The organism is Bacillus sp. FJAT-27445, assembly GCF_001510665.1.
GTDB lineage: Bacteria > Bacillota > Bacilli > Bacillales > Cytobacillaceae > Bacillus_D.
On record NZ_LMTI01000001.1, the window covers coordinates 744996 to 802666 of the forward strand.

The 57671-nt window shown below is 44.6% G+C and carries 54 protein-coding genes, 1 tRNA gene and 1 pseudogene (1 of these 56 only partly in view); 19 read left to right on the top strand and 37 right to left on the bottom strand.

Annotated features, from left to right (window positions below):
* Nucleotides 1-3 precede the first annotated feature (3 nt).
* The 4 genes from AR337_RS03705 to AR337_RS03720 all read left to right on the top strand — a co-directional run bounded on the left by AR337_RS03705 (nt 4) and on the right by AR337_RS03720 (nt 1446).
* Nucleotides 4-147 carry an acid-soluble spore protein N gene (locus AR337_RS03705; protein WP_059170648.1) on the top strand — a complete coding sequence of 48 codons (144 nt, stop codon included), beginning with the start codon at nt 4-6 and terminating at the stop codon, nt 145-147.
* A 159-nt stretch (nt 148-306) separates the two neighbouring features.
* Entirely contained in the window at nt 307-546 is a 240-nt protein-coding gene (tlp, locus tag AR337_RS03710) for a small acid-soluble spore protein Tlp (protein WP_059170649.1), read from the top strand.
* 150 nt (nt 547-696) lie between these two features.
* Nucleotides 697-1122 (top strand): thioesterase family protein, encoded by a 426-nt coding sequence (locus tag AR337_RS03715; protein WP_059170843.1) that lies wholly within the window; start codon nt 697-699, stop codon nt 1120-1122.
* Between the two features lie 15 nt (nt 1123-1137).
* On the top strand, nt 1138-1446 hold the full coding sequence (locus AR337_RS03720; protein WP_059170650.1) for a hypothetical protein: 309 nt from the start codon (nt 1138-1140) through the stop codon (nt 1444-1446).
* A gap of 18 nt (nt 1447-1464) precedes the next feature.
* On the opposite strand, the gene AR337_RS03725 is transcribed toward AR337_RS03720, so the two are convergent.
* The 4 genes from AR337_RS03725 to plsY all read right to left on the bottom strand — a co-directional run bounded on the left by AR337_RS03725 (nt 1465) and on the right by plsY (nt 4487).
* The gene (locus AR337_RS03725; RefSeq protein WP_059170651.1) at nt 1465-1752 is read right to left on the bottom strand and encodes a HesB/YadR/YfhF family protein; all 288 of its coding nucleotides are present in this window, start codon (nt 1750-1752) and stop codon (nt 1465-1467) included.
* A gap of 186 nt (nt 1753-1938) precedes the next feature.
* On the bottom strand, nt 1939-3078 hold the full coding sequence (locus tag AR337_RS03730; protein WP_156424299.1) for a CapA family protein: 1140 nt from the start codon (nt 3076-3078) through the stop codon (nt 1939-1941).
* Between the two features lie 470 nt (nt 3079-3548).
* Nucleotides 3549-3746 carry a hypothetical protein gene (locus AR337_RS03735; RefSeq protein WP_059170652.1) on the bottom strand — a complete coding sequence of 66 codons (198 nt, stop codon included), beginning with the start codon at nt 3744-3746 and terminating at the stop codon, nt 3549-3551.
* Nucleotides 3747-3893: 147 nt separating this feature from the next.
* Nucleotides 3894-4487, bottom strand: coding sequence for a glycerol-3-phosphate 1-O-acyltransferase PlsY (gene plsY, locus AR337_RS03740; RefSeq protein ID WP_059170653.1), 594 nt, complete (start codon nt 4485-4487; stop codon nt 3894-3896).
* A 703-nt stretch (nt 4488-5190) separates the two neighbouring features.
* Between plsY and chrA the strand changes: the two genes are divergently transcribed.
* The 11 genes from chrA to AR337_RS03795 all read left to right on the top strand — a co-directional run bounded on the left by chrA (nt 5191) and on the right by AR337_RS03795 (nt 18741).
* A complete protein-coding gene (gene chrA, locus AR337_RS03745) occupies nt 5191-6369 on the top strand; it encodes a chromate efflux transporter (RefSeq protein WP_059170654.1) in 1179 nt (392 codons plus the stop codon).
* Between the two features lie 223 nt (nt 6370-6592).
* Nucleotides 6593-7792 carry a HAMP domain-containing sensor histidine kinase gene (locus AR337_RS03750; protein ID WP_059170655.1) on the top strand — a complete coding sequence of 400 codons (1200 nt, stop codon included), beginning with the start codon at nt 6593-6595 and terminating at the stop codon, nt 7790-7792.
* 143 nt (nt 7793-7935) lie between these two features.
* On the top strand, nt 7936-8346 hold the full coding sequence (locus AR337_RS03755) for a CoA-binding protein (RefSeq protein WP_059170845.1): 411 nt from the start codon (nt 7936-7938) through the stop codon (nt 8344-8346).
* Between the two features lie 284 nt (nt 8347-8630).
* The gene (gene parE / locus AR337_RS03760) at nt 8631-10619 is read left to right on the top strand and encodes a DNA topoisomerase IV subunit B (protein WP_059170656.1); all 1989 of its coding nucleotides are present in this window, start codon (nt 8631-8633) and stop codon (nt 10617-10619) included.
* Nucleotides 10616-13054, top strand: coding sequence for a DNA topoisomerase IV subunit A (parC, locus tag AR337_RS03765; RefSeq protein ID WP_059170657.1), 2439 nt, complete (start codon nt 10616-10618; stop codon nt 13052-13054). The genes parE and parC overlap by 4 nt, the downstream gene beginning before the upstream one ends.
* A gap of 256 nt (nt 13055-13310) precedes the next feature.
* Nucleotides 13311-14000, top strand: a complete 690-nt coding sequence (locus tag AR337_RS03770; RefSeq protein ID WP_059170658.1) for an RDD family protein — start codon at nt 13311-13313, stop codon at nt 13998-14000.
* A gap of 150 nt (nt 14001-14150) precedes the next feature.
* Nucleotides 14151-14627: a staygreen family protein gene (locus AR337_RS03775; protein WP_059170659.1), complete on the top strand. Its 477-nt coding sequence runs from the start codon at nt 14151-14153 to the stop codon at nt 14625-14627.
* A gap of 205 nt (nt 14628-14832) precedes the next feature.
* Entirely contained in the window at nt 14833-16782 is a 1950-nt protein-coding gene (locus AR337_RS03780; RefSeq protein WP_059170660.1) for a glycoside hydrolase family 15 protein, read from the top strand.
* A gap of 113 nt (nt 16783-16895) precedes the next feature.
* The gene (locus AR337_RS03785; protein ID WP_253701463.1) at nt 16896-17081 is read left to right on the top strand and encodes a hypothetical protein; all 186 of its coding nucleotides are present in this window, start codon (nt 16896-16898) and stop codon (nt 17079-17081) included.
* A 49-nt stretch (nt 17082-17130) separates the two neighbouring features.
* Nucleotides 17131-17835, top strand: a complete 705-nt coding sequence (locus tag AR337_RS03790; protein ID WP_059170846.1) for a peptidase E — start codon at nt 17131-17133, stop codon at nt 17833-17835.
* A gap of 36 nt (nt 17836-17871) precedes the next feature.
* Entirely contained in the window at nt 17872-18741 is an 870-nt protein-coding gene (locus AR337_RS03795; protein ID WP_253701465.1) for a GNAT family N-acetyltransferase, read from the top strand.
* Between the two features lie 1454 nt (nt 18742-20195).
* On the opposite strand, the gene AR337_RS03805 is transcribed toward AR337_RS03795, so the two are convergent.
* From AR337_RS03805 to AR337_RS03830, 4 genes are all read right to left on the bottom strand, one after another.
* Nucleotides 20196-20645 (bottom strand): hypothetical protein, encoded by a 450-nt coding sequence (locus AR337_RS03805; protein WP_059170663.1) that lies wholly within the window; start codon nt 20643-20645, stop codon nt 20196-20198.
* Between the two features lie 1272 nt (nt 20646-21917).
* The gene (locus AR337_RS03815) at nt 21918-23030 is read right to left on the bottom strand and encodes an LAGLIDADG family homing endonuclease (RefSeq protein ID WP_172797495.1); all 1113 of its coding nucleotides are present in this window, start codon (nt 23028-23030) and stop codon (nt 21918-21920) included.
* A gap of 398 nt (nt 23031-23428) precedes the next feature.
* Complete coding sequence (locus AR337_RS24010) at nt 23429-23764, bottom strand: hypothetical protein (RefSeq protein WP_059170666.1); 336 nt, start codon at nt 23762-23764, stop codon at nt 23429-23431.
* Between the two features lie 640 nt (nt 23765-24404).
* On the bottom strand, nt 24405-25298 hold the full coding sequence (locus AR337_RS03830) for a type II toxin-antitoxin system SpoIISA family toxin (RefSeq protein ID WP_059170668.1): 894 nt from the start codon (nt 25296-25298) through the stop codon (nt 24405-24407).
* Nucleotides 25299-26016: 718 nt separating this feature from the next.
* Here AR337_RS03830 and gndA point away from each other — a divergent pair.
* Nucleotides 26017-27453, top strand: a complete 1437-nt coding sequence (gndA, locus tag AR337_RS03840; RefSeq protein WP_301335707.1) for an NADP-dependent phosphogluconate dehydrogenase — start codon at nt 26017-26019, stop codon at nt 27451-27453.
* Between the two features lie 35 nt (nt 27454-27488).
* On the opposite strand, the gene AR337_RS03845 is transcribed toward gndA, so the two are convergent.
* From AR337_RS03845 to AR337_RS23040, 6 genes are all read right to left on the bottom strand, one after another.
* The gene (locus AR337_RS03845; RefSeq protein ID WP_059170671.1) at nt 27489-28133 is read right to left on the bottom strand and encodes a hypothetical protein; all 645 of its coding nucleotides are present in this window, start codon (nt 28131-28133) and stop codon (nt 27489-27491) included.
* 124 nt (nt 28134-28257) lie between these two features.
* On the bottom strand, nt 28258-29622 hold the full coding sequence (locus tag AR337_RS03850) for an amino acid permease (protein ID WP_059170672.1): 1365 nt from the start codon (nt 29620-29622) through the stop codon (nt 28258-28260).
* Nucleotides 29623-29695: 73 nt separating this feature from the next.
* A complete protein-coding gene (locus AR337_RS03855; RefSeq protein ID WP_059170673.1) occupies nt 29696-30058 on the bottom strand; it encodes a hypothetical protein in 363 nt (120 codons plus the stop codon).
* Between the two features lie 139 nt (nt 30059-30197).
* A complete protein-coding gene (locus AR337_RS03860) occupies nt 30198-30389 on the bottom strand; it encodes a YbxH family protein (RefSeq protein WP_059170674.1) in 192 nt (63 codons plus the stop codon).
* A gap of 35 nt (nt 30390-30424) precedes the next feature.
* Nucleotides 30425-30547 (bottom strand): hypothetical protein, encoded by a 123-nt coding sequence (locus tag AR337_RS23905; protein ID WP_301335703.1) that lies wholly within the window; start codon nt 30545-30547, stop codon nt 30425-30427.
* A gap of 35 nt (nt 30548-30582) precedes the next feature.
* On the bottom strand, nt 30583-30732 hold the full coding sequence (locus AR337_RS23040; RefSeq protein ID WP_156424301.1) for a hypothetical protein: 150 nt from the start codon (nt 30730-30732) through the stop codon (nt 30583-30585).
* A 155-nt stretch (nt 30733-30887) separates the two neighbouring features.
* On the opposite strand from AR337_RS23040, the gene AR337_RS23440 reads away from it, so the two are divergent.
* Complete coding sequence (locus AR337_RS23440; protein ID WP_172797496.1) at nt 30888-31043, top strand: hypothetical protein; 156 nt, start codon at nt 30888-30890, stop codon at nt 31041-31043.
* 67 nt (nt 31044-31110) lie between these two features.
* On the opposite strand, the gene AR337_RS03865 is transcribed toward AR337_RS23440, so the two are convergent.
* Nucleotides 31111-31389, bottom strand: coding sequence for a DUF1292 domain-containing protein (locus tag AR337_RS03865; protein WP_059170675.1), 279 nt, complete (start codon nt 31387-31389; stop codon nt 31111-31113).
* Nucleotides 31390-31473: 84 nt separating this feature from the next.
* A complete protein-coding gene (locus tag AR337_RS03870; RefSeq protein ID WP_059170676.1) occupies nt 31474-31734 on the bottom strand; it encodes a hypothetical protein in 261 nt (86 codons plus the stop codon).
* A gap of 124 nt (nt 31735-31858) precedes the next feature.
* Here AR337_RS03870 and AR337_RS03875 point away from each other — a divergent pair, with 124 nt between their 5' ends.
* Complete coding sequence (locus tag AR337_RS03875; RefSeq protein ID WP_059170677.1) at nt 31859-32155, top strand: hypothetical protein; 297 nt, start codon at nt 31859-31861, stop codon at nt 32153-32155.
* A 48-nt stretch (nt 32156-32203) separates the two neighbouring features.
* A tRNA-Thr gene (locus AR337_RS03880) sits at nt 32204-32288 on the top strand.
* Nucleotides 32289-32328: 40 nt separating this feature from the next.
* On the opposite strand, the gene AR337_RS03885 is transcribed toward AR337_RS03880, so the two are convergent.
* The 21 genes and pseudogenes from AR337_RS03885 to glgB all read right to left on the bottom strand — a co-directional run.
* Nucleotides 32329-34260, bottom strand: a complete 1932-nt coding sequence (locus AR337_RS03885) for an endonuclease MutS2 (protein ID WP_059170848.1) — start codon at nt 34258-34260, stop codon at nt 32329-32331.
* Between the two features lie 382 nt (nt 34261-34642).
* A complete protein-coding gene (locus AR337_RS03890; protein ID WP_059170678.1) occupies nt 34643-35722 on the bottom strand; it encodes a tartrate dehydrogenase in 1080 nt (359 codons plus the stop codon).
* Complete coding sequence (locus tag AR337_RS03895) at nt 35719-36717, bottom strand: hydroxyacid dehydrogenase (RefSeq protein WP_059170679.1); 999 nt, start codon at nt 36715-36717, stop codon at nt 35719-35721. Before AR337_RS03895 ends, AR337_RS03890 begins: the two co-directional genes overlap by 4 nt.
* Nucleotides 36718-36736: 19 nt before the next feature.
* Nucleotides 36737-37939, bottom strand: coding sequence for a thiolase family protein (locus AR337_RS03900; protein ID WP_059170680.1), 1203 nt, complete (start codon nt 37937-37939; stop codon nt 36737-36739).
* On the bottom strand, nt 37939-39087 hold the full coding sequence (locus tag AR337_RS03905) for an acyl-CoA dehydrogenase family protein (RefSeq protein WP_059170681.1): 1149 nt from the start codon (nt 39085-39087) through the stop codon (nt 37939-37941). The genes AR337_RS03900 and AR337_RS03905 overlap by 1 nt, the downstream gene beginning before the upstream one ends.
* A gap of 28 nt (nt 39088-39115) precedes the next feature.
* Nucleotides 39116-39775, bottom strand: coding sequence for a 3-oxoacid CoA-transferase subunit B (locus AR337_RS03910; protein WP_059170682.1), 660 nt, complete (start codon nt 39773-39775; stop codon nt 39116-39118).
* Nucleotides 39759-40466, bottom strand: coding sequence for a CoA transferase subunit A (locus AR337_RS03915; protein ID WP_059170683.1), 708 nt, complete (start codon nt 40464-40466; stop codon nt 39759-39761). The genes AR337_RS03910 and AR337_RS03915 overlap by 17 nt, the downstream gene beginning before the upstream one ends.
* 55 nt (nt 40467-40521) lie before the next feature.
* Entirely contained in the window at nt 40522-41850 is a 1329-nt protein-coding gene (locus tag AR337_RS03920) for an NAD(P)/FAD-dependent oxidoreductase (RefSeq protein ID WP_059170684.1), read from the bottom strand.
* 345 nt (nt 41851-42195) lie between these two features.
* Entirely contained in the window at nt 42196-43677 is a 1482-nt protein-coding gene (locus tag AR337_RS03925) for an aldehyde dehydrogenase family protein (protein WP_059170849.1), read from the bottom strand.
* A gap of 5 nt (nt 43678-43682) precedes the next feature.
* The gene (locus tag AR337_RS03930; protein WP_059170685.1) at nt 43683-44867 is read right to left on the bottom strand and encodes an LL-diaminopimelate aminotransferase; all 1185 of its coding nucleotides are present in this window, start codon (nt 44865-44867) and stop codon (nt 43683-43685) included.
* 120 nt (nt 44868-44987) lie between these two features.
* Nucleotides 44988-46337: a D-serine ammonia-lyase gene (locus AR337_RS03935; RefSeq protein WP_059170686.1), complete on the bottom strand. Its 1350-nt coding sequence runs from the start codon at nt 46335-46337 to the stop codon at nt 44988-44990.
* A gap of 20 nt (nt 46338-46357) precedes the next feature.
* Nucleotides 46358-47326, bottom strand: a complete 969-nt coding sequence (locus AR337_RS03940; protein ID WP_059170687.1) for a ring-cleaving dioxygenase — start codon at nt 47324-47326, stop codon at nt 46358-46360.
* Nucleotides 47327-47493: 167 nt separating this feature from the next.
* On the bottom strand, nt 47494-48486 hold the full coding sequence (locus AR337_RS03945; RefSeq protein WP_059170688.1) for a zinc-binding dehydrogenase: 993 nt from the start codon (nt 48484-48486) through the stop codon (nt 47494-47496).
* Between the two features lie 178 nt (nt 48487-48664).
* Nucleotides 48665-48855 (bottom strand): annotated as a pseudogene (locus AR337_RS23705) (IS5/IS1182 family transposase); the annotation flags it as partial.
* A gap of 385 nt (nt 48856-49240) precedes the next feature.
* Complete coding sequence (locus AR337_RS03955; protein ID WP_059170690.1) at nt 49241-49696, bottom strand: DUF6376 family protein; 456 nt, start codon at nt 49694-49696, stop codon at nt 49241-49243.
* A gap of 78 nt (nt 49697-49774) precedes the next feature.
* Complete coding sequence (locus AR337_RS03960) at nt 49775-50356, bottom strand: YdcF family protein (RefSeq protein ID WP_059170691.1); 582 nt, start codon at nt 50354-50356, stop codon at nt 49775-49777.
* Between the two features lie 69 nt (nt 50357-50425).
* On the bottom strand, nt 50426-52828 hold the full coding sequence (locus tag AR337_RS03965; RefSeq protein WP_059170692.1) for a glycogen/starch/alpha-glucan phosphorylase: 2403 nt from the start codon (nt 52826-52828) through the stop codon (nt 50426-50428).
* A 4-nt stretch (nt 52829-52832) separates the two neighbouring features.
* Nucleotides 52833-54269: a glycogen synthase GlgA gene (gene glgA, locus AR337_RS03970; RefSeq protein WP_059170693.1), complete on the bottom strand. Its 1437-nt coding sequence runs from the start codon at nt 54267-54269 to the stop codon at nt 52833-52835.
* Nucleotides 54266-55294, bottom strand: coding sequence for a sugar phosphate nucleotidyltransferase (locus AR337_RS03975; RefSeq protein ID WP_059170694.1), 1029 nt, complete (start codon nt 55292-55294; stop codon nt 54266-54268). Before AR337_RS03975 ends, glgA begins: the two co-directional genes overlap by 4 nt.
* A 21-nt stretch (nt 55295-55315) precedes the next feature.
* Nucleotides 55316-56458: a glucose-1-phosphate adenylyltransferase gene (locus AR337_RS03980; RefSeq protein ID WP_059170695.1), complete on the bottom strand. Its 1143-nt coding sequence runs from the start codon at nt 56456-56458 to the stop codon at nt 55316-55318.
* Nucleotides 56376-57671, bottom strand: partial view of a 1,4-alpha-glucan branching protein GlgB gene (glgB, locus tag AR337_RS03985; protein ID WP_059170696.1) — the 3' portion only. 672 nt of this gene lie beyond the right edge of the window; the window shows 1296 of its 1968 coding nt (coding positions 673-1968); its start codon lies off the right edge, out of view; its stop codon occupies nt 56376-56378. Before glgB ends, AR337_RS03980 begins: the two co-directional genes overlap by 83 nt.

Consider the following 57671-nt stretch of genomic DNA (forward strand, 5'->3'; position numbering starts at 1 on the left):
ATCATGGGAAATCCAAAGAAACACAGCAAGCATTATGTTCCGAGCCACCTTGGTACACAGCCAAGAGGATTCAGCGGGAACAATGGCAAGAAAATGCAGGATAAATCCGGGCAGCATGCCCAGGTAATTCAGACTAAGGGCGAATAGGGCGTCTATCAACTACTTTGCCAAATTCGCCTTCCAAATCCAATACATTTCAAAAGCCCGGTTTCCCCGGGCTTTTTGCGTACCTGTTTTTTTGCTCATATTTTTCCGCGGGCTGCCCATCCTAAAAAGGTAAGAAGGATTTGATAAGGAGGAAGAACCATGCCATTTGGGAATAAACCAAAACCGGATGACCGGAGCGACAATGTTGAGAAGCTTCAAGAAATGATCCATAACACCATCGAAAATATGGAGCGAGCAGAGGAAACAATGGCGCTTAGCGACAGTGAGGAAACAAGGCGGCAGGTTGAGGAGAAAAACGATCGCAGGCAGGAAAGCATAGAAGCAATGCGCGCCGAAATTAAGGACGAAGCACGCGCGAACGGGCAAAACATGGAATAATGGTTGGGAGGACTTGTTGAATCACAAGTCCTCCTTTCAATTTTAATATTGTTATCCTTTCATAAACCGGGCATGAACATCGCGATGGCCATGCCGGTATGGTACCATAGTAAAAAAAGAAACATTGTTTTTAGGAAATGGGGATGCAGAATGTTAATCAGCGAGACAGCCATTGAAGTAAGATATGCAGAAACCGACCAAATGGGGGTAGTCTACCATGCGAACTATCTGGTCTGGATGGAACTTGGGAGGACAAGCTTCATTAGGGAGTTGGGCTATAGTTATGCCAAAATGGAGGAAGACGGAATCATTTCTCCTGTTATCGATATCCAGGCATCATATAAAAAATCAATGCGCTATGGCGAAACAGCAACCATTAAAACATGGGTGGAACATTACGACGGATTCAGGGTAAAATACGGCTATGAAATCCAAAATGAAGCAGGAGAACTGTCTGTCTCCGGCTATTCTGTCCATGTATGTGTAAAAAAGGAAAACTTCCGTCCAATTTCAATAAAGAGGATGTACCCTGACTGGCATGAATCCTACCAAAAGGCTGCAAAAAAAGCAGATTAGTCAGGGGGAGAGCGAGTGGCTTTTGGCATTAAGAAAAAAGATATTGCTGAATGGAAACGGAAAATTGACAGGGGCGAGATTGCTTTTTTGACCCATTATTGGCTTGATGACCGATTCCCTGGCTGTGATACAGTGACGAAGGCCGGATGCCATGATATAGAAAAGCTTATTAAGTGGGGCAAGAAATATGGCTTACAAAAGGAATGGATCCACCACCGGCCAGACGGGTATTCGCATTTTGATCTGATTGGCGAGAGGCAAAAGGAAATTTTGCTTGCGGAAGGGCTATACGAGCATATATGGGATAAAAACGGCGGCCGGTAAAATGGCCGCCTCTTTCTATTAAACATAATGGAAGACAGGTTCCTGGAGCTTTTCATCAAAATCGATTTCTACATTCTTTCCGTCAAAATACCATAAGTCCTTTTCTTCTATATAAAATATTAAACCCTTGCTTTCCGTACTTGCAGCAGGATCCATTGGCTCTTCAGAGTCAACCCCGAGGGAAAACCCTTTTTGGAGCTGGCTGAAGCCTCCATAACGGACAAAAAAACGAATATGGGTGCCTTCGCTGGCTTCAAATTCATCCTTGTACCACTGCGCCGCTTTGTTGCTTACCTGTAAATTCATCTTGCTGCCTCCTTCAAGGTTGCCTTCCATCCTTAAAGATGGATTTCTCCGGTTAAACTGGCCAATTTAGCATCATTCTCCCAAGGGGATTAATGCAACATCCGATAAAAGCTGAAAAATGCTCTGCTCTTTTATTATTTACCAAAACAGGGTTGAAAGCAAAAATAACAGCCTTGAATTTAACTCTTAGCGGAGCCATTGATACATATGGTTAAGTGTTTCAGCATTCATTTTTTGAGCATTTGGTATGGCATATTGGCCAGCCTTTTCAAAAGGGACCACCCTGAAATCACGGCGGTTCTTCCTATAAACGAAGGTCGGGTAAAACAAAGGATCTTCTACTTCGACACTCGTTCCTTTTTCGGTTATTGTTTTCGTAAGCTTTAATGTTACAAGGCCCCCGATATCCTTAAAGTCGCCAATTTGCGCCGATATGAAGTTTCCCAGGGAGTAGACAACAAACGTTTTCTTTCCGCCTTGCCCTTTAATCCACTCCATCGGCTGGAGCACGTGTGGATGGGAACCAAAAATGATATCGACTCCTTCGCCCGCAAGGAACTTGGCCAGATTCTTTTGTACTTCGGACGGAAAGCGCTGGTATTCGTTCCCCCAATGAATGCTTACAACAACTGCATCGCTATCCTTCCGAGCTCTTGCTATATCCTTTTTCATTAAGTCTTTGTCAATCAGATTGACCGCGTATTCCTTTCCCGCAGGGATGGGAATACCATTCGTCCCGTAGGTGTACGATAAGAAGGCGAGCCGGATTCCATTCCGTGTAAGTAAAACAATCCTATTCCTGCTTTCCTGGCTTTCTGCGGTGCCAGTGAAAGGGAGCCCAATTTTTTTAAAATGGGCAATTTGTGTTTCAACGCCACGGAAACCTTTATCAAGGGAATGATTGTTGGCGGTCGACACTATATCAACTCCAGCATCCATCACTGCATCAGACAGTTCAAAAGGGCTGTTGAAGGACGGATAGCTGGAAATCCCCAGTCCAGTTCCGCCGACCAGGCTTTCCTGGTTTGCTGTCAGGATATCAGGAGCATGCAGCATTCCATTGACAGGCTCGAACATCGGATGAAAATCATATCCCTTCGCCGTTTTTGCATCCTCATATACAAGGTCGTGAATCAATATATCGCCAATCGCCCCAATGGTAGCTGTTTCTACTAACTTTTTGCCCCCGCCCACGTACTGCCTTTCTTTATGGGGCTGAGGAGCCGGCCTGGTTTCAGGCTTTGAATCATTTGAGCAGGCGGATAATAAAAGAATCGAGATGATTCCTGCCGCTGCAATTTTTCTATATAACCGGAATTCCATCATGGGAAGTCCTCCTATGAGCAATTTGTTTTCTTTGTAACACACAGTGAATTATTATAAGTGTTAGTTTCCACCATTTCACTTGTTTTTTTCAAAATAAAGCCAAAAAGTTAAAATATCTTCCAACGGGGTGATAAAAATGTTCACAATTACGGAACCCGCTTACCAAACCATTTCCAGGTCTCTCGAGAACGAAACCCTATCTAAAGGGGAAAAATTATACATCCGCCTGACAATGGGGATTGGATGAGGCGGCCCAAAGCTTAATCTGTCTCTGGAAGAGCAGAAGTTAAAGGATGATCATGAATTTATTTTTAATGAGTTAACTATCTTAATTCATGAAAACGACCTCGTTTATTTCAATAACACTAAACTCGATTTTGTAAAGGATGTTTTTGGGAGCGGGCGATTCCAGCTCCTTAAAGTCTAAAAACGGTGTCCCCAAGCGGGAACACCGTTTTTCCGTCCTGTTATTAACGTTCGGTTTCATCCATTTCTTCAAAAAATCCAATTAATTCTTCAAAGTTTTTCGTTATCTTTATCGGCTTTCCCATATAGGACCAATCTGGAGTGTAAGGGTAAAATTCAATTATAAATTCCTCTTTTGAAGGAGTAGGAGTGACGGAAGACGAAAAAACAAAATCAAACTTTTTGGTGGTTACTGAAGGCATAGGAATTCTCCTCTCACTTTTGCAATACATTTATAGGTCTATTGTAAAGGGTTGGAGGAATCCATAGACGGCAATGTTTTGAATTATTCGTGAATATTGCAAACGTTTATGGCAACAGAAAAATGGCTGTGAAGAGGGTTGTACCCTTCACAGCCATTTTATTTTCGGTTCAGTTTTATTGATAATTCTCTTGATATTGGCCCTGTGCCTGTAAAACACGAACAAAGCCAGAAGGGTTACGATGATGATAAGCGGGATATCCCTTGGGGTTGAAAGGAGCGCGTAGGTAACAGCTCCGATCCCAGCCATCATGGAAGAAAGTGAAACATATTTTGTTAAATAAAGTGAAACAATAAAGATTGTAAACATGGCTAGAAACATAATCGGCGCATAAAACAGGAGCACGCCCCCTGACGTTGCAACAGCCTTACCGCCCCGAAAGCCGGCAAAGATAGGGTACATATGTCCGATTACCGCAATCATACCCGTTATTAGCGGATTAAAATCCTCATAACCGAAGAGCACAGGAAGGGCGGCGGCAAGCGTGCCTTTCAGAATATCGGCGAGCGTCACAGCAATCCCGGCTTTCACTCCCAGCGTCCTGAAGGTGTTCGTTCCTCCAAGATTACCGCTGCCGTACTGGCGAATATCCTTGTTATAAAAAACCTTGCCGATAATGAGTCCAGAAGGGATAGAGCCAAGCAAATATGCTAGTATGCAGCATACAACAATTCCAATCATACTAAAAATCTCCTTTACCTATTACAATGCGATGTTGGTTTTTGTGGAAGTTTCACTTTATCCCACTCTTTACGGGGATAAAGCCCCCAATGATGGAAGTTTCACTTTACCCCACTCTTAACGGGCAGTAAGGACCCCTCCGGGGACCAACTGCCCGTAAAGGTCCGATTGGTGAAATACAGTGAAACTGGCCGCTGTGTCCTTCCAGCGGCTTAGTTGAACCAATCGGGTTCGTACTGCCGCTTGATCTGCGCGCAGCGTAGATTTTAGCGGCAGTAGAACGGGACTAACCATCATCGGGGATAAAAAAGCTCCCCGATGATGGAAGTTTCACTTTACCCCACTCTTAACGGGCAGTAAGACCCCTCCGGGGACCAACTGCCCGTAAAGGTCCGATTGGTTCAACTAACCATCATCGGGGATAAAGCCCCCGATGATGGAAGTTTCACTTTACCCCACTCTTAACGGGCAGTAAGGACCCCTCCGGGGACCAACTGCCCGTAAAGGTCCGATTGGTTCAACTAACCATCAGCAGGGATAATGCCCCTGCTGATGGAAGTTTCACTTTATTGTACCATTTTCTCTTTAAAACGCCATATAGCCTAAAATGAATTTTTTTAAACCTCTAGCAAAAGCGGTGTCTCGCTGGCAGACATACTTTTGGTTTGCTACGATAAAAAGAGGAGGAGAGGAGAAGAATAGAATGGATTCGAATACTAAGTTAGGAAAACAGAGATTACTAGATGTTTTTCTCGTTTCGTTTAAATTGGGCTGTACTTCATTCGGTGGTCCGACAGCCCATATAGGCTACTTTCATAATGAATATGTGAAGCGAAAAAAATGGCTGAGTGAACAGGAATTTGCGGAATTAATCGCTTTATGCCAGCTGCTTCCCGGCCCCGCGAGCAGCCAGGCTGGGTTTGGGATTGGAATAAAACGGGCGGGGATTTTAGGAGGAATCGCTTCCTTCTTAGGGTTTACACTTCCGTCATTTTTATTGATGGCTATGTTTGCGTTTCTGCTTCAAGGGATCGGACAGGCAGAACACGGCTGGCTTCATGGCCTTAAAATTGTTGCAGCCGCAGTTGTTCTTTTGGCGGTGTACTCAATGGGGAAAAACTTTGTTACTAGCAAACCAACAGGGACCATTGCTATCCTGGCAGCCGCAGCAATGTTTCTTTTTCCTACTTCCATAGCCCAGCTCGGCGTAATGGCTGCTGCAGGCATAGCGGGTTATTTGTTTTGTAAAAAACCCGCTGCTTCTCAAATGACTGGCTCATTTACAGTAGTTACAAAAAATTTCGCTTTAATTTGCTTTGTTTTCTTTATCCTGCTATTTTTCCTGCTGCCTGCATTAAGGAATACAGGAATCGGGGCTACTCTGTCTGACAGCTTTTACAGGAGTGGCGCACTCGTGTTTGGAGGAGGCCACGTTGTGCTTCCATTGCTGGAACGGGAATTAGTCCCGACAGGCTTAATTACAAAAGAAGACTTTTTGGCTGGCTATGGAATGGTTCAAGCAATGCCTGGCCCTCTATTCACTTTTTCAGCTTATCTGGGAGCGGCTATAGAGGGATGGAAAGGGGCAATCATCGCGACTACTGCAATTTTTTTGCCGGGTTTTTTGCTCCTTGCAGCTGTTTTGCCATTTTGGGAGAAAATCCGCTCCAAGCCTTCAATCCAATCAGCGGTAGCAGGCATGAATGCCGGAGTTGTCGGTTTGCTTGGGGCTGCTTTTTATGACCCAATCTTGACCAGTTCGATAACTTCTAGAATAGACATCGCATTATTCACTTTGTTTTTCGGAATGCTCGCTTTCTGGAAAATACCTCCGTTTATCCTCGTTGTTATCGGGGCAGGAGCCGGTTACTTTTTCCTCTGATCTTGTAGGGGTTTTCCGATAAATTACGTCCAAATAAAGGCTAACTTTTTACAATATTATGGACTATTACCATTAACCCGATTTTCTGATTGAAGAAACGCAGAAATATTTCTATAATTTTACATATATACGTTTCAGTACGTTTACCCGCCGGCCATCTCATGCGTATATGGTCGGCTTTTATCTTATTTATGTAAAAAATCCATCAGAAGGTTGTGAGGGTATGAAGCCAAAGGAAGGTGAGCAAGGGGGCGGGAAGCTTGCCATTCGTCAGGCAAAATGTGATCGGGATATTCACATGGCTGTTTTCCAGCTCGATTCCAAAGGTGTCATTAAGGGTGCGACTGGTGAGTGGGACCGTATTTCGGGTTATTGTCCGAACGATTTGCTTGGCCAAAGCTTCCTCTTTCTTTTCAGCCTCGATTCTCTTCTGGGAAGCACGAACGATCTCCACTCCTATATTTCAAACGAAAAATGTACGATATTCACTAAAAACGGAAAAGAAAAAACCATTGGGATAAGCGCTGCATCGCTATTTTCGGAAACGGGAATATTGATTGGTTATGCGGGTGCTTTGCTCGAAGTATCGGATTCGACATCGAACGACGGACTTGAAGACGCTCTGCATACGGCCGAATCTTTGAACCGCGAGCTGGAGGCTAGGCTAACGGCAGAAATCGAAGCGAACAGGCAAAAGGATATGATTCTTATTCAGCAATCCCGGCTGGCGGCAATGGGTGAGATGCTAGCAAGCATTGGCCACCAGTGGAGGCAGCCATTAAATAATTTGTCCATGCTCTTCCAGGATGCAATGGATGCGCTCGAATTTGGAGAAATTAACGAGCAGTGCTTCGACATTTTTACGAAGGAAGGAATGGCGCAGGTTCATCTCCTTTCAAGGACAATCAATGATATAAGGAAATTCTACCGACAGAACCGGGAGAAAACGTCGTTTGTGGTAGCCGAAGCGATTGAGGATGCATTGGCCATTTTTTCAATCAGCCTAAAGAAACATGATATTGAGCTCGAATTCATCTATAGGGGACAGCAAATGGCTTTTGGCTACCCTAATGAATACAGCCAGGCAATCCTGAATTTACTCGCGAATTCAAGGGATGCCTTCGTCCATAAGGCCATCGACAATCGGAAAATTTCCATATCGATTTATGAGTCAGAAGGTTATACAGTTACAGAATTCCTTGATAACGCTGGCGGAATCGACCCTTCTCTTCAGCCGCTCATTTTTAATCCTTACTTTACTACCCGGCATAACGGGACAGGATTAGGACTCTATATGGTGAAAACGATCCTTGAACATATGGATGGGATGGTACAGGCTGAGAATTGCCAATCGGGAACGATGTTCAAGCTTTACATCCCAACTGTTCTTGCAAGCTCGAAAACCTATCCCACTTTGGTATAAATTCAACGCGGGCAAGTTCGGCTTTTTCTGTCCATGTCGTTCCCAGATTTTAAATGAACCACTGTTTGGTTAAGCAGAATAATGGTATTTTCAAAGGGAAAATGTAAACTATAGCTAATAGGATAAGGAGGGGCATGATTATGATGACATATCCAAGCCGAGAGGAAATAAAGGAAATTCTGAATAAATCAAAGCGAATTGCTGTAGTCGGGCTCAGCGACAATCCTGAAAAAACTTCCTATATGGTCTCAGAAGCCATGCAAAAAGCCGGTTATGATATCATCCCTGTCAACCCGTCAATTGACGAAGCGCTTGGGGTGAAGGCCGTTGCATCCCTTAAAGATATCGAGGGGCATGTTGACATTGTTAATGTCTTCCGCCGCCCTGAATATTTACCGGGAATCGCGAAGGAATTCGCGGATATCGATGCAGATGTTTTTTGGGCACAGCAAGGTCTTGAAAACGAAGAAGCCTACAATTTCTTAAAGGAAAAAGGGTATACGGTCATTATGGATCGGTGCATCAAGGTTGAACATGCCCTAACGAGAAGATAAAACTCTTTGTGAAAGGCTGCCCCATGGGCGGCTTTTTTCATGTTTTTTTCAAAAAAATAGGGTGAATCCTTCTCCCTCCAAGGAAAAACATCAGGAATTTTGTCAGAACTGGTTTGCCAAACCAAAATAAATCGATACAATAAAGCATAGACGGCTGGTCAAGTTATGGTAAAATTAACTTGCGAACAGCCGTTCTTACCAGCTATTTTTCGTATATTTACTGCCTAAAAGGATGATTGAAAGAAACGTAGTTCCTTTGGCACAGCATGAAAGGGGTTAAGTTAGTGTCAGCAAACAACTCTACATTTACTTATAATGATGATGCCATCCAGGTCCTCGAAGGACTTGAAGCTGTCAGGAAACGCCCGGGGATGTATATCGGGAGTACTGACGCAAGAGGGCTTCACCATCTCGTTTATGAAATTGTCGACAACTCTGTCGATGAAGTATTAGCGGGTTACGGGAACCATATCATTGTCCGAATCTTCAAGGACAACTCCATCAGCGTTATCGACAAAGGGCGCGGTATGCCAACAGGCATGCATAAGCTTGGCAAGCCGACGCCGGAGGTCATTCTTACAATCTTGCACGCTGGCGGAAAGTTTGGCCAGGGGGGCTATAAAACGAGCGGAGGCCTGCATGGTGTTGGTGCTTCGGTCGTTAATGCCTTATCAGAATGGCTTATTGTTACGATTAAAAGAGACGGGTTCGTCTATGAACAGCGATTTGCGGATGGCGGTAAACCAGCGACTACTCTTGAAAAAATCGGCAAAACAAACCAGACGGGAACGACCATCCATTTTAAGCCCGATCCAAGCATTTTTTCGGTTACAGCCTATAATTTCGAAACCCTTTGTGAGAGGCTAAGGGAGTCCGCATTTCTTCTAAAAGGAATGCGAATCGATATCATAGATGACAGGAATGGGGTCCAAGGGTCCTTCCACTATGAAAATGGCATTGAAGCTTTCGTTGAATATTTGAACGAAGGGAAGGAAGTTCTACAGCAGGTTGCCAGCTTTGAAGGCTCGCATAACGGGATTGAAGTTGATTTCGCCTTTCAATTCAACGATGGTTATTCCGAGAATGTCCTTTCGTTTGTAAACAACGTAAGAACAAAGGATGGCGGAACGCACGAAGCCGGTGCCAAAACGGCAATGACTAGGGTATTCAACGATTATGCCCGCAAGGTTTCCCTCCTGAAGGAAAAGGATAAAAACCTCGACGGCGCCGATATCCGTGAAGGTCTCTCCGCAATCGTCTCGGTCCGCATTCCCGAAAACCTCCTTCAGTTTGAAGGCCAGACTAAAGGAAAGCTTGGCACGAGTGAAGCTAGATCGGCTGTCGATTCAGTCATTTCTGGGCATCTATCGTATTTTCTTGAAGAGAATCCCGACATCAGCTCATTGCTAATTAAAAAGTCCATAAAGGCCTATCAGGCAAGGGAAGCTGCCAGAAAAGCCAGGGAAGAAGCCCGTAGCGGAAAAAAAAGAAAGCGCGCAGATGCCGTTTTGTCCGGAAAGCTGACCCCTGCGCAGTCCCGTAATCCACAAAAAAATGAACTGTACCTTGTCGAGGGGGACTCTGCAGGAGGTTCGGCAAAACAGGGACGCGATCGCCGATTCCAAGCCGTCCTGCCTTTAAGGGGAAAAGTCATCAATACCGAAAAAGCAAAACTTCAGGATATTTTTAAAAATGAAGAGATTAATACAATCATCCATGCGATTGGCGGCGGGGTCGGCACAGACTTTAGCGTGGAGGATATCAACTACGACAAGATCGTTATCATGACGGATGCCGATACCGACGGCGCTCATATCCAGGTTCTTTTGCTCACATTCTTTTACCGCTACATGAAGCCGCTTGTGGAAGCTGGCAAGGTTTTCATCGCCCTTCCGCCGCTTTTCAAGGTCAGCAGGGGTACCGGCAAGAAGGAAGTCATTGAATATGCCTGGAACGAAAGTGAACTCCAAGGCGCCATCAAAAAGGTTGGTAAGGGCTATATGATCCAGCGTTATAAAGGGCTCGGCGAAATGAACGCTGACCAACTGTGGGAAACGACAATGGACCCTGAAACTAGGACATTGATCAGGGTAAAAATTGATGATACTGCCCGAGCGGAACGCAGGGTCACAACCCTGATGGGGGATAAAGTAGAACCCCGCAGAAAGTGGATTGAATCGAATGTTGCATTTGGTTTGGAAGAAGAGGATGAACTTGATACGATACTTGAAAATGAAAATATTACCGTCGCCGAGGAGGAATTAGGGCAATGAGTTTGACAGAGAAATTCCGCGACCTACCCCTTGAAGATATACTTGGCGATAGGTTTGGCAGATACAGTAAATACATTATCCAGGAACGGGCACTGCCGGATGCGCGGGACGGGCTGAAGCCAGTCCAGCGGCGTATCCTGTATGCCATGCATTACGAAGGGAATACACATGAAAAAGGATTCAGAAAATCCGCGAAAACAGTCGGTAATGTAATCGGCAATTACCACCCGCATGGCGATTCGTCGGTTTATGAAGCAATGGTGCGGATGAGCCAGAATTGGAAAGTCCGCAACGTACTTGTGGAGATGCACGGGAATAACGGAAGCGTGGACGGTGATCCCCCGGCTGCGATGCGTTATACGGAGGCCAGGCTGTCCGCCATTTCAACTGAGCTCTTGCGCGATATTGAAAAGCAGACGGTCGACTTCATACCAAACTTTGATGACACTTCAAGCGAGCCGACTGTTTTGCCTGCTATGTTCCCGAATCTACTCGTCAATGGCTCTACAGGTATTTCTGCCGGTTACGCAACCGATATTCCGCCCCACCATCTTGGCGAAGTTATCGATGGCGTCATTATGAGGATGGATTATCCTGATGCCACGGTTGAACAGCTAATGACGGTAATAAAAGGCCCAGATTTCCCTACGGGGGGCATCATCCAGGGCGTGGACGGAATCCGAAAGGCCTATGAAACGGGCCGCGGAAAAATCATAATCCGCAGCAAGGCTGATATAGAGGATATCCGCGGCGGCAGACAGCAAATTGTGATAACCGAAATTCCTTATGAGGTCAATAAGGCCAACCTTGTCAAAAAAATGGACGAGTTCCGGCTTGACCGCAAGCTTGAAGGGATATCCGAAATCCGTGACGAGACAGACCGGACCGGACTAAGGATTGTCATTGAATTACGGAAGGATGCTGATGCTTCAGGCGTCCTGAATTATCTATATAAGAACAGCGACCTTCAAGTGGCCTATAACTTCAACATGGTTGCGATTTATAACAAGCGGCCTGTGCTGATGGGCTTAAGGGAGCTTCTTGATGCCTATATTGGCCATCAAAAGGAAGTTATAACCAGAAGGTCGAACTATGAGTTACGGAAAGCGCGGGAACGCCAGCATATTGTCGAGGGGTTGATAAAAGCTCTTTCCATTCTCGACCAGGTTATTGCTGCCATCCGGGCATCCAAGGATAAACGGAATGCAAAGGACAACCTCATTGCCAAATTCGGCTTTACCGAACTGCAAGCTGAAGCCATTGTTTCCTTGCAGCTATATCGATTGACTAATACGGATATTACCGCCCTTATGAAGGAAGCGGAAGAACTCGCGAAAAAAATCGAGGAGCTCGAATCCATTCTTGCCAGCGAAAAGAAGCTCTTCAGTGTCATTAAAAAAGACCTGAAGGATGTTAAAAAACGATTTGCAGACCCAAGAAGGTCGAGCATTGAGGCAGAAATAGAAGAAATAAAGATCAATCTTGATGTCATGATTGCAAGTGAAGATGTCATCGTAACGGTTACAAAAGAGGGTTATATCAAGCGGACGAGCCTTCGCTCCTTCTCAGCATCAAACGGGCAGGATTTAGCCATGAAGGATTCCGACCGGCTATTCGCGCAACTCGAAATGAATACGAAGGATGTCCTTCTTCTTTTTACAACGAAAGGAAATTATCTGTACGTGCCCGTGCACGAGCTGCCTGAAATCCGGTGGAAGGATATGGGCCAGCATGTCGCCAATATCATTCCGATTGACCGCGATGAAGATATCATTAAGGCGCTGCCGGTTAAGTCGTTTGAAGATGATTCCTATTTGCTTTTTGTAACCAGAAACGGAATGGTCAAGAAGACGGAATTAAAGCTTTACAAAGCGCAACGGTACTCCAGAGCCCTTACAGCAATCAACCTGAAGGATAACGACCAAGTTGTCGATGTCCATCTGACAGACGGCAAGAAGGACCTCTTCCTTGCTTCTACCTTTGGGTATGCATTATGGTTCAATGAAGACGAAATCAGCCCAATTGGAATCAGGGCAGCCGGAGTGAAAGGGATGAACTTGAAAGAAGGGGATTTTGTAGCCGGAGGAAAAGTGATCGATCCGGAGGGCAGGGAATCCATCATCATAGTTACCCAGCGCGGAGCGATTAAAAAGATGAAAATGAAGGAATTCGAGAAGACGACAAGAGCGAAACGCGGAGTAGTCCTCCTTAGGGAGCTGAAGGCCAATCCTCACCGAGTTGTCGGTATCGAGGCAGTGGAAGATGGCGGCCAGGTTACCATCCTGACGGAAAAAGGACAGCTTACCACGCTTAATACGAATGAACTTAGAAATACCGACCGCTATTCGAACGGTTCGTTTATTTTGGATGAAGCTGAAAATGGAAAGGCTATTTCCATATGGAAACAATCAGCTGGTACTGAAAACGAATCCTGATTTATGAAACAAAGGGCTGCCCGGCTTTTGGGGCGCCCTTTTACCTTTCTAGGGTTAGATTCAGTTCTCTGATTAACAGCATGAAATATCTTGAATACATTTAAAAACTACACTGATGAAGAGTTAAAATTTTTCATCGCCCAAAGTGACAAAACACGACAAACCGAGCGATTTTTTCTAGTAATCTTTCAAGCAATTTATTATACTATTTATAATATAGGCAATTATCTATCACTTTTTCTGAGGAGGCAACTACTTGTACTGTCCAAATTGCAATACATTGAATGATGATGCTGCGCGCTTTTGCAGCAAATGCGGGGAATATTTCGAGAAGAAAGGGCCTGTCGTTTGTCCAGACTGCGGAACTGAACCGAAAAAAGGCGAAGAGTTCTGCAATATTTGCGGATATAAGTTTTCTGGAGACAAGGCGCCCATCCCATCCACCCCGTCTATGAATGAAAATGGCGTTACAGGCACAAACGGAGTCAATAACAACCAGGACGGATATGCTCATAATTACAGTACATATGGAGATACAGAGGGTTGGAAGGACAGCGCGCGATTTGCCAACTTCGGCGAAAGGCTTGTCGCTGTTATCATTGACTCGGTCGTACTGGGTGTTTTCGGCTCCATACTTGGTTTTGTGTTTGGTGTTGTTGACGATAGCGGAACAATCTCCGACATTCTTTCTTTTATCATTGGTATAGGCTATAAAGCCGGAATGGAGGGCTCATCAAAAGGGGCGACACTCGGGAAGATGGCAATGGGAATAAGAGTTGTTGGGACGGACGGCGGGCGTATTAGCTATGGCCGCGCGATCGGAAGATATTTTGCTTCTATCCTGTCTGCTCTAATTCTCTTAATTGGTTATTTTATGGCCCTCTTCACAAAAGAAAAGCGCACCCTGCATGACATTATTGCAGGCACATATGTTGTTAAAAGATAAGCTAAAACAAGCCCCTTTTCGTTTAAAACGAGAAAGGGGTTTGTTTTTTGGCGGGGATTTGGGGGGACGGCTTCCTTAGGCAACTGTCACGGAATTGTAAAGGACGCATAGTATAAACCAAGTAGGAAAAAGGAAAGGAGCTTGCTTACATTGGCTACATTTGATCCTGCAAATCTGGCAGTTACGTATATTGCCCCTATAACGCCATTTAGGCCGTTGGAAGGAAGAAAATATACACTGGCCCATTCGGACATGACTGGAAAACTATTTTTGACTATCGGACCGGAATTCAGCTATTCTTCAGCTAATTCAACAAAGGATGAAGTATTTGCCGAATGGGTTCAAAAACTGGGTGAATATTCCCTATTCGCACGGGTTCATGTTAGCGGCGGAGAATTTGATGAACAGCATTCGAGAGTGCGGTTCATGATTTTTAAAAAGGAAATGGGATTAGCATTGACCTCAATCGTTTATGGAGATCAGGTTTTTTACAAAAGTTTCCCATGGCTCCTCGATGCACCCATCTACGTAAAATTCGAATCCATTTATCCGGATTTCGACCAAGTACTCTATTATGGAACTCCCCGGCAATATCTTACATCAGCCCTCCAGCAAAAGGTCCGGTAACAGCTCAGATCAATGAATCTGAGCTGTTGGTTTTTTTAAAGGAAATATTTCTAATACAAGCAATTTGTATTTTATTTAAATTGGTTATGATGAGGGGAAGATAGGTTCTTGCGTTTGCAGCAAACTGAAGAGGGGATAGATAAGAAAAGGAATGAATATTAGTGAAGGATGAGGAAAATTCACCTTTCCGGGAGTGACAATTTATATGAGAAAAAAACCTTACTTAACGGATGCAATCATCGGAAACTCCAGGATGCTGGCAACCTTGACGAAGGACGGCCAGCTTCAAAGGTTATCTTGGCCGAACATTGATTTCCCGCAGCATTTGGATCGTTTCTATACCGGTGTGTATGAGCTTGGGACGGGCCAAGGAACTTCATTTACGCATGAAGCCGGCTGGGAATACCGACAAACGTACGATGGCGATACACCTATCCTCATAACCATTGCTACGAACAATGATTTGGAAATCCAAATCCGACAGACCGATTATATAGTGCCTCATAAAGATATTTTTGTCCGAGACTATAAGATTGTCAATCTGTCAAAAAACCAGAGGAAATTAACATTTGTCCTATACTCCGATTTTACAATTGATGACCGAAAAAGATACAACACAGTCATGTTTAATCCAGTAGAAGACTGCCTGCTGCATTATTTCCGGCAATATGCCTTCGCAATCGGGAGTATTGAAGAGACTGCGCAATTTCAGAGCGGGAATGCTTTGGAAGCCGCCCGGGCAAACGAGCTGAACGGGAAGGCCATTATGAACATAACGGATGGAGCAATTTCCTGGGACCTTGGTGAATTTGAAGCTGGCGCTGAACAACATCTTCCAGTCTATATTTCAGCTGGGACAAGCTTAGAAACAGCAGTGGAAGGCTTTGCTGAGGCAAAAAGGCTGGGTGCCGAAGTTCTATATAGGACAACCTGTCAGTACTGGAAGGATTATTTAAAGAAGGCTAAGCCAATCCATATAGAAGATGAAAAAGCGAAAAAAGTTTATACACGTTCCTTGTTGACGTTTAAATTGCTGAATGATGAGGAAACCGGGGCTTTTATTGCCGGGCCGGAAGTCGATGAAGATTATGATTTTTCTGGTGGATATGCGTATTGCTGGGGCAGGGATGCCGCCTATATCGCTACGGCAGCCAGCCTTGCAGGATTTCACGACATTGTAACCCGATTTTATTATTCCGTAATGGCTACTCAAAGGGAGGATGGTGCTTGGGAGCACCGCTTTTACACAAATGGTATGCTCGCCCCGACATGGGGAATCCAGATTGATGAGTGCGGATCAATTCTATGGGGCATCCATAAACACTATGAAACGGCACAAGATGAAGAGTTTTTAGCTAAGATATGGCCGACCGTTGAAAAAGGGGCCGCTTTCCTTTGTACCTATATTGACCAGGAAACGAATTTGCCTCTCCCTACAAATGACATATGGGAAAAAAGGAATGCCGAACATATGTACTCAACCGCTGCAGTGTTTGGCGGATTGAAGAGTTCAGCCAAGCTTGCAAGGAAGCAAAAACGTGAAGATTTAGCGGAAAAATGGGAAAGAACTGCTGACCTGATGAAGCAGACTGTTGAGGAACGTTGCTGGAACGAAGGAACAGGCTCTTATTTAAGGGCGTTGAAACTTGCCGTTCATGAGAGTAAATACTTGGATGCCATAGAGGAAGGCAATGAAACGTTGATTGAAGAAGACTTGAAAGGTTATAAAACCTATAGGTTGATGGAAGATCCTGTGGTCGATATTTGCCTGCTAGGATTAAATGTGCCTTTTAATATGATTGATGAAAATTCGGAAAGGATGCAAAGAACCGCGGAAACAATTGAATGTCTGCTTACTTCTCCTATTACAGGCGGAATAGAACGGTTTCCGGGAGATGTGTATATCGGAGGCAATCCTTGGATTCTGACAACGTTATGGATGGCCCTGTTTGATATTAAAATCAGCAAGTTCGAGAAGGCCCGCAAATACCTGGACAGGGCTGTAAGCAACGCTAACCACCTTGGCCTGCTGCCGGAGCAAATTGATAAAAAAACAGGTGAACCCGCCTGGGTAATGCCGCTCACATGGTCGCACGCGATGTTCGTTCTAACCGTTATCGCTCTTGAAGAAAAGGGGGAGCTGAATCGTATGTAAGTGCTTTAAGACTGTAGCCAAATTCAGGAATCCGCTGAATTTGGCTGTTGTTTTTTATGTTAAAATTAACCTGATGACCACTAAATACTGAGATGATAGAGGGGGCTAAAGCGGTGATTGGTACATTGATATTTTCAGTTTTCCTATGGGTTGTTGGATTACTAATTTTATACGTTGTCATTGAAACTGCTGTGAAGAATGGAATCAACAAATCAATCCTGGGACAGCAGGCGGAAAAACGTGGCGGCTTAATAGTAAATAAGAAATCCTTTTTTGAAAATGATTTGGATAAGGGCTAATTTACAAGATTTATAGATATTCCGAGAAATTAAAAAGGGACTGATGGAATTGAAACAAATTATTACGCTCGGCGGGGGCGGCTTTTCAATGGAACCCGATAATTTGGCATTGGATCAATACATTTTGGGACAGTCAGGTAAAAACATGCCTAAAATTTGTTTTGTGCCAACTGCAAGCGGTGATGCGGAAGGCTATATTGCAAGGTTTTACCAAACTTTTGAAAAATTCAGCTGCCAACCGTCCCATCTATCATTGTTCATGCCCCCAACAAGGGATTTGGAGGGGTATGTCCTCGATAAAGATATTATTTATGTGGGTGGAGGCAATACACGGAACCTGTTAATTTTATGGAAGGAATGGGGGCTGGACAAAATTTTCAAGAAAGCGTGGGAGCAGGGCATCATTTTGTCAGGCATCAGCGCCGGCTCCATTTGCTGGTATGAGGAAGGAGTTACGGATTCATTCGGGAATGGACTTGAAGCATTACAATGCCTCGGTTTCTTGAAAGGAAGTAATTGCCCGCATTATGACGGGGAAGCTGACCGCCGGCCTGCATATCAGAGCCTGGTTGGTTCCAAAAGGCTGCTAGGAGGGATTGCAGCAGATGACGGTGTCGCAATCCATTATGCCGGCCAGGAAATTAAACGAATCGTCAGTTCACGGCCTAATGCTAATGCATATAAAGTCTATTATCATGAGGAAGTAATAGAAGACGAACTTGAAACGGAGTATTTGGGTACAGGTGAAAACTGAGAAATTGTTTACATAATATCAACAGTGAAGGAGAGATTGATTATTATTGTAAAAACTTCGCTTACATTATCGGTGCTTACCGAGAGCGACATTGAAGGGTTAATGGCATTATCAACTTCGGTTGGCTGGGATTATGATACAAATGAGATTACCACTATCCTGTCTTCTGGCCAAGTTTTCGGCCATAAAAATGAGAAGGGGGAGATTGTATCTAGTGCAGCAATCATTCCATATGATAATAAGCTAGCTTCAGTTGGAATGGTGATTGTCCATCACGATTATAGGGGGAAAGGGCTTGGTAAGGAAACGACTCAGGCCTGTATCGATTTTGTATCCGGACAAACTGCTGTGATGTTAATAGCAACCCCTAATGGAAAACCCATGTATGAAAAAATGGGTTTTAACGAAGTGGGCTCAATACATAAACTCGTTTGCAAGAAATATATCCCTTTCAATGGCAATCTTTCTGAGAAGCTAACAATTGAGGCGATGCAAGAGAATGACTTTGAGAAAGTGATTGAATTGGATAAACTAGCGTTTGGGGATTCCAGAAGGAAATTTCTCCTCAATCGAATTAAGCAAGCACATCAATCATTGATTATGAGGGACCAATTCGGATCCGTTTGTGGATTTGGGCTATCGATTTTAGGCCAGGTTAATATGATAGTTGGCCCCATTGTTGCTCCTGATTTCAAAGCAGCTGCAGATTTAACGAACCAATTGGCCTTTCATCATAATGGAAGGCTACGGATAGATATTCCCATTGATGACCAATTATTTATGGACTTTTTAGAAGAAAGAGGTTTTAAAAGAGCAAGCCAGCCGCCGATTATGATATTAAAATCACAATCGTTGCCCCACAGGAACAACAATTTATATGCTATTGCCGCACAAATATTCGGGTGAGTTGAGAACAATGCGTACTATAGGACGCATTGTAGAGATCGACAAAAGGAAGCGAGGAGGTAAACTCTTGCTTCCTTTTGTTATATTTACAGAAATCCTAAGGAACCTTGCCATGGACAACTTACAAGAACAAAATCTTGTATGCTATTGCGGTAAATTTTTAGATGAGTTTTGGAATAATGCGTCCTTTTGTACGCATTTTAGATTGTCCGCAAAAGGAAGTCAGAGGAGAAATCCTGTTATAACGAGGATATTGAAAAAATATACACCAACGACCCTTATGGTAACTGGTTGAATAACCGTATGGGTGCAGAATTCGATATCAGATTTAGAATTACGGGTGTAAGCCAAGGAAGTGGAGAGTAGTAAGGATAAATATAAACCATATTCGCCAGAAAATTGCGCTTGGGTAGAGCCATCCGTAAAGCTACAAAGCAATCATCGTGTTTCGAATAGTCAACAACTCATGACTGAAGTCACGAGCTTGTGAAGGCAAAAATCGCCTTCTGGTATCAACAGCCCAATATACGCCCGTTGGCATACCGAATTAATCACCTTCTTTAAGAGGTGAACTGTTTGACGAGGAACCAAGCAAACCCCGTTTAATCTATCACATGTGCTTGGCTATCGCTACATGTAACGGTTTTTGTTCTTGTTGCTTGAACATTTGACGATGCAGAGCTTTTCCTGCATCAACCCTATATGTTCAGTTTTCAAAGAACAAATTCTAGTAATATCATAGCATCTATATTGAGCGATACGAAATTTCGGCTTACGTGTCGGATACTTAATCCAGTACAATATCTCACCATTTATTAGCACTAGACCGTATCCGAAGGCGATTCATCTCACGACTGAAGTCACGAGGGGTTTGCCTAATTCTAAAATAACGATTAACAATGTTACAAAGAATCTTCGGCAGTGGGCTGATGAAGTAAAAGAAGTAGTTTCTGAGGATACAATCGTAGATAGAATGAAGAAAGGTATCACTGGAGAAGCATTGTTGAAAGAAAAAACATAACGAAAATAGAATTTTTCGGTGAATTAAGAACGATTTCAGATATTGCTAAAGAGTATGGACTTCGGGAAGCGCGAATTCGAGAACGCTATTTTAAGGATAATTTAAGGGATTTTGAGTTGGTTAAGCCATTAAAAGATGTATCTCCGAAGAAAGTGTTGGTCCGGGGTGAAATGCTTACTTTCAAAGAAATCTCGGAAAAGTACGGGATACCATTACACGTTGTTTCCGATAGAGTCTTTAAACAAAAATATGAAGGTGAAGAAATGGAGTAACAAAAATAGCGAAAGAATGGGAGAAGGAGACTGGTATTCCTGCGAGCACTATTTTGTATAGGGTAAAAAAGGGGTTGCCGGAGGAAGAAATATTAAGAGGAACTAAAAATAACAATATCCGATGAAATTAAAAAAGCAGAGTTTCTCTGCTTTTAATTTGGTTATTTGGGTTCCCAGTCTATGTCTAAATTTTCTATAGTCTCAGCTAGTTTATTATCGCCGGAGATTCGGTATTGTTCTTTCCCTATGATTGCAAAACCGTCACCCATTATGATGTCAAAACCTTTTTTCTTTGCTGTATCAGTATAAAAGGTTAACCAGTACTCAATTATCGGGAGTCTATCGTGAGTCATTAATTCCATTTTGGCTGGTTCATTTAGCAAACGGTTAATTATATCATTATTAGAAATAATGGCGGTTTTTCTTGTTACCGTGCCCTCATTATAAGTTGATATAGCTATATCAATTCTCTTTACTGTTTCATCATTTTTAAGTAACTCTGATACAACATCGCCGTAAGTGGTTTGCTTAATTGAAAAGTATTTGTAAGCGAAAAATCCGACAAATATTATAAAAATAGTTAAAATTAGGTGTTTATAAAATCTATTCATAAAACACCTCCCTTTACAAATATTAGCATAAAATACCAAAAAAATCGAGCATAACTAAGCATGCTCGATTCAATAATGTTTATAGAGGAATCCATCCACCAGATTGGGTTTGAACTTTTATAACCCTGTAGTCTCCTGGATAAGCAGAGTGAGCACCGTCAATGTAGTGATTGTGTTTCCCAGTGATAAAACGAGTTACTTTCCACGGAAATCCCATGTCAACCTTGCCATTTCCAACCTGGCAGAACAACATTTTGTATGCTATTGCCGCAAATCTTTGGATGAGTTTTGGAATAATGCGTCCTATAGTACGCATTGTAGAATGTCGATCCAACTTGCCAGTTTCTTTAAATTCATTACCCCAAAAAGTATGCATCGCTGCTGGACATACTTTTAAGGGCACGCAGTTTATTGAAATGGAGGGTAGCGGCTCCTTCGGAAAAAGCGGGAAAGTCGATAGACAAACCCGGAACGCTTGGAGTTTCTCTTCAATCTGCAATGTGAACTATAGTTCACATTCCGCTGCATTTTTTTGAGATGCAGCAACGATTCTATAGTAAAGCAGGATTAATCAACCGATTAAAAATACTAGGAAGGAGATATGGGGATAAAGCCAAGCTCTGCCAAAAAAGCATCAAATCAGCGGAACAATAAATATCCAAAAGAGCCATAACAAATGATTTTCATTTAAGGGAATGCTGTTCATTGTATAAACACTTTATAGAGGCTAAATGAAGGTTCAATTGTTTGTACAGTCTACAATGCGAACTATAGTTCACATTGATATTCTACTAATCTGGATTTCCTTACAAAAATCAGGCCATTTGCATCACCTTTTTGAGATAAGATTCTATAGCAAAGCAGGCTTAACTTTTTAATACCACATAAAGGAAAGGTACGGAATAAACCAAGCAATTGGGTGATTCTTTGCCATAAACCATCAAATGATGGAGTATTTTGGAATAAATTTTCGAGTTATTCGTGTGGAAAATTAAAAATCCCAGAGCTCCAACAAAATGAAAAAGAGGCATTACAAATGAATTTAAAGGATTCTGTTCATTAAATATAAAAGTAAACACTTTTGATAAGCTGATATGAGGATTCAATTTTTAGAATGAAAACAATCAATGAATCAAACGAACACAATTTTTTCATTCTGTCTCACTATCAAAAGTTTACTTTGATAGTGAGACCTGTTTCGCGCTTTTTTATTTAACTTCCTAGAATATATATTATGTTAACTGAAAAAGTAAAAAATAATAGAATCCAATACTATGATCGAATCCTATGACTTCTCCCTTCCCTGACCGCTACCGTAACATCAATAAACTCTGCGGCATACTCAATTATGTCACTCATATGAATTCCATATGTTTGGGCAAAAGCCCTTGCCTGGTCTAGCAGTTCACGGTCAAAAGTAGATTTATAGTGAACCCGGTCCGAACATTTATTCTTTATAAGATTAAGATCTTTTCCGTTCATTAAATTGTTCATTCCGCTTTCAAGTAAATAATTTGTATATGTATTGTTTTGTTTCGCGATTTCTTCCAGTTTTGCCAGAATACCTGAACTGACAGTTGTTCTGAACTTAACTCGTTTTGATATGGGCAGACTATCTTTATTTATGATTTGCAACATTTTTTCTTTTTTCCTCATAACGCAGTTTGTTCCACCGTCCCTATAGATGATATTCGCCAGTTTCCTCACACTATCTTTGCCAGATATAACTACTCGGTAAATTGGATTCAAACTCTTAGTTTTTTCTATACGAATTTTTGATTGCAGAGTCCACTCTTGGAATACGCTCAATAATCCCTGCGCGAAACAATAACTGCCGCTGGTTACTATAACTGTGTATCCCTCATTATCTACATATCCATCCCCATCAATGATCCCCCGTACAAAGGATGGCAAATAGTCTTGTGGACATTCAGGAAAATTAATTGTTAATGATTTCCTCTTTGTTATCCCAAGTTTACATAAGTTGTCCTTTAAAGCCTTTGAGCAAACGGTCAATGTATATAGATCTGCATCTGCACGTTTTGTTGGTCTGCCGGTGAATTCCATTAGTTTTGCTATTTTTCCCAAGAGTTGTGGATCCTTTTGGCTCAATGAAAAAGATTGGTTGCTAGGACAAATATTCCCATCCGTAACAATCAGCCCCACCACCCAAGCCATTTCATTGGTCCATTGGTCAAAAAATTCCTCGTTAACTTTATATTTCCTCGGCGGGCCGGTTCTAGTTGCCTTTATGCCATTTTTATTAAGCACAAAACGAATTCCCTTTTCTGTAAGTCCGCTAATCGCAGTCATTTCTTTATAGGATGCACCACCCAAATACAATTTAATGATGCACTCATCTGTTATACCTTCCTTTCTTGGCATTTTGTACCCCTCCCTCTCACGGAACATTTGTTCTATTTTTATTTTACTACATCGAGGAAGTTTCTCCAACTTTAACCACCTCTTTTAAAAAATAATCCATATATTTCAACTTTCGCAGGATGAAATAGGCAAATAAGCCTTGATATAATTGGGCAAACCAATGAACCAATGCTTAATTTGACTTTCTATAAATTTTTTGGTCAACTTGTTTGTCTTTTTAAGGCATCCTGAAGAAGCTCGATTAATTGGTGTAATGTGATAGCCCAGACGAGTTCATTTATTTTATCGCAAAGTTCATAAAACAGGGTGCCAATGATGCGGGCATACGGATTGCACCTGTTTTGCAACTAAAGCACAATATACCGGGCAACACAATGGCGGTATGGCTATGAACACTTTTACAAGAGTTTTGTCTGTGGGCCAGCCACTTTTCCGATTGTTAAGGCACTGAAGGAAACCGGGAACCGATGCCAGGCGAACTTTGGATGGTTGAGGAAACGGTAAACGTCATCCTTGGCAGGCAGGGCATCGCCTTTCTTTGATTCCAGAAGTCGAACCAGTTTTTTTTGATGGAAAATTATGCGGATAACCAATTGAAACAAGTAGAGACAGGTGAACCCAAGATTCTTCTTCCCGATACTGGCTTTCCTCAAGTGATTCAGTACTTCCAATTCTGTAAAAACTGTCTTTAATTCATTCGGCAGTTTGTTGTTTTGTTCCTTTTGCTCTAACATGTAGAGGACACCTCTTACCATGGGACGAGGTTTTTTTCATACTCTAAACTGATTGCCAAGGAACATACTGCACGGAATGCTGCAGATTAAGAGAAATCAAAAAGGAGTACAACAGTAGAATTACTTTCTGCAGTACTCCTAAGTCTAAAATGATAACTACTGTTGCCTCAACCAACTTTGGTTCATGAATCGAGGCCTCTTCGAGAACAAACGCAATAATTCCTCATTTTCCTTTTGCATAGGAAATGTAATGTTTTTTGCTGTACAAAGACGCTTGTTAGGATTTCTTGGCGGTGATGTTTTTTTATTGGAACTCATAATATAAATCACTACCTATTCCGCTTCTTTTGTATAGGTTATGCGACTTTGCGGAGAAATAACATAAAAAAGAGAAGGTAATTTGCATACCTTCTCTTTCCCTTTATTTATTATTCAGCTGCTCGCCTAATTGCGTCCATATCATTAGCTTTCATACGGCCAATCGAACGGTCCAGATTAATGATTGTTGGCCTTTTGTTCGGGTTTCTAGGAGGAACACTACCGTGTCGGGAAGGTCTTTTTGCTTGAGCTTTACGTTCAACTTTTAAAGGTGATCCAACTGTCATATCTTCCACACTCCTTTTATCTTCTCTTAAGAATATCATATTTTACTCTTGATTTCATCTTCGCCATCAATTTCTTCTTCATCTTCGCTAGGTAAGAACTCATCTTCGTTGTATTCCAACCACATATCAAATGTATATAGAAGGTTTAACATAATAGAAGCATCAGCCCCTGTTACTGCACTACCTTTCCTGGAACTTACAACAAAGAGCAAGTTATAATACTCACCATAGTAAGGAAATAACACAGCGTTATTTTCCTTTTCGATGATTTCGATATTCTCTCCTTCTAAGAGCGTCTTGATAGCTTGTTTTTTACGCATTCCCATTCCCTTTAGAGTAAAATCGTGTTCTTCTATGATCTTTTCATAAGCAGCAGTGACATTCTGGCGAAAGATACCCTCGTCATTGGATGATTCAACCATGTAGGAATAGACTTCTAGATGGAAAGATGACGCAAAGTTTTTCAAATAAGAGAGAACGGATTCTTCATATTTCTCCGGCGTAAAATCAAATTCATCCACCTGCCATTTTGCTGCGCTCTTGGGCATCATTTGATTTACTTTTAGGAGCTTATCACTCAATTCAACAAATGCTCCCCTATTCTTATTTATACTTTCCACCAAACTCTCATGTTGTAACTCATTCGTCATAAATTTAGTGATATCCGGCGTCTGAAAAACAAATAAATCAATAACAACCACACTGATAACCAAAGCAATCAAATGCTCTAGCTTTTGCCCAACATCCGGAAATACATTAAATGCCCATAAGAAAAAAGCCATTAGAACAACAAAGCCATAATATATTTTCCTCATAGCTATGCGATGCTTAAGATAAAATTCCCGACTCCATATGTATAGACCTATACTAAAGGTGATCCCAATCAAAAGAATGACAAAAACCGTGACCATATACCAGCTCACTTCCACTCAAATCCCTCCTTTCACTCCCTATATTATGGCATAAGCTTGCTGTGAGAAAAATATGGAATCTGAGTTATCCATGATAATTTCGTTTTGGACGAATTTTTGCTCAGGACTTGGTCAGAATCAATCTGGTTCTTCGCTCGCTTATACCGTATTTCTTTGCCATTACCGATGTTTTTTCACTATCAATCTCTCTATTTCTTTCTTCTTCCAACATTTCTCTCCCCCTTTCCAACTGTAATCATATTCATTTTTTCAAGCAAAGAAAAAGTTCTTGCTCTTTTCCTAAACCGACCAACTTATAGGTATATCCACTATTCTACAGGGGACCCTAAAAAATGCGACCTACTATGGACTCTGCATTTTTAAGATTCTATAATCCAAAATAAAAAACGAATAATCAGGATGTCGTCATGAAGGATTATACGTGCATTTTTCCAGGGAACTGCCTTTTCCAGTGCTTCGCTCCAAGGGCTGCCAAACTCCCTTCCGAATACATATTAGAACCAGGACAAGGACTGTCTATCTTCAATAAAAATGAAGGACTGAATGTTGTTTTTCAAAAAATCCATGTACTCGTTCGCCCGGAAAATATACGTGAAGTACGAGTTCAAGGCGAAAAGGTCCATTCCCGCTGATAAAGCAAAAAGCATTAACCGGGTTTCATAAGGAGCATTTTGGTATACTTAGAACAAACAAACACACAATCTTGTTAATCTACATAGTTAAGGAAAGGAAGCGAGCAAACATGGCTAAGCAGCAAATTGGCGTAATCGGCCTTGCGGTAATGGGTAAAAACCTTGCCTGGAACATGGAAAGCAAAGGTTACAGTGTCGCGGTTTACAACCGCTCCTCTGAAAGAACGGACGAAATGGCGACAGAATCTGAAGGTAAAAAGATTTTCCTAGCTTATTCAATTGAGGAATTTGTCAATTCCCTTGAAAAACCCCGCAAAATTATGCTGATGGTGAAAGCTGGCGCGGCTACCGATGCTACCATTGACCAGTTGAAGCCTTACCTGGATAAAGGCGATATCCTTATTGACGGCGGAAATACTTTCTTTGTCGATACCCAGCGGCGTAATAAGGAGCTGAGCGAACTTGGCCTCCATTTTATTGGGACAGGCGTATCAGGCGGCGAGGAAGGCGCGCTTAAAGGCCCTTCCATCATGCCGGGCGGACAAAAGGAAGCCTATGAACTTGTCGCCCCAATTTTCAAGGATATTTCCGCAAAAGTAAATGGCGAGCCATGCACCACCTATATCGGGCCGGACGGTGCCGGACATTATGTAAAAATGGTTCATAACGGCATCGAGTACGGGGATATGCAGCTGATTTCCGAGGCTTACTTCCTTCTGAAAAATGTATTGGGACTAACCGCCCAGGAACTTCACGAAGTGTTTGCGGAATGGAACAAAGGCGAACTAGACAGCTATCTAATTGAAATCACAGCCGATATTTTCAAAAAAACTGATGAGGATACCGGAAAGCCGCTCGTAGATGTCATCCTTGATACCGCCGGCCAAAAAGGAACAGGAAAATGGACAAGCCAAAGCGCGCTTGATCTAGGAGTCCCCCTACCAATCATCACGGAATCCGTATTTGCCCGGTTTATTTCAGCAATGAAGGAAGAACGCGTTGAAGCGAGCAAGATTCTCCGAGGGCCGGCTGGCAAGAACTTTACTGGTGACCGAAAATCCTTTATTGAATCAGTGCGCAAAGCGTTATACATGAGTAAAATTTGTTCCTATGCCCAGGGATTCGCGCAATTAAGGGCTGCATCCGAAGAATATGGATGGGACCTTCGCTACGGAGACATCGCGATGATTTTCCGTGGCGGCTGCATCATCCGGGCGCAATTTTTACAAAAAATCAAGGAAGCGTACGACCGGGATCCAGGCCTGAAAAACCTCCTGCTTGATCCATATTTTAAGGAAATCGTCGAAGGTTACCAAGATGCACTAAGGGAAATCATTGGAGTCTCCGTGCAAAATGGCATTCCTGTCCCTTGCTTCTCAGCTGCCATTGCCTATTATGACAGCTACCGGAGCGAAACTTTGCCCGCGAACCTCCTTCAGGCCCAGCGCGACTATTTTGGCGCACATACGTACCAAAGAGTCGATAAAGAAGGCGTTTTCCATACCGAGTGGATGAAATAGAAATAGTAAGGGAGCTGCAGCGTGCAGCTCCCCTTTTATTTGAAATGCTTCTGTTTGATCAGGAATTCATGGATAGATGGATTATCCAGCTCGAAGTACGGACTGGAAACATATTGGATGTCTCCGCTCTTCCCTTTGATGTAGGTTGGCTCGTCAAATGCAATCAATTCCCTTATTGCTGAATGGGATATGCTTGTCATGATAAAGATTTTGTTATACAGTGTTTCATCCTTGAACAAGGCATGAACAAGAAACGCTAACCTTTCGAGAATATCATTTGGCTGGAATTCATCGAACTCGCTCACTTCAGCAAAGAATTGTTTTGTCTTATTATTATGAAGTCCAATCAGGATGTACGGTTTTATTGTAAAAAAGGGTTTAAAAATCACTTCATAATCGCATTCCTGTAATTCATCAAAGGAATCCTGAACTAGTGTATCGGGAAAAAATCCTCTTTCAAAGGAAATCGCGATGTTCAAATAATCAGGTTCCCCATCATCCTCAAACTCTTCCTCGGTTTCAGTCTCATAAACAGTTTCAGCATAAACATCATATTCATCCAAATCTTCCAGATCCATCTCTAGAACCTGTCCGGACATATCGTTGACGATCATAGGCAAAAAAGGGGTTAACAGGCCAAGGACATGATCATAAAATGGGAACTTGGTGTCTATAGTCAATTTATCTCCTCCCCGCTAAAATGACTGCTGTACATTTAATCTACCCATTCTGATTTGATTCACACCTTCTTGAAGAAATTGGGGTAAAACAAAAACGCTCTCATCTTGAGAGCGCCATTCCATCTTAACCTGATTTTTGTTTCTTCCATACCTTATGATGCAAGATGAGCGTGACGGTTCCGATGATGAGAACGAAAGCAATGCTGACAAAAAATCCAAATCGGATCTCACTTTCAGCCAGGGTCCCGCTAGCTGCGGCCAGAAGCAATAGCAATCCAGTAAAGGCCAGTGCCTTCCCCCCTTTGCCCGTTTCGAGAATCCGAAGGGCGGAAAGGATGATAAATGCCCAGTTAAATAAAATGAGGATTCCGGCCGCGGTTGTAATGTATTCGTAAATCGTTCCTGGAAGGAGTAATGCCGTAATGATGGATGCCACCAGACCCGCTGTTGCAAGGGCAAGCGATGGTAGGGGTACATTTTTCCACTTTATTTTTTTTCCGAAAAATGCCGGGGCGTCCTTGCTTTCCGCTAATGTAACCAAAAGGGTAGTAACGCCAAATAAGGAAGCTGTCATCGTTGAAAAGCCCGCCAAAATAATCGCGGCATTAAACACATGGGGAAAGAATGACAGATTGTAATGCTCCATCGCGGTGACGAAAGGGCTCTCTTTATCACTAAATTCAAAGTGATTGGCCATAATGACAGCAAAGCCCAAAGAAAGGACATAGATGGTAACAAGGACGATCAGCATTATAATTCCGGCTTTCGGCGCATCCTCTTTCTTTTTAAGCCTAGTGGCCATTAAGCCGATTACTTCAATTCCTCCATAAGCGTAATAAGCATAAATGAGCGATGACCAGAACCCGGTCAGCCCATTTGGGAAAAAGCCGTTGATGGATCCGGGGATTCCTGGATGCTTGACATTTCCATGGAGAATTCCCCCTAGTGCCAGAGCAGCAAGGATGATAAACATGAGAATCGCGGAGGTCTTTATGATAGCCAGCAAATTCTCTACCTTGTCGAACCCCTTGTTACCAGTCACGACAACGAGAATGGAAAGCACGGCGTATCCTGAGGCAAACAGCCATAAAGGAATATTAGGGAACCAAAACCTCGACAAAATGGAAAGTGCGGTCAATTGGCTCCCCATGATAAGAATATTCGAGCTCCAATAATTCCAGCCGCAGCTAAAGCCAGCCCACTGCCCATAAGCCTTTCCCGCATAGTAGCAGAAGGAGCCATCCTGCGGGTCCTTCGCTGTCATTTTTGCCAATAGGCTATAGACAGTAAATGTTCCGAATGCAGCCAATAAAAAGGAAAATACAATGGATGGGCCGGTTGTTTTAATGCCGATCGCAGAACCTAGAAAAAAACCCGTTCCAATTGTACAACCTATCCCAATCAACGACAACTGCCACCATTTTAAGCTTCCCTTGCCGGTGCTTTTACCCTTTCTTCCTGAATTGGCCGAAGGGAAATAAAAATCCATGTCTTGCCTCCTTTAGGAAATGACGCTTGTTGCTTAGCAATTGTTCGCGGTAAAAGGGAGCCTAAAGAAGCTGCTATTCCTCCTTCTCATCTTCTTCTTCCTCCTGTGCAACAGGTTTACCTGCATTCCGTTTTACTGTTCTGTACATAGCGGTCGTCATGCTTCCCTGGACAATATTTTCCAAAAAGAAAGGGGTGAAGATTTCCTTGAATTCGTCATCGTCAAACATTTTTCGATTTTGCAGCTCCATTTCCGCTAGCCCTTCATACTTGGAGAGCAGCACGTAGGAATAATCCCTTCCTGCTATCGGGGACAAAAGCTCCACCTTATGGCTGTAATGGTCATTTCGATAATTGACGATTTTTTCAAGATTGGCAAATGCCTCCGTAAACTTTTCCTGCCTTATTTCAAATGTTTGATATACATAGACAGTCATGGCAACCTCCTGATTTCTATAAAAACGGCCAAGCCGCTGCTTTTTGGTAATCTGTCCAAGATATAGGGATTATTTGGATTATTTTAAAAAAAGGCCATAATGGCCCAGAGTATATGCATGGCAGCTTAACTAGACTTAGTTAAATCCCTTTTTTGTCACAATAATCATCAACAATTTCTTCTATTTCATTCAAAACGGGGAATTTTCCGCTAAAGTTAAATTTGATTTCCTCGATGAACTCGCTATTTTTATAAACATGGATCGCGCCATCCTGGCTAATGACACTGAACTCCGGTTCAAATCGGTATCCATTTCTGTCGATCGCACCCATATTGGTATCATCTCCATTTAATTCAGATGCCTGGGCTATTGGCTTTTCCTGTTATTCTTCTTTTGTTCCTTTTCCGCGCTCGCCGGTACAAAACCATATCCGGTAGGGCTACTCTCAATCCTATTGGCGGGCCCTTTATTGGCTGGTTGTTTTCGCATCAATTAATTCCTCCAAAATTTTTAATCAAGGCTGTTTAGTCCCTCTGCTTTATCGTATTGCCCTTGACTCTTTTTTTAGTGGACTGGGGTGAATGGTGGTTTTCGCTCCCCCCATTTGGCGGGCCGAATACGTGGCTATCCGAGGTTATTTTTGCCCCTTTTAAAAAATCATCCTTTGTTTTCACTATTTCACCTCCAAGGAATTGCATATTGCCTATAGCGTATGTAAAACCCTGTATTTCTATAAGTGAATACAAAGGAGATTCCTGCTTCTTTTCATGATAAAAAGAATGCTTAGGGAGAAAAATAGGAGTGATAAAGTCAAAGAGGAGTGTTCTATATGGAAAAAAAGAATAATAATGGCGATAAACCGACCTTGGCCCCTGGCCTAAATACCGATGAAAATTTGAGCAAATCCGCAACCGAGAAGGATAAAAGGGAAGGCAATGTAACACAGGTAACAATTGCCTCCTATGATGAAGTGGACCCAAGCTGAATCTCAGATAGTACCTGCATTTATAAAATAGAAAGGAGAGGCAGCCAAATGGCACCTCTCCAATTCATTAATCCTCTATTTCTTCCTGATCCATCAATTCTTCAAATGCCTGGGCAACCTTTTCGAATTCTTCATCGGTCTGAATGGCATCCAAGTCCCCTTCTTCATCAACCTTCAGGAAGAAAATATCGATATCATCTTCCGTTTCCTCCTGCAGGTCATCCAGGAAGCCGACAGCTACATACTCTGCCCCTTCAAGGTCCATGACAGCGAGAACCTCGACCTGCTGCTCTTCGTTGTCATCATCGCTAATTGTAAAAATTTCGCCAACTTCAATTTTTTCCATAGTTTTTCCCCTCACTTTTAACAAATATGGCGTTCCTTCACTATTTTCCCATAACAGGGAGAAATAATGCCCTTAAAAATTCAATTAGGAATCAAATTCTTTAATTTTTGCAAGTTTCTCTACTAACACCATACATCTTTTATCACCGAGTTCAAATATGTACATGGAATTTTCTTTTTCAACAAGCAGCTTTCTGAACTGAATATCGCCTTCAATGCTATTCTCTTTCACCAGTTCTGTCAATTTATGATAAATTTGTTCTTTATTCGGCTCGATGGTTGAAGCGATTTTAATCGGCATGGGCATTCCCGGAATTTTATAGGTTACTAAAATCACTGTATCCAAATGGCTTCACTCCTTACATGAGCAATTCGACATCCCCTGTAATTTCCCTGCACCGGATGAAAAACTTTTTTGCCGCCCCGCAAACGTATATACTGAATGTAAATACTTTTATTGGAGAATCGTTATGGATAAAAAAGACCTGCAGGACAAAATTATCAAAAACTATCAGGCTGACGAAAAAATGATGATCCTTATTTTTGCCCAATGGTGCATCAATCATGGATTGGACCCCGAAGAACTTTATCTACAAGCTTATCCAGGGCAAAGAGAGAACCATGCTTTAAGGGAAGCTCTCGAGCTCACCGTTCCTAAGGAGGAGGCAGGCGAAATCCCTGACGATACCGTACTTGGCGTATTATCCCTTTTTGGCAATGATGACCTTGCCTTTATTGTATCCGAAGAAATCGCCAGGCGAAAGTAAAAAGGGGCTGGCGAATAACTGACAATGAATTGGACATACTAGGACGGAAAGCCTGTAGCTCAACGGTAGAGCAGCCGCGGCCTGGTCTGCCAGGCTGATGTGCATCTAGCGGGTTCGATTCCCGCCTGGCTTTTTATAAGAGGCATGCCTTTTCCCCGGCATGCCTCTTTCCATTACTCTTCGTATTCAATCGTTATGCCCGAATCATGCCTCTTCGAAAGGAGTTTATCCGCTTTCCTGAACTCTTTGGATTTAAAGACAATATCAAAATCATAATCCGGCGGATACAGCTCACTTGCAGCTATTTTAAGCTGGAGCCGTTTATGGTTGACTTGCCTTTTTTCCCCTTTCACTTGGACAATGTAATTTCCCATCTCATCCGGCCCTTTAAAAACAATTCCATATTCTTTGCCTGGAGAAAGAATGACATTGTCTCCCATGCTAAAAGAAGCGATAGCTTGTTCAGCGCCTTTGTTTTCGCTTTTCACCCTCTTCAGGTGCCTGTTAACGATGATTTGCCGTTCCATCTCCATTTGCAGACGCCGATCCGTTTCAATAAAGGAATACACTTTTTCTTCCTTGTACGTAATTCGATGCGCCCTTTCAATAAGCTGCGGATGCATTCCCAGCTTCAATGCGATTGCAAAAGCCTGGCTTCTTCCTCCCGTGCCAATTGTAAGCCGGTATGTTGGCTTTAGAGTTTCAATATTGAATTCCATGGCTCCATTCAGAAATCCCTCCTGACGATTGGCAAAATCCTTAATTTCACTATAATGGGTCGTAGCAAGCAAGGTTGCTCCTTTCGCATACAACTGCTCAAGGATAGCCGTTGCCAGCCCCATCCCTTCACCGGGGTCGGTACCCGATCCAAGTTCGTCAAGGAGGACAAGGGTGCGGTCATTTGTTTCCTTCAGGATTTCTATTATGTTCACAATCCTTGAGCTGAATGTGCTAAGATTTTCAGCAATGCTTTGCCCATCGCCTATATCAACGAGAACATGCTGGTAGACCGAAATTTCGCTTTCTTCCGCCACTGGGATAAAGAGACCTGATTGTGCCATCAGCGTCAAAAGTCCGACTGTCTTGATCGTAACCGTCTTCCCGCCAGTATTCGGGCCAGTGATAACAAGGGCATTTTCGGGGTTTCCCAGCGTAATCGTCAGCGGGACGGCCTTGGCGCCAAGAAGCGGGTGTCTGGCACCAATCAGGTTAATTTCATGCGACTCATTAATAGAAACTTTTTTACCGTTAATGGATCGGCTATATTTTGCCTTTGCGAAAAGGAAATCATAATGGACCATCGTCTCGACTGAGAGGTTGATCTTCTGCTCGTTCGCTTCTACCAGTCCTGTGAGATAAGAAAGGATTTTTTGGATTTCGGCTTCTTCATCAGATTTTAACCAGTATAGCTGTTCCTGTAAGGCTGAAATTTCTTCTGGTTCAATAAACAATGTTGATCCAGATGCCGATGTATCAAGAACAGCTCCTCTAACCTTCGCCCTGTATTCCTTTTTTACGGCGACGACGTAGCGTCCTTCCCGCTGGCTAATGATGGTCTCCTGCAGATACGCCTTGTATTTATTGGAGCGCACAAGTTGCTGAACCTTTTCTTTAAGCCGCTCCGCCTGAATCGAGATTTGCTTCCGAATTTTTGAAAGCTCATTGCTGGCATAGTCATCAATCCCGCCATGGCGGATACAGCGGATGATTTCTTCTGCAAGCGCTGGTAATTCGTCAATCGAATAAATATAACCTGACACCCTTGGCGCCACATATTCTTTATCCTTCATGAACCGTTTCATCTTCCTGCAGCAATCGAGGAAATCATAAAGCCTGCTGAATTGGTCCGGCCTTAGTGCCACCCCTTTATTCAGCCCTTCAAGCAAAGCGTTGATCCCTTCTAGCCCATGTACAGGGACGCTCGCGCTAATATTCATAATCTCCTCTGTTTCTGCAAGCTCATCCAAGAGGGCCCTGATTTGTTTTACATTTGTGGATGGATACAAATCCGCAATTCTTTTTTTCCCAGCGCCAGTTAACGCATACGAAGCTAAATCTTCTTTTATTTTTTCAAAATCCAATACTGTAAAGGTTTGTTTGTTCAATGTTTTTCCCTCCAAAAATAAAATAGCCGCGCTGAACAATGTCAACGCGGCTTCAACAAAGAAGCGGATAAACCCGCTTCCATCATCCTTTATAACCAAAATAAAAAGCTGTGCACATGGGTACACAGCTACAGTCGGTAAAAGGATTGTATGCTTGTAAGGCCATTGTTCTTAACTTTCATTCCAGGCCACACTTAAATAAGCTTTCTTTCAAAACAAATTTTGAAAGAAAACATCGGCCTGAATGAGATTATCCAATTAGCTGGATTAGTTAAGAACGGCTCCCGACATAAAACATACTCCCTTAAAAGGTTCATTTGGTATTCCCTGCCATATTATCATAATGATTATAAAAAATAAAGGGGCAACTATATTAAAAAACCTAAACGCCCGCCCGGATTTTGCGGCAAACCTCATCCCCGATTTGCCAGGTGAAGGCTGTCCCGCCGAGGTCAGGAGTCAAGACCTTGGCTTCTTCCAATACTTGCTGAAGTGATTCCATCAGGACTTCAGCAAGCGAATATTCTCCAAGATGCTCAAGCATCATTGCGGCACACCAAATTGCAGCGGTGGGATTTGCAATTCCTTTGCCGGCAATATCAGGAGCGGATCCATGAACGGGTTCAAACATGGAAGGAAACCTTTTTTCGGGATTGATATTTGCGGATGGTGCGATGCCAAGGCCGCCAACAATGGCGGCACCGAGATCAGTAAGGATATCCCCGAACAAATTCGAGGCAACGACAACGTCGAAGGTATTTGGTTTTGTGACAAAAAAAGCGGCCAGCGCATCGATATGGATGATTTCCGTTGTGATATCCGGGAATTCGCTGTTTATTTTCCTGACATAGTCATCCCAAAACGGCATTGTATGGTTAATGCCGTTTGATTTCGTTGCCGCTGTCAGCCGTTTCCTCCCTCCTTGAACGCTCGCCAGTTCAAAAGCATAGCGTAATACCCGTTCGACCCCATGCCGTGTGAAAACGGAGCTTTGGATGGCCATGTCCATCTCGGTTCCCTCATACATACGCCCGCCAATGTTCGAGTATTCGCCTTCGTTATTTTCACGGATAACTGTAAAGTTGAGATCGGCGGCTGTCCTTTTTGCCAGAGGCGATTGAATTCCCCTTAATAATTTCACCGGCCGGAGATTGATGTATTGCTGAAACTCCCGGCGGATTGGCAAAAGAAGGCCCCATAGGGATATATGGTCTGGTACACCAGGGTAGCCCACGGCCCCGAGATAAATAGAATCAAAGCTTTTCAGGGTATCGAGGCCCTTTTCCGGCATCATTTTCCCGTTTTTCAGGTAATACTCACAGCTCCAATCAAATTCCGTATAGTCTAATTTGATACCGCCATCCAGCTCGCTTAACGCATTAAGAACTTTTCTTCCTTCCATAATGACATCTACACCAATCCCGTCACCAGGGATGAGGGCAATGGAATAATGCCTCGTCATTTCACACCGCCTTTTTCGTTAAAAACTTCGGGGTTCCCTACAAAATCAGGTTTTCCGCCATTTACTGCTTTCAGGATATTTTTCGCCACTGTAGTTGACATAATATAATTACATTCAACAGTCGTTCCGCCGATATGGGGAGTGACAATTACATTTGGCAACGACAAGATGGGATCGTCAGCCTTTGGCGGTTCCGGGTCAAATACATCCAACGCTGCCCCGGCGATTTCCCCACCTTTCAATGCGTTGTACAAATCAGTCTGGTTTACAATGCCTCCCCTTGCCGTGTTTATAAGGTACGAGGTTGGCTTCATTAAAGCCAGCTTCTCTTTTCCAACCAAACCGCGTGTCTGTTCGTTTAAAGGTATGTGCAGCGAGATAAAATCGGATTCCCGGAAGATGGACTCCAAATCATCTGTAATCGTGATTCCCCAGTCTTTAGCCATGCCATGCTTCTTTTCGTCGTATCGCCTGACCCAGGCCGATACATCCATGCCAAGTCCCAGCTTCAGCCGTTTGGCCGTCTCTTTTGCGATGCTTCCAAAACCGACAATCCCCGCTTTTTTGCCTTTCAATTCATAGGACTTTAGCAAGGTTCTCGCTCCGTAATTTCCACTGCTCATTTCTTCATGAAACGGGACAAGATTTTTACCTAGAGCCATAATCAGCATAACGGCATGCTCCGCTGTTGATGCTGCATTGACAGAAGGAGCATGCAAGACGGGAATCCCTTTTGAAGTCGCATAGGCAACATCAATATTATCCAACCCGACTCCAGCGCCGGAAATCGCCCTTAGTTTCGGTGCCGCGTCTATGATCTCTCTTGTTATCCTGGCTGGTGCGCGCAGGACAATCCCTTCCGCGTCGGCCGCCAATTTGCACAAATTAACTGTTTCAATGTTATCCGTCCAGATTACCTCGGCCCCATCAGCGAGAATCCGTTCGCCTTCAGGGTGGTACATGGACAGGATTTGCAGGATTTTTGGTTTTTTCATTCAACAGTCCCTCTTCTTATTAAGTTCGCATATTTTCAACGACCACCGCCAAGCCCTGGCCTCCGCCAATGCAAAGGGTCACGAGCCCGTATCGCTTTCCGCTCCGCTCAAGCTCGTGCAGGAGTTTAACCATCAATATCGCGCCTGTCGCGCCGATTGGATGGCCAAGCGCAATTGCTCCGCCATTGACATTCACCCGTTTCAGATCCATCCCCAACTCTTTTATAACGGCAAGGGCCTGGGCGGCAAACGCTTCGTTCAATTCTATTAAATCAATATCGCCTAGCTGAAGTCCAGCCTGTTTCAATGCTTTAAGTGTAGAAGGTACGGGTCCGATGCCCATAATGTCCGGAGAAACCCCGGCGGAAGCATAGCCAATAATTTTCGCACGCGGCTTCAAGCCAGCTTTTGCCGCGGTTTCGTCCTCCATCACAAGGAGTGCGGCCGCGCCGTCATTCCTGCCGCTCGCATTACCGGCTGTTACTGTCCCGCCTGCTTTGAAAACCGGCTTCAGCTGCCCAAGCTTTTCGATTGATGTGGCCCTAGGGTGCTCGTCTTTTTCGAAAAAAGAATCCCCGTTTCTGGATGTTATCTTTATCGGGACAATCTCACCATTAAATTTGCCGGCAGCAATCGCCGCCGCGGCTTTTTCCTGGCTTGATAGAGCGAATTCATCCTGCTCCTCCCTTGTAATCCTGTATTTTTCAGCGAGATTCTCAGCGGTCATCCCCATCGTCAGATGCCCATAAATCTCAATGGGCTGCGCCCTAGGCTGGCTCTCCGTATTCGAATCGAGCAGCTCGGCATTCCCCGCGCCATAGCCATAACGCGCATTCCTAAGGTAATAAGGGGCGGTGCTCATGCTTTCCGCCCCGCCAGCTACTATCAGCTTACTGTCACCGCAGGTGATTTGCTGAGCGGCGTTAACGATTGCCTGTAATCCTGATGCACATTGCCGGTGGACGGTATACCCTGGCACCTCGACAGGCAGGCCTGCTTTTAATAAAGCCAGCCTAGCGAGATTCGGTGTGTCGGAGCTTTGTTTTGCATGGCCCCAAATGACTTCATCGACTTTACCTCCCGCATCTCCTGTCCTCGCCAATATTTCACGGATGACGATTTCTGAAAGGTGGTCGGATTCCACTTCCTTCAGTGTACCACCCATGCGTCCGATTGCGGTCCGGACTCCATCGATAATGACTGCCTGTTTAAGCTCCGCCATTACTTCAAGCCCCTTTTCAGCTCGGATGCGATAATATTTTTCTGTATCTGGCTTGTACCCTCGTAAATTTTCGTAATCCGTGCATCCCGGTAAAATCTTTCTATTGGGTAGTCCTTCATATATCCAATGCCGCCATGTATTTGGACGGCCAGGTCGGCAACCCTGTTATAGACTTCCGATCCGTATAGCTTGGCAATTGCGGCTTCTTTTACAACCCTTAATTTCTTGTCGCTCATCCAGGCCACCCTGTATGTGATTGAACGCAACACTTCGATATCGGCAGCCATTTCAGCCAGCATATGCTGGACGGCCTGCTGTTCAAAAATCGGCTTTCCGAACTGCTCCCGTTTCATTGCATAATCAATGCTCATTTCAAGCAGCTTTTCAGAGGAACCGAGGTTTCTTGCCGCAAGCCCTGCACGCCCGTTCGCTAGTATTTTCAACGCATTAACATACCCTTTGTTTTCCTCGCCCAAAACATTTTCAACAGGGACTTCCAAATCCTCAAAAAACAATTCCGCTGAATGGGAGCCCCTTAGCCCCATTTTTCGTTCAACCGTTCCTAGCACAAAGCCGGGAAAAGACTTTTCCACGATAAATGACGTGATACCTTTTGGTCCTTTCTCCGGGTCAGTAACGGCCATAACGGTAAATACATGGCCACAGACAGCATTCGTAATATAATGCTTGGAACCGTTCAGAATATAGCGGTCCCCTTTTCTGACGGCCTTCGTTTTCAGTGCCGTTGCATTGGAACCCGCACTCGGCTCTGTCAGTGCGAAAGCTCCGACCCACTCGCCGCTGGCCATTTTCGGCAGGTATCGCTTCTTTTGTTCTTCTGTCCCAAGTTCAACAATACCGACCGAGCCTATGCCGGTATGGGCTCCAATCAGCGTTGTAAAGCCGTTATGCGTTTTGCCGAGCTCCTCGTATATCGCGCATTTACCGACCATATCAAGGCCGAGACCGCCATATTCATCGGGAATGCCCAAACCGAAAAGGCCCATTTCCCGGGACAACTTCACGATTTTATCGGGTATTTCATCGTTTTCTTCTATTTCCATCGCCACTTTTTCGACTTCTTCTTTCACAAATTCACGGACGGCAGCACGGAGAAGCTCAATCTCCTCCGAAAATGAAAAATCCATTCATGTTCCCCCTCTATTCATTCCCTCTTTACCATTTTTTCAGTGACGGAGAAATGCTGAACTCCGCTTCGGTCAGAGCTTTTAGATCGTCAAGGGAAGTTTCTTCGGCCAGCTCCTCAAGCACCATTCTACCTCCAGCAATTGAGAATACCGCCAGTTCCGTAACAACAAGCCTCGCACATTGAATGCCTGTTTTCGGATACGTTAATTCCCTTACTATCTTTGGAGAGCCGTCCTTTGCGATATGGGTCAGAGCAGCAATGATTTTTTTTGCCCCGGGTACAAGGTCCATCGCTCCGCCAACGCCAAGGATATCGGTACCTGGAACCGCCCAGTTTGCAATCTCTCCTATTTCACTTACCTGGAGTGCACCAAGGACGACCACATCAATATGGCCTCCTCTTATCATCCCGAATGAGTCGCTACTCGAGAAGATCGCGGCTCCGGGTTCCAGAGTTACGGGGTGTTTGCTCGCGCTGATGCAATCCATGTCCATTTCCTCGATAGGCGGCGGTGGCCCCATTCCGAGCATACCGTTTTCTGAATGAAGGAACACGCCCTGTCCAGGCTCAAGGAATTCAGGAATAAGGGTGGGAATGCCTACACCAAGGTTGACAACCATCCCTAATTGAAGCTCTTTTGCAATTCTCCTAGCAATCCGCCGCCGGGCATCAAGCTTTTTTAACATAAACGCCACCTTCCTTTACATAGCGGCTTAGGACGAGAAAGTCGACGAAGTTATGCGGGGTGACAACCTGTTCGGGATCGAGTGAACCAGCTGGAACAATTTCATCCACTTCAGCAATAACCATATCTGCCGCTGTTGCCATCGCAGGGTTGAAGTTGCGGGCCGATTTAGCGTAAATAAGGTTTCCCAACGTATCAGCCTTCACGGCTTTTATCAGCGCGGCTTTCGCCCTAATTGCCTCTACAAGGATATTCCTTTCCCCATTAAAAAACCGTTCCTCCCGCCCTTTCGCTAACTCGGTGCCTACACCTGTTTTCACATAAAAGGCGGCTATGCCGGCGCCACCCGCCCGTATTGCCTCAACAAATGTTCCTTGTGGATAAAGATCGATTTCAAGCTCGCCTTTTTTCCAAGCCTTAACAGCATCGCGGTTTGAGGTAAAGTAGGAACCAATCGCTTTTTTGATTTGCCCTGAGATAAGAAGGATTCCAAGGCCCTTGCCAGGTTCACCCAAATTATTACTGATGATTGTCAAATTTCGTGCTGATGGATTGTTCTTAATCGCATCAATTAACGTGAATGGGGTTCCGCAAAGGCCAAAGCCGCCAACCATGACAGTGTCGCTGTTCTGTATACGGGATGCCGCTTCTTCCGGTGTCAAGAACTTCTTCGAATAGACCGATATTCCCAACCGTCCCCCTCCTTTCCTGCCAAAAAAAGCGCCCTCGCCGCGAGGGCACTTCTATTCATTCCTGGTTTAAAAGCCTTGATTTTTCACGTAAATAGCTGTCAGCCTTCCTTGCGGTTGTAATCCCCGATTCGATTGCCCCATCCATAAAGCTAGCCCATCCTTTTGCAAACGTGGTTCCCGCCAGAAAAATGCAATTCTCAGGCGTGTTCCAATCCTCAAAATAACGTGTCAGCTGATTTGGCTTTAGCATCGGCCAGGCTTCCCTGGAAAAATCGTCATTTACCCAATCATGGCCTGTGCTTTCAAGAACCCTTACATCCGGCAGCCATTGGCGCAGCGCTTTTTCAACACCTTCCCGGTCATTCGGGTCAAGCCAATCCGCGCGAGGCCCAAACCCAACAATGATGCTGTCCTCGCCAACATACCTATCCAGATGCACAGAATTAAGCGGGTAGTTCCCTGGGGCAAGAGCATCGAACGGATCAAGTTTCCCCTCCAGCCGTGCCCATACTTTTACGCCTCTTGATGTTTGTCCTTCCTTTGATGCGCTGATTTTAAGCTCTGATAGAGGCGGCGAAACCTCAATTTCCTTTAGAACGGTCATCGGAACAGTAATAATTACGCTCCTCCCTTTGAACTGGTTGCCATCATGCGTTGTTACGCTCGCTCCGGATTCATCATGCACAATTTTCACCGCAGGAGATGAAAGAATGATTTCCGCTCCCGAATCTCGCGCAATGGCCTCGACCAGTGCTTTCGTTCCATCCTTAAGACTGTATGTCGAAATCATTTCACTATGGGTCCCCCAATTCCCCTGTGAAAAAACCCACCAGCGGAAAATCTGGCTTGCTGCTCCTTCACCAGGCGGGCCACAAAAGTCGGACGCTACCCAGCCATGAAGAATATCGTACTCTTCTTCTGTCAGGCCGAATTCGATCATAAATTGCTCGGCTGACTTACCGTCAATTTCCTTGATCAGCGGTGAATGCAAAGGCTGATAGGGCAAAGGTAGGTATTTCAAGCTTTCACTCATCAATTTTCCTGCAACATCCTTTATTTTGTTCCTGTATGCTTCAACTGTAGAACAGCGGGCCGTGCCGCCTGAAATCCAATACACTTTTTTGGGCTTCGGACCAAAAACAACTTCCAGGCCGTACCTCGTTATTTCAGCCCATACATGGGGCTGATGCCAATGGACATAGGTTCCGCCCATCTCCAGATCAGAATCCAGGCGCCGGTCGACCCAAGTTCTCCCCCCAAGCCTTTCACGCGCTTCCAATAGGAGTACCTTATACCCCAGCAGCCGTAATTCCCTTGCAGCAGTCAGTCCGGAAAATCCGCCGCCGATAATAATCGTGTCATAGTCCAGCCGAGTATCCTGCATGCGATTCCCCCTTGCTCTTAAAAACTGCATTTCCTATTTAAATGTATGAATAAAAGCCGTAGTTAAGTAGCAAACAGGGAGAAAATTCTTCAAAGTTGGAGTTTGTTTGGCTGAAAATTGCTTGTCTTTTTTGCCAGGGGCCAGTTATCGAAAACTTTTTGTGTTTATCGAAAACTTTTGAGGCGATATCGAAAATTTTTCCGATTTATCGCCCACTTTTTTCCGGATATCGAAAACTGTCACATTCCTGCCACAATTGCCATCCTCTTTCTATATAAAAAAGCCCACATCGCTGTGAGCTTTCCTAGTCGAATCTTCAGCGGCACCAAAAGCCCCGCTCCTTAATTACTTATTATCAATCTGCGCCCGTTGAAGCGTCCCGCTAAAGTCTACATATACCGATTTCCACTCCGTATACACGTCGAGCGCGGCAACGCCAGAATCACGATGCCCATTCCCTGTTCCTTTTGTGCCGCCGAACGGCAGATGGATTTCCGCTCCGGTCGTACCCGCGTTAACGTATACAATCCCTGTATCAAAGTCCCGCATAGCGGCAAAAACCTTATTAACATCCTTTGTAAAAATAGAGCTCGACAGGCCAAACTCCACACTATTATTCACTTCAATCGCTTCCTCCAGGCTCCCCACGGAAATAATTGATGCGACTGGCCCAAAAATTTCTTCACGGGCAATCACCATCTCCGGGGTAACATCCGTAAACAAAGTAGGTGCATAATAGTGCCCTTCCGCAAGCTCCCCAACTGTAAGTATTTTGCCACCACAAAGAAGCTTTGCCCCCTCATCCACGCCTTTTTGAACGTATTCATGGATTTTCTCAAGGGAACCACGGTTGATAACCGGCCCTACATCAACACTTTCATCCAGGCCATTACCTACCCTAAGTCCCTCAATCCGCCCCACCAGTTTTCTTTCCAATTCCTCTTTTACCGCTTCGTGCACAATAATACGGCTGCAGGCGGTGCACCTCTGGCCGGCAGTCCCGAACGCGCTCCAGACAATCCCGTCCACCGCGAGCTCAAGGTCTGCGTCCTCCAAAACAGTCACAGCATTCTTACCGCCCATTTCCAGCGAAGTCTGCTTTAAAAGGCTGCCAGCACGGCCGTTTATGGCGCGGCCAACTTCATTGGAGCCCGTGAAAGAGATGATATCGACATCAGGATGCTCGACCAGCGCATTCCCCACAACGGAGCCGCTGCCGAACACAACATTCACCAATCCCTTCGGCAGTCCCGCTTCTTCGTATACCTTCACGAACTCTGCCGCCATGAACGGGGTCTCCGATGCAGGCTTCCAGACAACCGCGTTGCCGGCAACGAGTGCTGGGAGCGACTTCCAAGACGAAATGGCAATAGGGAAGTTCCATGGAGTAATCAACCCGGCAACCCCAACAGGCACTCTAACACTCATCGCGAACTTGTTCCTTAGTTCCGACGGCACCGTATCACCGAACAGGCGCCTTCCTTCCCCCGCCATATAGTAAGCCATGTCAATCGCTTCCTGAACCTCGCCCCTTGCTTCAGCAATCACTTTGCCCATTTCGCTTGTTAAAATTTGCGCAAGCTGCTCTTTCTTTTCCTTTAGGATTCTAGCAACCTCATATAATATCTCTGCCCGTTCCGGCGCAGGAACAAGCCGCCATTTCTTTTGCGCGCGTTTTGCCGAAGCCACCGCCCTGTCTATATCCTCTGAGGAAGATTGGGCAACCTCACCAAGTATTTCCCCTGTCGCGGGGTTCACATTCTTTGTGTAACATCCAGTCGCGGAAGGTATCCATTCGCCGGCTATATAATTGTCATACCGTTTCATTACCCTCATCCCTTCCTGTCTCTCGCAATCTTGACTTTCTTTTTAATCCGTTCAATTGCCTCGTCAAGCCGTTTAGTTGGCACTGACAGGGAAATCCTGAAATACCCCTCTCCAGATGGGCCAAAGGCGCTGCCGGGCGTTACAATAACACCTGCCTGATCGAGGACAGCAGCAGCAAACTCAGCCGATGTATAGCCCACCGGAACTGGTGCCCAGATGAAAAACGTTGCCTTTGGAGGATCCACAGAAATACCAATATCCTGAAGGGCTTCAATCATCCCCTTCATTCGGGAAAAGTAAACCTGATTGTATTCCTTCACACATTGTTGGTTTGAGGTGAGCGCATGCGCACCAGCCAATTGGATCGGAGTAAATTGCCCGGTATCCGTATTGCTTTTATAAACGGCCAACGCTTTGATCGCTTCCTTGTTGCCGACAACATACCCGATTCTCCAGCCAGTCATGCAGTATGTCTTCGATAACGACCCGAACTCGACCGCCACATCCTTAGCTCCTTTTGCCTCCAAGATGCTCGATGCTTTGTATTCTCCAAAAGTCACCATATTGTAGGCGGAATCATGGGCGATGATAATATCCTTCCTTTTGGCAAAATCGACCGCTTTTTGAAAAAAATCGCTGTTCGCAACGGCTGAAGTTGGATTTCCCGGATAATTCAGGAACATCAAACGAGCTTTCTCAAGAACATCCTCCGAAATATCATCAAAAATTGGCAAAAAGCCATTCTCTTTCGTCATCGGCATGTTATAGTACGTTCCTCCCGCGAGGAGAGTCGCCATTCGATATGGCGGATAGCATGGGTCTGGGACTAGGACATGCTCACCGGGGTCTATCAAGGCTGGAACAAGATGCGTTATCCCTTCCTTGGATCCTATCAAAGCGAGGACTTCGGTATCAGGATCAAGATCTATCTTATAATTCCTCCTGTAAAAGTCCGCTACCGCCTTCCTGAAGCCGGGGTGGCCGGCAAAATTCGGATAACGCAAATTTTCCGGCTTCCTTGCTTCTTCTATAAGTTTATCGACAATATGATCCGGAGTTGGCAGGTCGGGATCCCCGATTCCCAAATCAATCACATCGATTCCCGCTTTGGCCATTGCCGCCTTTTTCTTCCCAAGTTCGGCGAACATATACGGAGGGATTTGGCCCATCCTTTCAGACTGGTATCTCATTCGCTTTCCCCCTTTTCAATAGGTGTTCCCTAAAGAAAAAGTATGGAAAAAACAAGTGAGTATGCCTTTAAAAGGGGAAATATTTTGTCCTTCCGCGAAAAAGTTCTCCCAAAAGGAAGCTTAGGCCAAACCAACTGTCCTACTCAAATAGTCCTCCCTTTCCGATTCTGGAACCATGCTGCCCCCAGTCGCCCAGACAATATGGGTGGCGTTCTTCATCCTTCCTGACAGCTCCTGTTTTTCCAGAAAAGCCTTTCCCTCGCTTGTTTTAAATAGTCCGATTGGTCCCATGGCTCCCGCTGTTGCTGATGGCTCAAGGAATATCCCTTCCGCCTGCCAAAAATCCTTTAGCAGAAGAAACAGTTCATTGTCTTTCATTGTAAAAATACCATCCAGCAAACCTTCAATCGTTTTACTAATGAACCCCGACGATCTGCCCACTGCCAGCCCGTCTGCTGCTGTCACGTTAGTTAGGCCGAAATCGTTGACACTAACTGCGTCATGGAGCCCGGTTGCAAGACTGGCCAGCATGCATGGCGATTGAACCGGCTCAGCGAAAAAGCAATGGACATTGCCTTTAAAAATGGTTTTTAAACCGTACGTAATACCACCTGGCCCGCCGCCGACACCGCACGGAAGATAAACGAACATGGGATGCTCTTTATCAACCACAATCCCCTTTTCATCAAGCTGCATTTTGAGTCTTTCAGCCGCGACTGCATACCCAAGAAAAAGGTTCTTTGAGTTTTCATCATCAATGAAATAGCATGTCGGATCGCTTTCTGCCTGCTTCCTGCCATTTTCAACTGCCACAGAGTAATCGGACTCATATTCAACAACCTCAACGCCTAATTCCCGCAGCTTGTTCTTCTTCCAAGCTTTCGCGTCCGCCGACATGTGGACAGAAACGTTAAAACCAAGCTTTGCTCCAATCAGCCCAATGCTAAGCCCAAGGTTACCAGTGGAACCAACTGCAATTGAATATCCTGAGAAAAAATCTTTAAAAGCCTTACTTCCAAAAACAGAATAATTGTCTCCTGGCTTTATTAATTGATGGTTAATCGCAAGGTCCTCAGCATGCTTCAAAACTTCATAAATTCCACCGCGGGCTTTAATCGAACCGGAGATTGGCAATTCGTTATCGCACTTCAAATAGAGATTCCCTTCGATGTCCACGCGATGCCTTTCCTCAATCCTGTCTTTAAGCCGATTGATTTCCACCAGCGGTGATTCGATTTTCCCCCCGGCCGCCGTTGTCTCTGGATAGGCTTCCTTCACGAAAGAGGCGAAACGCCCAAGCCTTTCTGAAGCTTCCTTTATTTCACTTTCCATTCCGGAAAATTCCTCAAGCATCTTTTTATCATTGGGATTTATCCAAAAAACTTCTTCTCCCGCCGCCATTTTCCCAAGGACGGGAACTTCCTTAATCCACTCTTCTACTGATTTGCCGCCAACGATTCGATCATTCATTTCTCTACTCTCCCCACTTTTTAATTCAGCTCCAAAGGCCTTAGACTTGCTTCTATTTCTTCTCTTCTTGGCTCCAAAAAAGGAGGAAGCGCCAGTTTCTCACCAAGGGATTCGATTGGCTCATCTACCGTAAAACCAGGCGTATCTGTTGAAAGCTCAAATAAAATATGGTTTGGTTCCCGGAAATAAAGTGCTTTGAAATAATGCCTGTCCACTTCCCCAGAATTGATAAGGCCGCTTGCCTTAATTTTTTTCACCCAATCGGCATATTCTTTTTCGTTCGGTATCCGGAAAGCAACATGGTGGACACCGCCCCTGCCAAGCCTCTCCCTCGGGAGGCCAGGCTTTGTTTCGAGATGGACTTCAGCTCCCGGACCGCCATCCCCGGTCGCATACACATCAATATCGGGGTACCCCGCTTCAATGGATGGATAAGACCCTTTAAGCCTAAATCCCATGATTTCCGTTAATACTTTTGCGGTTGGTTCTGGATCCCCAACCGTCAGGGTTACTGGTCCCAGACCAATGATTCCATGTTCAACCGGTACGTCCGTGCCTTCCCAAGCATCACCTGCCGGAACACCCTGTTCCCCACTATCCGCGACCAGGATTAGCCTTGTTCCTTCATAGTCCTGAAATTCAAGGGTATCGCGGCCGGCACGTTTCGAAAGCTCTCCATGAACAATCCCTTTTTCTATAAATCTTTCTTTCCAATAGGTTAGTGCCGAAATATCACTAACCCTTAGTGAAGTTGACGAAATGCTTGAGATGCCTGGATACGTTCGTCCAAGTCCCTGAATGTCAAAAAACGTTACCTCTGTTCCAGGGCTCCCTTTTGCGTCTCCGTAGAACAAATGATAGGACTCAGTATTATCCTGGTTGACGGTTTTCTTGACAAGCCTCATTCCAAGAACCTTTGTATAAAACGAGAAATTCCTTTCCGCTTTTCCTGTCAGAATGGATACATGATGCAGGCCCAGCAACTTCATCGCTTCTACACTCCCAATCGTTTATAAGTTACTTTCATAGTAGCAGTTTTGCAAACCTCTTAAAACAGATTAACCTACTTTAACAGGAAAATGCCCCGCAGCCGAGGCGGGGCATGAAATAAAGCCGATAATTCCTTAATGCAGGAAAAATCAGCTTTTTCAATCCTTTATTCTATTACAAAGCCGATTTTCCCTAACTGGGCAGCCCGGTCGAGCCTGTCGAAGGCTTCCTTATATTCTTCAAGCGAAAACATCTGGTCAATAACCGGCCTGATTTCATGTTTCTCAATGAATTCCAGCATTTCCTTTAGCTCCTCACCGCTTCCGAGCGTTGAACCAAGAAGGTTGTACTGGCCATAAAAGAATGCTCGGAGATTTAAATCGACAACATCCCCGGCAGAAGCGCCAAACGTAACAATCGTTCCACCTGTCTTAAGCTGGCTGAGTGATTTGTTGAAGGTTGCGGCCCCAACGGACTCAATGACAACATCCATTTTCTCGCCGTTTAGCTGCTCCTCCCAGTCTCCATCGCTGTCTAACGCTTTGTCCGCACCCATTTCCAGCGCGCTTTTGCATTTATCCTCTGAACGGGATGTTACATAAACAAGCGCCCCCGCCGCTTTGGCCATTTGGAGCATTAGGGTTGCCACACCGCCGCCGATACCAGGAATCAGAACCTTCATTCCCTCTTTAATTTTCGCCCTCGTAAATAAGACACGATAAGCGGTTAGCGCTGCAAGGGAAACGACCCCCGCTTCCTCCCATGTTAAAAATGGGGGCTTTGGGACTGCATTTTCTGCCGGTATAACGATGTATTCCCCAAAGGTTCCATGGAATGGATGTCCGAGGATTTCAAACCCTGCCGGCGGTGCATCGCTTTTTTCGTTCCAGCCAATTGCCGGATTGATAATGACTTCATCGCCAACCGCGATTCCTTCTACTCCGTCACCTACCGCGTCTATGATACCCGCACCATCAGACCCCATCACTAGCGGCGGATCGGTTTCCTTATGCCTGTCGAGTATAATCAGGTCCCTGTGGTTCAGCCCAGCTGTTTTTAGCCTTACCCTTACCTCGCCTGACCCTGGCTCCGCTTTTTCGAATTCCCTGTACGACAATCCTTCCATCCCGGTTTTACCCGCATGAACAAGTGCTTGCATTTTTATAAACACCCCTAAACTATCTATTTTCTCTTCTCTATTTTGGCGCAAACTGGGTGAAATTGCATGCTTTTACTCTTAAAAGCCATTCAATTTTCCGAAAATTCAACTGATGAATTTCCTAGAGATAAAAAGAACCGGTACTAGACGCTTACAGAGTCGGCAAAAGGAAGCGAATTTCTTTACGTTTGGCGAATTTTTGTTTAATCTCATCCATTTGGCGCAAATGTTCTGCCTCTTCCAGGTAGGGCTCCCATATATGGCGTTGATTGAGCTTTAATGATTTTTACTTTCTGTATCCTTTGATAGGAATGGGCATGGGGTGTAAATCGATGGATCTGGCTTATATAGGTGATACCCTTCCAATGAAAAATCAATACCCGATTCCACCTTGCGTATAAATGATTTTCTGGGACCGACTGATCAATGGTTAGCATTTCCAAATGTTCGCATTCATTGGCCTTATTTTTAGTCATCATAGCAGGTCACTCATACATGGTGTTCTTTATATAAAGGGATTTTAGTTGATTGGAATGGAGGGTGGCGACTCCGGCGGGAATAGCGGGAAAGTCGAGACCCTGGACTGAGCGTAGCGAGGGAAGCGGCTCGGCCCCGCCCGCGGAAAGCGTCCACCTGGAATGGAAATCTAGAGACGCATTTTCATTTCAATATATATAATTTAAATAAAAAAAGACTGTAGGCAAACCCGAAACTCTTCGAGGTTGTCTACAGTCTGGAACCGGCATTAAGCCGGTTAATTGTCTTTATTAACCAAATCCTTTATCTTCTCAAAGCTACCCTTCATTTCATCCGCTAGCTTAGATAAATCTTCTTTTTTTACAAAATCCTGTTCAAAATCACCTTTGTTGATTTGGTCAAGGTAAACATCTATCTTTTTTTCAAGCACTTTACTTTTGTCGACAATTTCCCTATGGAAATCATCCGCAATTTCCGGAGCCTTGATTTCTCCGAATTCATTGATTTCCTGTTTCATCTCTTCAAGGTTTGCCTTTAACTCCTCTTTGGCCTGCTCGTCCTTCGTTGCTTTCTCAGCTTTATCGGGTATGCTTTGGGCAAATTCCGCCACCTTGTCCATATACTCCGAAGCTTCCTTCGAATACGGAATGACGCCTTTTTGTTCGCCGTCAGTTGAACACCCAACAAGGAGCAATGCGATTAGGCAAAAGAGAGAAATTACTTTTATCTTCATTGAAACCACCTCCCTGGCTCTCGCCTAATGAAAAAGGGATTACAATCCCCATTCACCTTTACCCGTTTTACACGGTTATCATGCGGAGGTAACGTAGTATTTTGTAATGGCAAGGTATTCCCTGGCATAGGATTTCACGACTGCCTGGCTTGGTGTTTTCGCGGGGAGGCCGACTAGCTCCAGGCCATTATCCCTTGCCATCATTTTTGCCCTGTAAATATGGAAAGCATTTGTGACAAGTACGCCTTTATCCAGACCGTCCGGCAGAAGCTTTTTCGAAAATGAAATATTTTCGAATGTAGACGTTGATTTATCTTCTAGGATGATCCTCGACTCTTGAATCCCCTGTCTGACTAATTCCCGTTTAATCGCCGCGGCTTCCGAAATATCCTCCCCTGGTCCTTTGCCTCCTGATGCAATTGCGATCGTTTCCGGGTTGTCACGTAAATAAAGGGCCGCGGCATCAATCCTCTCCTGGAGGGCAAGCGAAGGGATTTCCCCTTTTACCCGCGCGCCAAGGATGATCAAGTAATCGGCTCCGGGGCCGGGCCTGTCCTTCGCATGCTGATAAATTTTAATCTGCAGGAAGCAAACATATGCCAAACCGATAATCAAAAAGAAAACCAGGCTTTTTTTAAAAGTAATTTTTTTAGCCGCCATCCCAATTTCCCCCTATTTTTTGAAAACAACGCAAGGGGAACCCGCCACCAGGCCCCCCTTATGAAAGCTTTATTTAATAATCACGGGTTCGGTATGCCAAATATCATTTGCATATTCCGAAATGGTCCGGTCACTGGAGAAAAATCCGGACATGGCAATATTCACAAGGCTCTTTTTCAGCCAGCCGTTTTTGTCGCCGTATTGCTTACCGACCTGTTCCTGGATATCCGCATATGAGGAAAAGTCCCGAAAAACGAAATATTGGTCATTATACGAAAGCAGTGAATCATAGATTTCTGTAAATTCATTGCCACTATCCGGGAAAAAACCGTTTACAAGCTGGTCGACCACAGTACGGATCCGGCGGTCATAATGGAAATACTCATGGGCGTTGTACCCGCCGTTTCTCTGGAATTCGAGGACTTCCTCGGCACTCAGCCCGAACAGGAAAATATTCTCCCGGCCAACAAGCTCCGTAATTTCCACATTCGCACCGTCAAGTGTCCCCACAGTAAGGGCCCCGTTCATCATGAATTTCATATTTCCAGTCCCGGAGGCTTCCTTGCTTGCAGTTGAAATCTGCTCGCTTACATCCGCAGCCGGAAAAATTTCCTCCCCGAGTGAAACCCGGTAATTTTCCAGGAAAACGACCTTCATCCTGCCGTTAACAGAAGGGTCATGATTGACCTTCTCCGCGACAGAATTGATCAGCTTGATGACTTTTTTTGCGAAATAATAGCCAGGGGAAGCCTTTGCGCCAAAAATGAATGTCCTCGGATGCATGTCATAGCCAGGGTATTCCTTGATCCTATTGTATAAATACATAATGTGAAGCACATTCAAAAGCTGCCGTTTATAGGCATGCAGCCTTTTGACCTGGATATCGAAAATTGAGCCCGGGTCAACGGAAATACCTGTTTTTTCTAGTATCCGTGACGCAAGCCGCTCCTTGTTGGCACGTTTAATCCCATCTAATTTTTCGAGGAAGGGAGTGCTTTCCTTGAACTGAAGAAGTTCTTCAAGCCGCATCGTATTGTTCATCCAGCCCGGTCCGATTGAGTCCGTTACGAGTTCGGAAAGCCTTGGATTCGCCTTCATAAGCCAGCGGCGGTGGGTAATTCCATTTGTCTTATTATTGAAGCGTTCAGGAAAAACCTGATAATACTGGTTCATCTCCCGTTCCTTCAGGATTTCGGTGTGAAGCTTGGCCACACCGTTGATGCTGTGGGAGCCAACAATCGACAGCGGCGCCATCCTTACTTCCCCATGTGAAATGATTGCCATACTCTCAATCATGTTCCAGCTGCCGGGATACCGTTCCCAAAGTTCCCTGCAAAAACGCTCATTGATTTCCTCTACAATCATATAAATCCTCGGCAGGAGCGGCTTGAAAATCCTTTCAGGCCAGCGTTCAAGCGCCTCCGACAAAGTAGTATGATTGGTATAAGAGAGTGTGTTGACCGTTAAATGCCATGCTTCGTCCCAGCCAAGCCCTTCATCATCCATCAAGATTCTCATCAACTCGGGGACTGCCAATGCCGGATGTGTGTCATTAATATGGATACTCGTATGCTCGTGCAGCTCGAATATGCTTTGTTTTTTCTTCTTAAACGATTTAATAATCGCCCGCAGGCTAGATGCTACGAGCAGGTACTGCTGTTTTAACCGAAGGATTTTCCCCTCGTCATGAGTATCATCAGGATAGAGAAACTCGCAAATTGCTTCAGTATCCTTTTTATACTTCAGGACATCGCTATTGGCTGTAAATTTAGAAGGTTCCGCGCTCCATAGGCGGAGTGTGTTTACCGTTTTCGTTTCGTATCCGACAATCGGCATATCATAAGGGACGGCTGTCACCATCTCCGCATTCCGATGCCGGAAAACGAGGCGGCCATTTTCCATCGAGCTTTCAACATTCCCCCAGAATGGGATTTCTTCGGCTTCATCGCCTTTTCGGACTTCCCATACATGGCCATGCTTCAGCCATTGCTCCGGCAGCTCGACCTGGTAACCATCCACAATCGCCTGTTCGAATAACCCATGCCTGTAACGGATTCCACAGCCATGGCCCGGCAGACTGAGCGAAGCCAAAGAATCAAGAAAACAAGCCGCGAGACGGCCCAGCCCTCCATTTCCAAGCCCAGCATCGGCTTCGAATTCTTCCAGGTCGTCGAGCTCGATCCCCAGCTCTTTAAGCCCCTCACTGACAATTCCATCTATACCCAGGTTCATCAGGTTGTGCCGCAAAAGCCGGCCCAGCAGGAATTCGATTGATAAATAGTAAACTTGTTTTTTTCCGGAAATGCGATACATTTCGTTTGTTTTGATCCAATTTGTACTAACATGCTCCCTTATCATCGTTCCAAGTGTCTGGAATTGTTCCCGCCTTGTACTTTCCTCAAAGGTTGTGCCATAAGCCATTTCGAGTTTTTGTAAAAATGCCGCCTTGAACTCCGGAACACTAGAAAACATGCGATCACCCCTTATTGTTTAGCTCAGTATACAGCTGCTCGTACCGCGTAGCTGACTGGCTCCAACTGAAATCCATGTCCATGATTTTTTCCGTAAGGCGGTTCCATACTACCGGCCTCCTGTAATAAGACAAAGCCCTCTCTATTGTAAAGAGCATGTCATGGGCATTAAAATTCGTGAATGTAAAGCCGTTCCCATACCCGCTCGATTCGTCGTAAGACTTCACCGTATCATTTAACCCGCCTGTTTCCCGGACGATCGGGACGGCTCCGTAACGCATCGCAATCAACTGGCTCAAGCCGCAGGGCTCAAATTTCGACGGCATCAGAAATAAGTCCGCCCCGGCATAAATCCTGTGGGCAAACGACTCATCAAAGCCAATGAATGCCCTGCATTGCTCCGGATATTGGCTGCTCATCTGATTGAAGAAATACTCGAATTCCCGATCTCCTGTCCCTAGGACGATAAGCTGGACACCAGTCGCCATGATTTCATGAAACACTCCCCTGACAAGCTCCACGCCCTTTTGCTTGGTCAGCCTGGTTACCATCGCCATCAATGGGGTTCCGCCATCCATTGGAAGGCCGAATTGCTCCTGGATTGACCTCTTGTTTTCAAGTCGGGCCTCCATGTTCCCGGCGGAAAAAGGCGCGGCGAGGAACGGGTCGTTTTCGGGATTATACAGCTCATAATCAATCCCGTTCACTATTCCCTCGAGGTCATTGCTCCGCATCCGCAGAACGCCATCGAGCCCCTCGCCAAAATAAGCGGTTTTAATTTCCTCCCTGTATGTAGGGCTTACCGTTGTAATTTTATCCGAAGCAATCAGTGCCGCTTTCATGAAATTAATATTCCCGAAGTATTCAAGCTGTCCTGGATTGAAATAGCGATCGTCAAGACCGAGAAGATCATTCATCACTTCTTTCGGAAAAATACCTTGGAACTGCAGGTTGTGGATGGTAAAGACAGTCCTGATTCCGGGATATCCTTCCCGATGGCGGTATTGCTCCCTAAGCAGGAAAGGAATCATACCGGCATGCCAATCATGGCAATGAATGATATCAGGGAAATAGCCGAGCTCGCCTAGGCTTTCAAGCACTGCCCTGTTAAAAAAGGAAAATTTCTCTCCATCGTCGTAATCGCCATACATTTGGTTTCTGAAAAAGTAGTATTGGTTATCGATAAAATAATAAACAATTCCCTCATGTTCAAGCTCATCGATGCCGCAATATTGGTTCCTCCAGCCAAGCTGGACGGTAAATTCGGCTGTTTTTTTCATCTTGTTTTTATATTCGTCCCGTATTAAAGCGTATTTTGGAAGAATTACCCTGACATCGAAACCAAGCTTTTGTAATTCCTTCGGGAGGGCTCCCGCCACATCCGCAAGGCCCCCGGACTTAATGAATGGGACACATTCCGATACTGCAAAAAGAATCTTCACGAGTTTTTCCACGCTCCCTGGGTCCTGCCCTTCCGGATAACAGTCGGGCTCTCTTCTGATGCTCGTAAATCTGTTCCTCCTTCAATCGTTACATCCTTATCCAATATCACATATTCCAATGTGCTATTTTCACCGACCCGGGACTTTTGCATGATAATGCAGTTTTTAACGACTGCTCCCCTGCCAATTGTGACGCCGCGGGCAATAATGCAATTTTCGACAATCCCTTCAATATGGCAGCCATTTGCAATCATGGAGTTACGTACGGACGAAGTGGAAGTATAGCGTGCCGGCGGCTCATCCTTTACTTTGGTGAGAATAGGCCTATCCTTTGTAAACAGCTTATTCCAAACACCCGGGTTTAGGAGATACCCGCTAGCTGTAAAATAATTCTGGATGGAATTGACCTGAATGGCGAATTCTTCGTAAGTGTAATAATTGACTGAGTGGCGGCTGTTCAAATCAGTCACGGCATCCCTGATCGTCAAGTAGCCCGTTTCCACGCGGCTGGAAATAATTTCGAGGAGCAATTCCTTCTTCATAATATAAATACCGAGGGAAGCCCCATCTTTCTGTATTTCTGTAATATCCTTGCCCGAAGAAATATGGTCATCAAGGATAGGACCAAAATCCATGTTGAATACTGTATAGGAATTGGCAATTAAAGCGTATGGCTGCCTGCTGCGGGTGAAAAAATCAATATTTTCAGCAAAGTCATCAAGCGGGCCTATCCCAGCGACTGGCTTGTCAAGGCTTGTGGATGGAAAAAAGAAAAGCCCATCACGCTTCCGGTTTAAATCCCAGTTTCTCCCTGACCCAAGGTGGTCCATTAATGAACGGTACTGATATTTGGAAAATATGCCGACACTTTGGACGCCGGAGTTTACCATATTTGAGAGAACAAAGTCGATGAGGCGGTACCTCCCGCCAAATGGAATCGCCGCGACCGAGCGGTGGATTGTCAATTCGTGGAGGTCTTTATGGAAAGTGGTAGCATCAATGATACCCAGAATATCTTTTTTCAAGTGTTGCCCCTCCCAATACGATTATTTGGACAAAAGTTCATCAATTGTATCCTCGGAGACCAGGACGACTTCTCCGTCACTCCCTCTGATGGTTGCCCCATTTGGAACCGAAATGCCCGGTGCTATGATTGCCCGTTCAATTACGGAATCATAGCCAATAATTGCATCCGGCATAATGACCGATTCTTTAATCGAAGCCCCTTTTTTAATTGAAACGCCCTGAAAGACTACTGTTTTTTCAACCTTGCCTTCAATAACGCAGCCTTCATTTACAAGCGACTCCGTCAATGTCGCATCCGGGCAAATAAATTGGGGAGGCTGATTTGGGTTTACCGAATAAATTCTCCAGGAATGGTCGAAAAGGTTAAGTTCCGAGTTCTCATCAAGCAAATCCATGTTTGCTTCCCATAAGCTTTGGACTGTACCAACATCCTTCCAATAGCCTTTAAATGGGTAGGCCACCAGCTTCCGATTTTCCTCAAGGAGCAGCGGAATGATGTCTTTGCCAAAATCATGTGAGGATTCGGGATTTGCGTCATCCCTGATTAAATATTCCTCGAGGAGCTTCCAATTAAAAATATAAATGCCCATCGAAGCCAAATTGCTTTTAGCGTTATTCGGCTTTTCCTCGAACTCTATGATTCTCTGGCTTTCATCTGTATTCATGATTCCGAATCTTCCTGTCTCGTCCCAGGGAACTTCAATGACAGAAATCGTAACATCCGCATTATGTTCAATATGGTGATCCAGCATCGTTTCATAATTCATTTTATAAATATGGTCGCCTGATAAAATAAGTACATATTCGGGATCGTATTGCCTTAAATATGTCAGGTTCTGAAATATCGCGCTGGCAGTGCCGTCGTACCATTTCACCTCGGAAGAAACGCTGTAAGGGGGCAAAACTGTTACCCCTCCATCCATGCGGTCCAAGTCCCATGCACTGCCGATTCCAATATAGCTGTTCAGCACAAGCGGCTGATATTGAGTAAGTACGCCAACCGTATAAACCCCCGAATTCGTACAATTGCTTAGAGGGAAATCTATAATCCTGTATTTCCCCCCAAAAGGCACTCCCGGTTTAGCCAGTTCTTTTGTCAGTGAATTTAGCCTGCTCCCCTGTCCTCCTGCCAGAAGCATGGCCACCATCTTCTTCTTTTGCATTGGCATTTATCCCCTTTCTCTTCTTAACAGGCCTTAGAATCGATATGCCATAGGGCGGAATATTCATCGTGATGGAAAATGGCTTGCTATGGAAACCTTCCTTCTCTGCCTTTATCGTCTTTTTATTGATAACTCCAGACCCGCCAAATTCCAGCGCATCGCTGTTCAGGATTTCGCGGTATCGTTCGGGCGCCGGGACTCCTACCCTGTATCCGCTGTACGCCTGCCAGGTGAAATTGCATACAATAATTAAGAAATCATCATCATTAAATCCTCTCCGTACAAAAGAAAAGACCGATTGCTGATTGTTGTCCGCGTCAATCCAATCGAAGCCTTCAGGGGAGGAATCAAGCTGATAAAGAGGCTTTGACCGTTTATAAATCTTGTTTAATTCCTTCACAAAGAGGTTCAGTTTCGCATGCATCTCATATTCTTGAAGATGCCAATCAATTTCCTCTTTATCCTTCCATTCGGAAAACTGGCCCAGTTCGGTTCCCATAAAGGTCAGCTTCTTTCCCGGATGGCCAATTTGATAGCCAAGCAAAAGCCTTAACTGAGCAAACTTTTGCCAATAGTCCCCTGGCATTTTATCAAGAAGGGATTTTTTTCCATGAACGACCTCATCATGTGAAAATGGCAGAACAAAATTTTCTGTAAAAGCGTACATCAATGAAAAGGTAACCTTGTTATGGTGGTATCTTCTTTGATTAGGGTCGGTTTCCATGTATTTCAGGATGTCGTTCATCCATCCCATGTTCCACTTGTATGTAAAACCGAGGCCCCCATTCTCAGGAGATTTCGTAACGTTTGGCCAATCAGTGGAGTCTTCGGCAATCATGAGGATATTCGGGCAAAATGAAGACACCGTGGAATTGAGTTTCTTCAGGAAGGCAATTCCGTGTGGATTAACTTCCTTTTCTGAATTTGGCCAGTAAATGATGTTTGCAACTGCATCGACACGAAATCCGTCGATGTGATACTTTTCAAGCCAAAAAATAGCGTTTGATACGAGGAAACTAATAACCTCCGTCTTCCCGAGATCAAAGTTTGCTGTACCCCAAACACTGTTTTCACGATCATTGAGGGTCTTGTATTCATAGGCATAGTCCCCATCAAACGAATACAGCCCATGGGCATCCTTGCAAAAGTGGCCTGGAACCCAATCAAGGATAACCCCAATCCCGTTTTGGTGGCATCTATCAACAAAATACAT

Bases quoted from the DNA above. Each gene is read 5' to 3' on its own strand.
- AR337_RS24010 (WP_059170666.1), bottom strand. From the start codon at position 23,764: ATGTTAGAGCAAAAGGAACAAAACAACAAACTGCCGAATGAATTAAAG.
- AR337_RS03865 (WP_059170675.1), bottom strand. From the start codon at position 31,389: ATGGAAAAAATTGAAGTTGGCGAAATTTTTACAATTAGCGATGATGAC.
- chrA (WP_059170654.1), top strand. From the start codon at position 5,191: ATGGATTCGAATACTAAGTTAGGAAAACAGAGATTACTAGATGTTTTT.
- AR337_RS03900 (WP_059170680.1), bottom strand. From the start codon at position 37,939: ATGGCGGAGCTTAAACAGGCAGTCATTATCGATGGAGTCCGGACCGCA.
- AR337_RS03930 (WP_059170685.1), bottom strand. From the start codon at position 44,867: ATGAGATACCAGTCTGAAAGGATGGGCCAAATCCCTCCGTATATGTTC.
- plsY (WP_059170653.1), bottom strand. From the start codon at position 4,487: ATGATTGGAATTGTTGTATGCTGCATACTAGCATATTTGCTTGGCTCT.
- AR337_RS23905 (WP_301335703.1), bottom strand. From the start codon at position 30,547: ATGCGAAAACAACCAGCCAATAAAGGGCCCGCCAATAGGATTGAGAGT.
- AR337_RS23440 (WP_172797496.1), top strand. From the start codon at position 30,888: ATGGAAAAAAAGAATAATAATGGCGATAAACCGACCTTGGCCCCTGGC.
- AR337_RS03805 (WP_059170663.1), bottom strand. From the start codon at position 20,645: ATGAATAGATTTTATAAACACCTAATTTTAACTATTTTTATAATATTT.
- AR337_RS03860 (WP_059170674.1), bottom strand. From the start codon at position 30,389: ATGGGTGCGATCGACAGAAATGGATACCGATTTGAACCGGAGTTCAGT.
- AR337_RS03735 (WP_059170652.1), bottom strand. From the start codon at position 3,746: ATGCCTTCAGTAACCACCAAAAAGTTTGATTTTGTTTTTTCGTCTTCC.
- AR337_RS03855 (WP_059170673.1), bottom strand. From the start codon at position 30,058: ATGACTGTCTATGTATATCAAACATTTGAAATAAGGCAGGAAAAGTTT.
- AR337_RS03960 (WP_059170691.1), bottom strand. From the start codon at position 50,356: ATGGCGGCTAAAAAAATTACTTTTAAAAAAAGCCTGGTTTTCTTTTTG.
- AR337_RS03945 (WP_059170688.1), bottom strand. From the start codon at position 48,486: ATGCAAGCACTTGTTCATGCGGGTAAAACCGGGATGGAAGGATTGTCG.
- AR337_RS03705 (WP_059170648.1), top strand. From the start codon at position 4: ATGGGAAATCCAAAGAAACACAGCAAGCATTATGTTCCGAGCCACCTT.
- AR337_RS03920 (WP_059170684.1), bottom strand. From the start codon at position 41,850: ATGCAGGATACTCGGCTGGACTATGACACGATTATTATCGGCGGCGGA.
- tlp (WP_059170649.1), top strand. From the start codon at position 307: ATGCCATTTGGGAATAAACCAAAACCGGATGACCGGAGCGACAATGTT.
- AR337_RS03980 (WP_059170695.1), bottom strand. From the start codon at position 56,458: ATGCAAAAGAAGAAGATGGTGGCCATGCTTCTGGCAGGAGGACAGGGG.
- AR337_RS03925 (WP_059170849.1), bottom strand. From the start codon at position 43,677: ATGAAACGGTATGACAATTATATAGCCGGCGAATGGATACCTTCCGCG.
- AR337_RS03750 (WP_059170655.1), top strand. From the start codon at position 6,593: ATGAAGCCAAAGGAAGGTGAGCAAGGGGGCGGGAAGCTTGCCATTCGT.
- AR337_RS03935 (WP_059170686.1), bottom strand. From the start codon at position 46,337: ATGAATGATCGAATCGTTGGCGGCAAATCAGTAGAAGAGTGGATTAAG.
- AR337_RS03940 (WP_059170687.1), bottom strand. From the start codon at position 47,326: ATGAAGTTGCTGGGCCTGCATCATGTATCCATTCTGACAGGAAAAGCG.
- AR337_RS03875 (WP_059170677.1), top strand. From the start codon at position 31,859: ATGGATAAAAAAGACCTGCAGGACAAAATTATCAAAAACTATCAGGCT.
- AR337_RS03850 (WP_059170672.1), bottom strand. From the start codon at position 29,622: ATGGATTTTTATTTCCCTTCGGCCAATTCAGGAAGAAAGGGTAAAAGC.
- AR337_RS03910 (WP_059170682.1), bottom strand. From the start codon at position 39,775: ATGTTAAAAAAGCTTGATGCCCGGCGGCGGATTGCTAGGAGAATTGCA.
- AR337_RS03780 (WP_059170660.1), top strand. From the start codon at position 14,833: ATGAGAAAAAAACCTTACTTAACGGATGCAATCATCGGAAACTCCAGG.
- AR337_RS03895 (WP_059170679.1), bottom strand. From the start codon at position 36,717: ATGAAAAAACCAAAAATCCTGCAAATCCTGTCCATGTACCACCCTGAA.
- AR337_RS03725 (WP_059170651.1), bottom strand. From the start codon at position 1,752: ATGAATTTACAGGTAAGCAACAAAGCGGCGCAGTGGTACAAGGATGAA.
- AR337_RS03815 (WP_172797495.1), bottom strand. From the start codon at position 23,030: ATGCCAAGAAAGGAAGGTATAACAGATGAGTGCATCATTAAATTGTAT.
- AR337_RS03715 (WP_059170843.1), top strand. From the start codon at position 697: ATGTTAATCAGCGAGACAGCCATTGAAGTAAGATATGCAGAAACCGAC.
- AR337_RS03755 (WP_059170845.1), top strand. From the start codon at position 7,936: ATGACATATCCAAGCCGAGAGGAAATAAAGGAAATTCTGAATAAATCA.
- AR337_RS03905 (WP_059170681.1), bottom strand. From the start codon at position 39,087: ATGGATTTTTCATTTTCGGAGGAGATTGAGCTTCTCCGTGCTGCCGTC.
- AR337_RS03890 (WP_059170678.1), bottom strand. From the start codon at position 35,722: ATGACGAGGCATTATTCCATTGCCCTCATCCCTGGTGACGGGATTGGT.
- AR337_RS03730 (WP_156424299.1), bottom strand. From the start codon at position 3,078: ATGATGGAATTCCGGTTATATAGAAAAATTGCAGCGGCAGGAATCATC.
- AR337_RS03965 (WP_059170692.1), bottom strand. From the start codon at position 52,828: ATGTTTTCTAGTGTTCCGGAGTTCAAGGCGGCATTTTTACAAAAACTC.
- AR337_RS03955 (WP_059170690.1), bottom strand. From the start codon at position 49,696: ATGAAGATAAAAGTAATTTCTCTCTTTTGCCTAATCGCATTGCTCCTT.
- parC (WP_059170657.1), top strand. From the start codon at position 10,616: ATGAGTTTGACAGAGAAATTCCGCGACCTACCCCTTGAAGATATACTT.